This window comes from Salinispira sp. (assembly GCF_059431795.1).
The window spans coordinates 115,344-173,014 of the sequence record NZ_JBXWXS010000031.1; the positions used below are offsets into that span (position 1 = coordinate 115,344).

A 57,671-nucleotide genomic window follows, 5' to 3' on the forward strand; every position below is an offset into this window, starting at 1 on the left:
CCCCCGTGCAGCTGGGGAAGCTTCCGCCTTTCAATTCCGGGGAAAGGCGGCGGATTCAGGTACTATTCATCACATACATGGGGTAATACCCTTTTCCCGTTTGAAGGAAGCTGCACAAAAGCATTCCACCAGCATTACGGTATTCCTGACTGCAGTTTATATCAAAGTGCTCCAGGACATTCAGGAGCAGGGGAGGGCGCCAGCACGGAAATCTCCTATTAGATTATGTATTCCGGTAAACCTTCGTAACCATTTCCCTTCACAAACCCGGCGCAATTTTTCCCACTTTCTCACTCCCAGTATCAACCGTTGGCAAGAACAACGGTATGAATTTCCCGAACTTCTCCACAGCATCCACCACCAGCTGGTGTTGAATAACCGCCCAAGAATTCTCAAGCGTGAATTCAGCCCCAATGTGGCTGCAATGACAAATCCTGTTATACGAGCCATGCCGTTGTTTATTAAAAACTTGGTAATACGCCTCGTTTCCCACAGTGTGGGTGAACGAATGTTTTCTGGTATGCTGTCCAATTTGGGAAATATCGACCTCCCGCCTGAACTACAGTCACATGTGGAAAGGCTCGATTTTCAATTAGGACCAAACAGGAAGATTGGATCAAGCTTATCTATGCTTGGTTATAACGGAAATATCTATATAAACTTTGTGCGGAGTACTGAAGAGCCGGAAATCGAACGACGCTTTTTCCGGGAACTCATTCGGCAATCTGTACCTGTGAAAATACAGAGTAATTGGAGGTAAGGCATGCCTTATTGCGTGGAATGCGGAGTTGAGTTGGCGGCTTCCGAACCGGAATGCCCGCTGTGTCATACTCCGGTGATGAAAGAACATTACACCATCGACACCCAGGCGGATATGTATCCGGCAAGAAAACAAGCGCCTCAGCCGCCAAAACCTGCATCCAATATAATGGGATTATTTACCATTCTCTTTATTCTTGCCGGTATCATCAGTATTACCGTGGATATGGCAGGGGACAATGCTGCAGATTGGTCCGGGGTGGTGCTTCTCTCAATGGTATTTGCCTGGGTACTTCTGGCATTCCCTCTGTTGATTTTCAGAAAATCCATCGGCACTGCCTTGACCGCCGACATGTTATCCGTATCCGCATATCTGTTTTTTCTCGATCTGATTACCGGAAATGCCGGTTGGGGTATCCTGGCTTCCTCTTCGGTTCTTACGGTGACCGCTATATTAATCGTTCCCTACATCCTCAGGGGAGGAAAAGGACTATTTGCGGCTGTCCTGGACGGTCTCATTCTCGCATCGTTTCTTCTAATTATTCAGGAAGGATATTCAAGCAGCTCGTGGTTTGTGGAATTGGGTCTACCCATATCACTGCTTACAACCCTGTTCCTCGGGGCGGTGTTTTACACCGGTACCAGCATCCGCCAACGCAGATACCGCCTGATTTCCCTTATTCTAGTTTATATTGGATTATTCAATATGGGCATTGATATAATTGTCAGCCGCTTCCTGGATATCCAGCTTCACATCTCCCGTTGGTCGTCAATTGTACTGATCTCTTCACTCATCGGAGCGGTGATCATATTCACTATTTACCGAGTACCAAAGATCCGGCATGCGGTGAAGAAGCGTCTCCACCTTTAAAGCCCTCAAGAACGCTCCGTAAACGGCGGATCAGTGCATCCGGATACTGCTCTGTGAAAGTCCCTACACTGCCGGCATCCATTCTTCGTCTTAATTGGTGAACAATCCTATGCCAGCCCAGTAAAATGGCCGCGGAGAGAGAAATTCGTAGAGAGTACCTGCTCACAATCCGCCCATAGCCGTCCCTTGCGGCGTTAATTTCATCCTGCAGGGGCAGCTCGAGCAGCATCAATTGCTGATACACGGCCTGCTGCAGTAGTTGGTTACTTTCCTGATCTTCCAAACTTCCGCCGGATATAAACAGCTGAAGATGCTCTCGACGAATATCCGCATCAACGAAAGATTCGGACCGTCTGTGGAAAAGAATATTCACTCTGTCTGTGATCATATTGCACTCACCGTTGAACTCTTCAATAACAAGCCTTCTGTACTGGCCGAAGAGGGCGGTTCCCAGGGAAACAAGAAAAAACAGAATGATGAATACAGCTATCATACGCACTCCTGTTTATGAGTATCGGAATTATAGAGTCGTTTTAAACGTTTTTTCACTGCCGGAGCCTTGAAAATGGTTGTTAAAAAAAGGGTTGATAAAAATTAGAGGAAGATGCATGCCAGTCATCGCCGTCCTCCCTTATCCCTCCAGGCCGCCTCGCCGGTAATATCCGTTTCCTGCGGATATGGCTTTCTGTTCGGTCGCGCAGCCGGTGAGTTTTAACTCCCGGGTATATAAAAAAAGAGTTTCCGACCGGAGGTCGAAAACTCTTTTAATGGAGGTGGCGGGAGTTGAACCCGCGTCCTGAAGGGTAAGAAATACGCGTCTACAGGTTTAGTCAACGCATTTAATTTTTAAGATGCTTCAGGCCGGTCGACAGGCCTTTCCACATCCGGTCTTTGAAAAAGTCCCTCCTGCCGTCAAAGCCCGACAGAAAGCAAGTCCTGGTTTCTAACAGACAGTTCAGGATTCAGGACTGCACCCTGAGTGTCCGTGACAGCACTATTTAGGCTGCCATTGCATAATCTGCATCGTTAGCAGTTATAAAGGTTGCCAATCAGGAGATGGCGCTCCACCTGCAACGTATCCCTGGATCCTCTCCAGTCGAATCCGGGACACCCCCAAATTCAGTTGTAACGTGTAATATACACTTCCCCCCTGCTTTTTTCAAGTGTCCGCCCCGGGCTTGTGGGGGAGACAAAGTATCGGCTGGGTGCATATCGGCTGGTATTTGTGTCCACCCCGAACTTGTGGGGAGACAATAATTCGGAAGGCGGCTCCGGCGGCCACATATCAGCTATATTCCCGGAACGTACAATTCTTGTATTATTTAATGCTGATGATACCCTTTATTACCCAACACAGTCATGATTTCCTGATGCAGTAGGCCATTGCTTGCCACCGCGCTGTCTGAAATACCGTGTTTCCCCCCCATATCTGTAATTTCCCCGCCGGCTTCCCGGATAATCGGGTAGAGACAGGCAATATCCCATAGTGACATGATGGGATCCAGCATCACATCGGCCCGTCCCGTTGCAACCATGAGATAGCCGTAGGCATCGGCCCAGGTTCTGCTGATTACGGTTGTTTTGAGCAGTTCGACAGCCTGAGTCCCGGTTCTTCGAATAAAGTCTCCGGGATCGGTGATCATGAGACGGGCTTTGGAAAGCTCTGAGGTTTCACTTACCCGGCAGGCTGAATCATTATACCAACAACCCATTCCCACTCCTGCGGCAAGCATTTCATCACTTTGGGGATTATAAATCACTCCGATCATGGGTTCATTATTGTAGGTGAGAGCGACCAGTACGGTATATAAAGGAATGCCGTGAATAAAACTTTTCGTTCCGTCAATTGGGTCTAACACCCATTGCCACGGCGAAGCGTCATTTCCGCTTACGCCGAATTCTTCCCCGAGGACCCGATGATCGGGAAACCGTTTGAGAATCGCAGCCCTCATCGCTTTTTCGCTTTCACGGTCCGCAATCGTAACCGGACTGTCATCTGCTTTGGTATGAACTTCCATATCTCTACCAAAGTAACTTGAGCTGATTTCGGCCCCAATTCGGGCAAATGATTTTGCGTCCTCCAGGAAAGATATAAGCTCACCCGGCTCTGGAAAGTTTTTCACAGTGTCTCCTACATCCGGCCCCGTATTTCCCGTTCCGACTGCCGTTTTAGATCTTTTTCTTTAATGCTTGCACGTTTATCGTGAAGTTTTTTCCCACGGCAGACTCCCAATTCCATCTTCACCAGGCCACCTTTAAGATAGAAGCTCAATGGAACCAGTGTTAACCCCTTTTCGTCGGTTTTGCGTACCAGTTTATTTAACTCATCTCTGTTAACCAGCAGCTTTCTGTCCCGAACGGGTTCGTGGTTGTGAATGTTACCGTGATCATAGGGGGTTATATGTAAGCCTACGAGCCAAAGTTCTCCGTATTTTATCCGTGCATAGCTGTCAACAAAGCTGTACTTACCGGACTTCATACTTTTCACTTCTGTTCCGGCTAACATGATCCCGCATTCATAGCGCTCCAATACATGGTACTCATGAAATGCACGTCGGTTTTTGCTGAGAAGTTTCGTTCCTTCTGCCATTTGATAATTCCTATTGCTGCCGTGCAGCGATTGCTCGGAAAGGGTCTGTTACACGTTTTCTTTCTGTCTGAAGGCGCATTGTAAGCAGGGGTATTTTCCTTGTCAATTCTTTGACGATTGTGTAGTGTTTCATCCTATGCGCACGAAGAAGATTTCCGGCTATCGGCACAGGTCCTTACTTGCAAAAATTCTGTTTTCCTTACTGAGCATCCTGTTTTTGATGTTTATCCTTTACGAGGTGTTCACCAGTTTTTTTTTGGATACCGCTGCAGCCGCAAGCAGAAGTATGCTGCCGGGGATACAGCCCGGGAACAGTATTGTTATTTCAAAACTCCCCTATGGTTTGACTCTTCCGTTCTCACGTATGCGCGTACCAGATTTTGATTTGCCCAGTCGGGGAGATGTTGTGGTTCTTGAATCACCATACACAACAGAATATCATATTCCGTTTGTATTTGATCTGATGGATTTTCTTCAATTTCAAAGACTACACGTTGATTTCCCATTCCAATATGGACGGTCATGGATCATTCGCCGGGTTATCGCAGTTCCCGGGGACAGAGTATACGTCAATGGCGGACAAGCATACGTTCAAATTGAGGGTGAAGGGGATTTTCTTAACGAGAGTCTTTTGCAAAGCGGTGAATACGCTCAGATCCTGCCGGAAGATGCGTTTAATCACCCGGACAGTTTGAACAACTACTTCACCAACAGCCTTTCTGTACCCGATAATCATGTGTACCTTCTACCGGATAACCGTAAACTGGCATTCGGCTCCCCATCATGGGGTCCTTTACATATTTCAGCAATCAGGGGAAAGGTCATTCACACATACGGAAGTAATTCTTCCGCCGATTGAGATTCTTGACAGATACATTGGCCCCTGATAACTTTCGTATGCTTTAAATTTATGGTAAATTATTGCGAATAATACCCACCGATGGGTCTGTGTGTTTCAGTTTTTGCCGGCGTCAAACGATCCCTGTATACATCAGTATTGAGCGCCTGCAATTAATGTGCACAGGAGAGCGTCGTTCAAAATTCAATCTTGAAAGATGCTGGATATCGGGTCGAAAGCATAAACCTTGAAAAATACAAAATTATGCTTTCTAAAGGTCTTGGCAATTTCAAAAATCGCTGATTTTTGAAATTGCCTCAGGAGATAATTGGATGTCAGGTCATAGTAAATGGTCCACAATTAAGCACAAAAAAGGTGCTGCGGATGCAAAGCGAGGAAAGCTTTTCACCAAACTGATTAAGGAAATATCTGTTGCCGCCAAAATGGGTGGCGGCGATATAGATACCAACCCCAGGCTTCGAACTGCCGTTTTGAAAGCCCGAAGTGCCAATATGCCCAAAGATAATATAGAACGGGCCATTAAAAAGGGATTGGGTGAACTGGGCGCCACGGAGTATTTTGAAAACGTCTATGAAGGATACGGACCCGGCGGAGTAGCAGTAATGGTGGAAACCCTGACCGATAATAAAAACCGCACTGCAGCGGATGTCCGATCAATCTTCAGCAAGGCGGGGGGGAATCTGGGGGAAAACGGATGCGTATCCTACATGTTTAACCGAAAAGGTGTAATTGCCTTCTCTCCGGAAAACCATGATGAGGAAACCATACTGGAGAAGGCGCTGGAGCTTGGGGCGGAAGATGTATCCTCAGATTCGGAAAGTATCGAAATTATCACCGCCCCTGAAGACTATGAAACCATTTTGGACAGTCTGAAGAATGAAGGTTTTACACCCGCTTCCTCGGAACTCACCATGATTGCCGATGCCAGTATTAGCCTGGATGAAGACGGAACCAGGAAGGTGCTCAAACTTTTAGATACTTTGGATGATAATGATGATGTCCAAAATGTGAGTTCAAACCTGGAAATCCCCGAAGGGTTTGACCCGGATGCCTGAAACCATTCTGGCAGGCTTTGATCCCGGTCTCGCATCCTGCGGATACGGAATTATTTCCGTACAGGGGTCACGGGTGAGGCAGCTGGATCATGGAGAAATACGCACAGATTCTGCATTACCGGAGCAACACCGGCTTAAACAGATTTATGATACATGCATGGAAGTGTTTGCACGTTACAGTCCATCAGGGGCAGGAATTGAAAGCATTTTTTTTGCCAAAAATGTCGGTTCGGCAATTCCGGTGGCACAGGCCAGAGGGGTTATTCTTCTTGCCTGTGAGATCTCGGGCATACCCGCAATTTCTTTATCTCCGCCTCAAATTAAGCAGCGTATCAGCGGTGTGGGCAGGGCGGAAAAATCCCAGGTTCAGCACATGGTAAAGCTACTTCTGGGAATGAAGGAGGCTCCTTCCAGCGATCATGCGGCAGACGCCCTAGCGGCCGCCTATGCACTCTGGCAGGAACAGGGTTTTTCTGGAATAATACAGTCATGATCTATGCTATCAGAGGAAGGCTTGGCCCTATCCAGGATAATACCCTTGTAATTGAAGATCGAAACGGTATTTCCTGGGAGATGGAAGTCAGTCTTCGTACCCGGAATGACATCCACTCCCGTACCAACGGTATGGATAATGGCAGCGAGGATGTGCAGGTATATACACATCTTCACCACCGAGAAGATCAGATGACACTCTTCGGTTTCTCCAGATTAGAGGAGAAGCAGCTCTTTCTGCTTCTCAATAAGGTGAACGGCGTTGGCCCCCGTCAAAGTATGAAAATTCTATCTGCCGTGTCTCCAGCCGAGGTTTCCCGTGCCATTGCCGGAGAAGATGAGGGGTTTCTCACATCCCTGCCGGGGATCGGATTGAAGGGTGCAAAAAAGATTATTCTTACCCTGAAGGATCTTATCACTGAATTTGATGCAGGCACATTCGTAGAAGCCGAAGAATCCTCTTCCGGAGGGGACGGAGCGGAGAATGGAGCTGAAGAGCAGCTCAGTCACGCCCTTGTAGAAATGGGATTCGATAAAAAAGCCGCCCGGGGAACTGTACAGAAGATCCTGAAGAAGAATCCGGAAATGGATCAGGGTGAGGCTCTTCGGCAGGCCATAATAGAGCTTAGTTAGGCTGGAACATGGAGTCAGATATGGATTTTTCCCTGGATGCAGCACAATCTTCAGATGACCATACAATAGAACATCATCTCCGCCCTCAGCTCCTGTCCGAATTTCAGGGACAGGAAGGAATTAAAGATAATCTTTCTATCTTTATCCAGGCTGCCCGGAAACGGGGAGAAGCACTGGACCACCTTTTTCTTTCGGGGCCCCCTGGGCTGGGTAAAACAACACTTGCAGGAATAGTGGCTCAGGAGCTGGGGGTTGAATTCAGGGTTACATCGGCTCCGGTTCTGGATAAACCCAAAGATCTGGCGGGAATGCTAACCACACTGGAAGATGGTGCAGTGTTTTTTATCGACGAGATTCATCGTTTGAAGCCGGTGATTGAAGAAATGCTGTATATTGCAATGGAAGACGGTGAACTGGATTGGGTAATCGGACAGGGCCCCGCTGCACGGAATGTGAGAATTCCCCTGCCGGCCTTTACTCTGGTGGGAGCTACTACCAAGGCAGGTAAAGTCGCCAGTCCCCTGTACAGCCGTTTCGGAATCGATATCCGAATTGAGCTGTATTCCCCCATCGAGCTCAGTTCCGTTCTCTCAAGATCCGCAGGAATTCTCAAAGTTGATATTCAACAGGATGCGGTGAATTTTATTGCCCGCTGCAGCCGGGGGACACCGAGAATAGCGAACCGCATTCTCCGAAGAATGAGGGATTTTGCGGATGTACTGGGATCCGGGGTAATAACCCGGGATGTGGTGGAACAGGGTCTGAAGCGATTGAAAATCGACAGTCTGGGGCTTGAGCATCAGGACAGAGAGATTTTGCGAAGCATTATACATCACTACAGGGGCGGTCCTGTAGGTGCGGAAACTCTTGCCATCTCCATTGGCGAATCGGTAGATACCCTGGAGGATTTTCATGAACCATACCTTATTCAACAGGGGTTCCTCATGCGAACCCCCCGGGGAAGGACCGTGACACATAGGGCCTACAGCCATTTGGGACTTCAAATCCCCCAGACCGCCCATTCTCCAGACGGAAAAGCTCACAATGCAGCCGGAGTTCAAAGCGACGAGGACGAAAAAAAACATGAAGACCAAAGATTTTTATTTTAATCTACCCGATGAATTGATTGCGCAGCATCCGTCAAATACCCGGGGCGGTTCCCGGCTTCTGATTTACGATAGAAAAAATATCTACCGCGGACAACGCCCCCCGATAGAGCATGAGGATCTGGTTACTCATGATATGGTATCCAGCCTTGCAGACCATATTCCACCGGGAACATTAATGGTATTCAACAACACCCGTGTGCGAAAAGCCCGGGTGTATGCGACCAGCGACACTGGAAGCAGGGTTGAGTTTTTGTTCTTAGCGCCAATGGCTCCCGCAGGTGAAAATCGAAGCATTGCGACTCCGCAGAGCCAAAACGGTTTCATCCCGCTGCAGCAGGATCGAGCCAGTAACATCTGGCAGGTAATGGTTAGCAAGACGAAGCGTCAGAAACCCGGGCGCAGCTATGAATTTCCCGGTGAACTCAAGGGCGAAATTATTGCCGTTGACCAAAGTCTCCGTATCATCCGTCTGGATCGGGAAATCGGTGAAAGTTACTTCAGCCGCCAGGGACATGTTCCGCTACCACCCTATATTGAGCGAGAAGATGACAGCAGCGATGACCGGCGATACCAGACCGTGTACGCATCCAGGGAAGGATCCGTCGCCGCTCCCACAGCCGGTCTGCACATTACCCAGTCCATTTTGGATGAACTGGATGCCCGGGGAGTCCGCCGCTGTGAGATCACCCTCCATGTGGGGCTGGGAACCTTTCTCCCGGTGCGCAGCGAAAACATTCTCGACCATACCATGCATCGGGAAGAATATGAGATCTCACCTGAGAGCGCTGAATTGATTACCGCACAGAAACGTTCCGGTGCCCCGGTTCTTGCGGTTGGAACCACTTCGGTACGTACATTGGAATCCGCGTGGGATTCGGAAGGAAGGCTGCTCCCGGCGGGAAGGGACAGCACAGATATCTTTATATATCCCGGATACGATTTTCAGGTCGTGGATATGCTTATGACAAATTTTCATACCCCGGAATCCACCCTTCTCATGCTGGTCAGCGCATTTGCCGGAAAGGATGAAATACTCAGCGTGTACCGTGAGGCAGTTGAACAGAAATACCGTTTTTTCAGCTATGGTGATGCGATGCTCATTCGCTAGAAAATCCAGGCAGGCCGGGGTTGGGGGTTCAGTATGTTGATTCATCCATTGCCTGGAACTCGGCCCTGACTTCTCTCAGACGCTCCAGATGTTTATTAATAATTCTTCGATAATCCAGTTCACCCTGCTGAATTCTGTACAGCTCGTCTTCCCAGTACTGCACTTCTTCAAGGTAGAGCCATTGGAATTCATCCGCTTCACCGGCATACTTCTGTGCTTCATCCCAATAGACCAGGGCATAATTCAACAGTGTCTCGGATTTATCCAGACTATCCAGATTTTGCTCCCGCCATGGATAATTATAAAAGAAGGCGTCGAATTTATAATATCCTGTTGCCCACAGAAGGTAGAGTTCAGTCAGTTTGAGATTCAAGTGCATGGTGAACAACGGACGGTATTTATCCCACTCCCGTTCGCTTTCAATTCGGGCAAGAGCGTTCAGGGGGTTCGCAAAATCAGCCCGCAGAGCTGTTTCCAGCCAATGAATATTCTCAGCGATATCCAACGGATAATTATATAATTGACGGTGATGAAGTTCATACAGCTGCTCACGGTAGATGAGACGGTATGCATGAATACGCGGCCCGCCACTGGAAAAAAGGATGAGAATTGCAATGAACAATAGAGCGCTTTGTCGGACTTTCACACTTTTACTATCGGATGCCCGGAGACAATACTCCATACCTGATCTGAAATTTTATCTATACTCTTTGTGGAGTCAATGGTGACAACCTGACATGCTGTTGACCCCAGCTGGGAAAGAATTTCCAAATAGTTTACACGCACTTTCTGCTGGGTACTCAAGGTCTCATATATTTCCAGATGCTTTCTCTGTGAGTATCTGCGCTCTCCATCCTCCGGGGGAATATCAAAGAAAAACACGATTTCCGGCAGCGGAAAGTCTCTGTTGAACTCCCATACTCTTTCCATACCCAAATCCAATCCCTGGTATGCAAGTGATGAGAACAGATAACGGTCGGTGATTACAAGATTGCCCTGTTCTACTTGTTCAATCATTCCCTTGCTTCCCTGCAGATGTTCACAACGATCTGCGGCGAATAGCCGGGCAAGCGTTTCCCGCTGTAAATTCTCTTTTCCTCCCAGAGCCCTTCGGATTACCTGTCCGATGCTTCCATCTGTGGGTTCGAATGTGGTGAAAAAGGGACTCCCGTTATCCGAAAGCCTCGCTGTGAGCCTGCGCAGCTGTGTAGTGGTGCCGGCCCCGTCAAGGCCTTCAAATACTATCAGGCCTTTCAACAGACCGCTGTTACCAAACACTATTTCCCGCCTTTTTCTTTATGATTAGACTGTGATACAGTTATAGTTAAAAAGCGCCAGCTCTTCAATAATGAGGTAGATGTGAAAGCCGAATACCGCTTCATTGCGGTTCTCCAGATAACAGTTGTATTCCTCCTCATTCTCCTCACACTCCTGGTATTCTATCCCGTGCAGCAGCAGCTCAGTGAGCGGGTGGGCGTATTGAAGAACGAGATTCTTTTATTCATCGAGGAGAGTCTGGGAAACAATATTGAATTCTCTTCCATTCACCCTTCCATTTTCAGCTATATCGAAATCCGGAATCTCAGGGTTTATGATGATAATAATGTGACCCTTCTCACCATAGACCGTTTGATTTTCCGCTACGATATTCGGGAAGTGCTCCGGGGTAATGCTTTGGCAGCTCCCCAGACGGTTGAGATCCGCGGCGGGGATATGTATCTTCACCGGCTTTTCTCCCCGGAAACCAAACCCCTTGCCGATTCTTCCAGTTCTTCCGAATCGGACACAGAGAATGGAGCCCTGATTTCATCCTCATTTTTAGACGGTTTGGATATTCCCATCAGCGGGGTATCCGGTTTTCTTTCGCGGATATCCCGTGAACTGACCCTCACCGTACGGAATTTGGCGGTGGAATACCGACAGGAGAGCCCTTCGGGTCAGGACCGGAGGGGGGTTCTCTCGAGAAACCGGATTTCTTCAGGATTCATCCGACTCGATGGCCGGGAGATCAGTGTTGAAGTTATCACAGTCAGTGAACTGGATCTGGAAGCTCCGGAAGATACGTTTCGTTTAAATGGCGTGAGTGAAATCCGGGGAACGGCGATCGTTCCTCCCGACCTTCGGACCCAGAGAATTTCGCCGGTTTCGGATGTGGGAACGGAGACCCTGGAAGAGATCCTCATGGAAACACAGCTGCAAGTATTCATCAGCACACGGGATGTTCAGTCGGAGCTGTTCCGTCTCCAGCCTCTTGAATTTTATTTGGGGCTTGAACAGGGGGAAGCAGTCTTTCGCAGTCTTGAAGGTCGGCAACCATTCGGGCTTGAATTCAGGCATCGTATCTCATCGGAAATTATCGATATTACTTTCAATGCGGCAGAGTGGACCCCTGCAAATGTACTCAGTCTCAATGCGGGAGATCCGGTTTACAATACGCTTTTGGGTTCTGTTCTCTCGGCGGGTGTCAGTTTCCGGGTGGGGAGCAGCATTGCCGAATCTTCCGGGGAAGGATGGATAGATCTTACAGGCTATACACCGTTTCTTGATGAAGTGGGGAATCTCAGCACCGATTTAACATTTGAGAATCGAAGGCTTCTTGTGAATAATCTGGAATATCAATCGGACAGCGGAAATTATCTTGCCGTTGAAGGATTTGTTCAGGATCAGCCGTTGATGTTTCGGGCAGCGGGCAGGGTGGAAGCTGGGGATCTTATGAATGCCCCTGTGTTCAACACCGATTTCCAGATGGATTTCCAAAATTCCCAGTTGAACGGCGAATTGAGCAGATCGGTTATCGAGAATCTGAAAATCGGAAACACACAGTTCTCCGCCCGTTTAGAGGATCAACAGGTGCTGACAGATATCCGCAGCAGTCTCAGTTCAGGCAGGGGAAGTATAGAGTTTTCCGGGAATTCGAAATTGTCAGATAACAAGATTCAGCTGGATCAGAGCAGTTTTACCTTGAGATTCAATGATATTTCTCTTCAAGAGAGCATAGACGCAGCATTGACCCTTTCCCGGGAAAGCAGAGCCTCCCTCCAGCTGCCTGAGCCCCTCAAAGCAGCCTCTATCCAAGGGGCCATCCAGGGAAATAGTTCCATCAGCGGGAAGGACCAGAACGTAATAATACAAACCCGGAATTTCCGCATTGCTGAATCTGGCAACGAAGAATTGCAGATAGCGGGGCAGGACTTTCTTGATCTCACTGCAGTATTTAAGAACGGGGAGCTCAGAATTCCAAGCATTCGGTTGAACTATGAGTCCGCCTCCGTGAAACTATCGGGAACCGGGGATTTCAGGTCTCCAGCGGCGTATTTCCTGGATATGGACAGCAGCTTGAACGGCTTTCCCTACAGTTTCTCCGTTAACTATCAACCGGATAGCGGAAATGCGGAGCTAAAAGGCAGCTATGACAGTTCGCTCCAGTATTTGGCAGGGCAGGATTTATCCAAATTATTGCTTAGAGTGGGAAATATCCCTCTGGAAACATTAGGTGACCAAGCCGGCGCCTATGTTGAAGCTGATGTTGAACTGGATATGAATAGTCCGGCCACTTCACGAATTGATATTCCACGATTGGGTATTTCCGGAATGAAGATTCTGCCAATCCCTGGAGATGAAGGTTCGAATCTGGAATTATCCGCACAAGGAAGCATAGCTCGGGGACTTGAAATTTCGGAAATCAGGTATCGGGACATGATATCCACTCTCTCAGGGGGGGGCAGTGTAAATGTTGACATTGGGCAGGCAATGGTATCTGCCGATCTTGTGCTGGAAAACCAACTGGAGGAATACCGCTTTTCCGGGAGTTTGAGTTCGGGAGAGCTTAGCGGGACCGCAGAGCTGATTAATTTCCCCACCAGGCGACTGGGGCTTGTTGATATTTCCGGTCTTATCGCAGTGGAAGCCTCAGTCAGCGGCAGTCTTGAAGCTCCTGTGCTCAATTTTCAGACCCGATCACTCACAACCCGGCTGAATAATGACAGTCTGGGGTTCCTGATACAGGGAGAGCTGAACCCGGAAGCTATTCTGCTTAGCAACAGCAGTATGGAGGTGACCAGCCTGGGGCTGGGAAATCTTGAGGCCCGGTACGGGTTTGACGACACCACCTTACGTGTTACCGCCGATCTGCTGCTGAACGATTCATCTGGAAATAAGGAGCTGTTCCAAAACCTTCAAAGCAGCATACGCCTGCCGAAGGCGGTGGATGTAATCCGGGAACAATCAGGAAATGAAATTCAGCTGTCAGACCTTTGGGGAAATGCAGAAGGGGAACTCCAACTGTTCGCTCCTTCGGACGTCTCCGCCGTTACCCAGGCATCCGGCGGGCTTGAGACAGAAACATGGAGTTTTACTATAGGGGAAGCAAGCGGCAATCTTGAGGTCAGCGGCGGTCCCAGAGATGCGGCTAATGCGGTTTCCGGGCGTATCAACAGCGACGGAAGCTTTTCAATAGATTTCTCAGATCCCTTGCCGGTACAATTTCAGGCAGAGGGGTTTTTTACAAACAGCAATATCGATATGAATCTGAACAACATGCAGCTTTCTCTCCGGGACCTCCTGGTGAACGATCCGGAAAGTTTTATCGCTCTGAACCGTGCCAGCGCTCAGGGAGCCGTAAGGGTAACCGGCAGTATTGTTGATCCGGACTTTTATGGAACGGTTATCGCAAAGGATGTTGAAGCCGAGCTGGATATCATCCCCGGTGCAGTTACAGCGGAATCCATTTTTGTTATCCTTGAGGGAAAATCCCTGTATTTTCCGGAAATTCCGGTTCAGGCAGGGGATGGTACGGCAGATTTAAGCGGAAGTCTGAGCATGGATCGTTGGGTGCCCGATGAACTACTGCTGGATGTGACCACTTCTCCCGAAGGCATTCCCATTTCCTATGATTTTTCATCGGTGGTTGTGGATGGCTGGGGTACAGGTGATGTCCAAATCGGGCTAAACCTTGGAACCGGCGGACTTTCCATCAAAGGGGATGTGGAAGCAAATGCCACAGGAATTACCTTGAGCAGTGGTTCCGGAGACGGGCAGCAGGAGCAGGAGAACCAGAATCCTTTGGACATAGATCTGAAAATCAGCGCCGGCAGGGGAGTGGAATTTTTCTGGCCCAGCAGGAACTTTCCTATTTTGCGAAGTACTGCACTCAGTGGCGAAGGGATCCGGTTGCAGCTTGCATCGCCCCCCTATGAAATGAGCCTTGTGGGGGATGTTCCTCTGCGGGGAGGGGAAATTTTCTATTTTGAACAGAACTTTTATGTTCGTCAGGGAAGAATCAGATTCAATGAAAACGAGGAACAGTTTGATCCTCTTCTCAGTCTGAATGCCGAAGTGAGGGGCACAGATGAAAATGGTCCGGTGAGGATTTATCTGGAAATTGTGGAAGATACCCTTTCTGAGCTGCAGCCCCGATTCACCTCGGATCCGGGAAAAAGTGAACCGGAAATCATCGCCCTTTTGGGTGGAAGAGTTGCGGGAAATAACCCGGATAACGAAATTCTCATCAGCGATGCCGTATTATCCGGAAGTGAAATCCTCGGCCAGGTGGGTGTTTTCCGGGAAATTGAAGATGAAATACGAAGCAGATTCAATTTGGATCTCTTTTCCCTTCGAACCGGCCTCTTCCAGAACCTGTTGGAAGATGTTATTGTAACCCCCGGCTCTGAATATCCTTTAAATAATAGTCCGGTATCCTTGGGAAAATATCTTCAGAATACAACATTACTTGTTGGAAAATATATTGGAGATGAGGTATTCCTTGAGGCGATGGCACAGCTCCAGGAACAGAGCCCTCTGGAGAGACCGGTGAACGACCTTGTCGGCCTTGAAGTTGATTTGGAAGTAAGCCTTGAATGGATAACGCCGTTTTTTAATCTGACCTGGTCTTTTGCACCGGAAAACCCGGAAACGCTCTGGGTAACAGATCACACGCTGACCTTCACCCGGGATTTCAGTCCCGGCTCAGGTCAATGATATTTTTACTAGGAGTTTTGAGCATGGGGCATAGATTTGTATTAAGCCTGCTGATCCTGATGACAGCCCTGGGAGCGGTATACGCCCAGACTGACGGCCAGAATAACGAAGAGTGGTATCTCAATAAACCGATTGTGGACATAGAGTTCCAGGGATTGAATAATGTTTCTGAAAACGATCTCCAGGGGGTTGTGGAACCCTTTTTGGGGAATGTATTCACCGAGGATGTCCTGCTGGATCTGCAGCGGCGTCTTTACAACCTTGAGTATTTCGATCTGATTATTCCCGAAGCCGTACCAGGAAACGACGAGCGCAGCGAACTGATTCTTCGCTTCACAGTGGAGGAACGGCCCGTTATTTCCCAGATCCGTCTACAGGGAAACCAGAAACTTCGCCGGGAAACGATTCTCAGCGAAATTATTCTCATTCAAGGTGACCTTGTTTCCCGCTCCCAGGCCAGGATGGACACCGACGCCATTATCAGTTTGTACAATGACCGGGGTTTCGCCGATGTAAACGTAGAATTCAATTACAGTGAAGATCCCGATCCGGAACGGAACGCCCGGATTCTCAATTTCATTATAGATGAGGGTTTTCAAACCAATATCCGGAATATTTCATTCAGCGGAATTAACTTTGCAACGGAAAACAAGCTTCGCTCAGTAATTGAAAGCAAGGAGCAGGGACTGTTCAATCCCGGAACTTTTAAAGCCAGCAATCTGGAATTGGATACCCAGAAAATCCTTGAGTACTACGGACAAAACGGGTACGTGGATGCTGAGGTTCTTGATATTGAACAGGAAATCGTTCTGGATGAAGAAAAAAACCGCCAATTTCTTGATCTCACATATTACATCGATGAAGGAATCGCCTGGTTCTTCGGCGGTATAGATTTCAACGGAAATACCATATTCAGCGATGAGGAACTGCGGTCCCAGATATCCCTGGATGAAGGGGATGTTCTGGATATCCAAACCTTCCAGCAGGGTGTTCAGGCAGTGAACGATCTGTACTACAAGGGCGGATATATTTTTAATCAGATTAATTTCTCCGAAAGCCGGGATGAGGCTCTACAGCAGATCTCGTATTCTGTGGATATTGTTGAGCAGGGCAGGGCATATATTGAAAATATCATTGTGAGAGGAAATACCAAAACCCTCGATGAGGTGATTTACCGGGAATTGCCGTTCGACGAAGGAGATGTATTTTCAGCTTCCAAGATCCGGGAGGGCATCGGTAACCTCTACAATACCCAGTATTTTGCCAACGTTCCCGCAGTGGAAACCCCCCAGGGAAGCGTACCCGGCCTCATGGATCTGATTATCAATCTGGAAGAAGGGCAAACCACCGATATCCGCCTGGGCTTCTCGGTAGGTGGCGGCGGCGATTTCCCCCTCTCGGGACTGGTGAAGTGGTCGGATAACAACTTCCTCGGTAGGGGACAAACCATCGGAGCGGACCTGAATATAAGCCCCAATCAGCAAAGTCTTGCTCTGAATTTCCAGGACGGCTGGCTTTTCGGTGAACGCTGGTCCGGTGGTGCGAGTCTTCAGGTGGACCGGCAGGTTAGAAAAGACGAATTGCAGGATGTTTTGTATCCTTTATTCGACGAACAGGATGAAAGGAATGGGGACAGCGTTCCGGATCCGTTCACCGGTGTCTATGTCTTCAATAATGATGAGACGGAATATCCCGTAGATAGCGGAATTGAATACGATGCCGGAGAGCCTTTCCCCGGGGTCCCCACTCCAACTGAAATAGATGAATACAACCTGGTAACCGATTTCGAATTTGCCGGAGGAAATTCCGCCGCAGTACCCGATGAGTACAAGATGGAGTATGTTGAATGGTCTGTGGGGGGCAGCCTTTCCACGGGCATCCGGCGAAGAACACAGCTTGGCTGGATTAACCTTAACGGGGCCATTTCTTCGAGTCTAAATCATGTAAGTTATGATGACAGTTTATACCGCCCTTACAGCTATGAAACCCGGGGAAATCTGGGGGTGTTCCAGTTCGAAAACCGTTTTTCCATGAGTATCGGGCTGGACAACCGGGATATCTATTTCAACCCTCAAAACGGGTATCTTATAGAACAACGTTTCAACTACACAGGAGGAGTGCTGGGTGGATCCAAGAACTATATCCGGACTGACAGCACCCTTCAGGCCTACAAAACCCTCTTTGATCTGGAAGTGAGCGATACCTGGAGCTGGAAAATGGTGCTTGCGGCAAACAGCAGCCTCTCGCTTATGCTGAATCAGTTCTGGACTTATCCGGGAGCGGGAAGTTTCGAGGCAGAGGGCAGACTCCTTGCCACCAACAGTATGACCATAGGCCGCGGTTGGCCCGCCAGAGGTGACGGTCAAGCACTGTTGAACAACTGGCTGGAACTTCGAATGCCCATATCAGAAGATATTCTCTGGTTCGATATGTTTGGCGAAGCGGTGCGCCTTACCCAGGAACGGGGAGATATTTTCAGCAAGGGAGAAGAGGACTGGCTCTTCGGCTTTGGAGCCGGTCTGCGCTTCAGCATCCCCCAGTTCCCCTTCCGGATATATCTGGGTAAGCTTTTCAATATTGAAAACGGCGCCGTTAATTGGCAGGATGGAAACCTCTTCAACAACCCTGAAAAAGAAGGAAGCGGCCTCAGCCTGATTTTCTCAATCAGTCTGTAAAATCATACGACACCGCACAGGGAGCGGATTCGCTCCCGGCGGTGTAAACCAAACGTGTAACTCCGGAGGGAGACAGAAAGAATGCAGAGCAGCAGAAGATATTTGATCATTGCAGCAGTCCTGATAATTTTTTCCGCAACAGGTGCTGCGGCTGAGCAGTTGACAACAGTGGGAGTTGTGGATATTACCAGGGTGTACAATTCGTTTTTTGCGGATTCCACAGCTGTACGGGAATTGGAAAACCTGAAAGAAGAAATCCAGCAGGAACTGGACGGTCATGTGGCCATTCTCCGAAGACTTCAGGAGCAGAAGCTGGATGCTGAATCCGAAGGTGAACAAGATGAGGCGTTGCGCCTGGATGAAGAAATATACGAAAAGCAGCAGTATATCCAGGATTTTCAGCGGATCAAGCAGCGTCAGCTTTATGATCGTCAGCAGCGGCTTCTGAACTCGGAAACCTTCCTCAGCGAGCTGCAGAGTGCAATCAGCTTCGTTGCCGAGGCTAACGGATTTACCGTGGTGGTATCTTCAAATGATGATAAACTCTTGTGGTGGAGTCAGGAAGTGGATATTACCAATTTAGTGCTTGAAAGGCTCAGATCCACAGCCCGTTAACCTGTTATCAGAGAGATTAGAGCCGGATACGGATTCGCCGCCGTTCCGGCTATTTTTATATCCTTATGAGGCAATTTCAAAAATCAGTGATTTTGCAAGGTGCTCCCGAGACATTTCTCACCGTATATATCCTTTCGGATGTTTCTGTTGTATAGGAAACGTGCCGGGGGGGGGAATAGGACGGGTTCCACAGACCCTGCAGCTTACTGTTCAGCGGTGATTTTTACTGCTTCCGCTGTGTTGAACTTGGCGTTCAAGAACACTAGCCAAAAGGGCGAATTTTTGGGCGTTCGTCTGTGATAATTCCATAAGATTTTTATGAGCATGTAGAATTGATTCTGCGTCTTTGGTAGGGATATTGGGGCAACTGCCCATATCATGGGGAAAATCTGTCATCTCCATCTGAATGGTGATGATTTTGTCCATCCCCATACTTTGTAGATGCTGGGTGGCTTCATGTGAGGGTTTGACAATACAAAAATCGCCGTGCCCCCTCATTTTTTTATAGATTCCCACCAAGACACCCAGAAATGTGGAATCCATATAATCGCATTGGGAAAGGTCAAAAAGTACTTTCCGCAATGCCTGTGTATTCAGGAAATTGAAAACCGTTTTTTTAAATTCCTCACTGTTCTGCGATGTAAGCCTGCCGCTTCCCCGCAGATAGAGGGTTTCCGATTCCTGTTTGAAGCAGAAGTGTTCCATAAGGACTAACCCTCAATATGTATTGTCATGCTACATATCATATTTTGCTCAACAAGTTCTCTCTGATATTTATTTCTTTTCTTTTCCTTTTATAATATACTCCCTAAACTATGTCAGATTCAACCCCTATGATGCAGCAGTACGAACGGATCAAATCACGACACAGAGACAAGATACTTTTCTTTCGTCTGGGTGATTTCTACGAAATGTTTAAAACAGATGCCAAGGAAGCCAGCAGGGTTCTGGGTCTTACGCTGACTGCCCGGAACTCAATTCCCATGTGCGGCATTCCCTTTCATGCCGCCGGTTCGTACATTCCCAAGCTTCTCGAAGCTGGAAAAAAAGTCGCCATTTGCGAACAGACCAAAATGCCCGATGGGGGAAAAGGCATAGCCGAACGTCAGGTGGTTGAAATTCTCACACCCGGTACAGTGTTTGAGGAAGAATTTCTGAAAACCGGGGATCATAACTTTATTGCCAGTTTTTCCGCCTCCGAATCTGCACCTAATCTCTTAAGCCTTTCATTCATTGATGTCTCAACCGGAAATCTGATACTCAACACGTTCGAATCAGCACAAATGAAAAACAGTTTGCTTCGGGAATTGTCCAGTTACAATCCCCGGGAAATCCTTATCCAGGAAACTCTTTTCCAATCCTATCCATGGTTGAACGCCGAATTGGCCAGGAGTAATTTAATAATCAATCGCTTCCCCGATTGGCATTACAGCGGTTCCAACGGCTACACTCTTCTCTGTGATATTCTGTCAGTCCAAAATTTGAAATCCTATGGTCTTGAACCATCCAGTCCCGAGCTTGACTCGGTAAAACCGCTTCTTCAGTACGTGGAAGAAAATGCAGGTAGGCGGATTCGACACATTAACTCACTTAAGGTTGTGCATGATGACGATCATATGCTTATCGACAATAATTCCCAAAAGAATCTGGAACTGGTCAGGAACACCGGCGACGGAAGCGAAAACCAGAGCCTCTTTGCTATTATCAATCAGACCCGTACATCCATGGGACGGCGACTGCTGAAACAATGGATTCTTGAGCCTCTTGTGGATATATCTAACATCCGGAGAAGACAGGAGCATGTAGAACTTCTGTACCATGACCAGTTGCTTCTGAACCGTTGCCGGGACATTCTCGGTAAGGCCCTGGATCTTCCCAGACTCTGCGCCCGGGTGGCCATGGAGAAGGCTCATCCTAAGGATCTGGTTGCCATTCGGAACTCAATCCATAGTCAACTGAGTTTGTATGAGCTTCTTCATCACAGCCGACTGTCTGATCTATTCAATCCAGATTCAATTCCCCTGTTGAAGCGGGCTGCGGACATGATTGAAGATGCGGTTCTCGATGATCCTCCTACCCAGATTCACGATGGCGGCATTATCCGTTCAGGATATGATGGAACGGTGGATGAACTGGTTAACACAGAATCCAACGCCGAGCAATTACTGGATGAATATTTAACCAGGGAAAAAGAGCTCAGCGGAATAGGTAATCTGAAGATCAAATTTAACAAGGTTGTTGGATATTTCCTGGAAGTAAGCAAAGCGCAGGGCAAAAATATTCCCGAACACTTCCAGCCCAGGCAGAATCTGGTGAACGCCGACAGATATACGACGGCTGAACTCCAGGATCTTGCACAGCGTATCAGTACATCAAGGGATCAGCGGATGGAGCGTGAACAACAGTTGTTTCTTCAGCTCCGAAGCAAGCTTGCCGGGCAACTTTCCATTCTCCAGGAGGCGGGAGAAATATTGGCCAAACTGGATTGTATCCAAAGTTTCGCGTATCAGGCCACCCTCAGAGGGTATACCCGCCCGGAAATGACTGAGCAACAGTTAATGGAAATTGATGGCGGCCGCCATCCTGTGGTGGAAGCCTTTCTGGAAAATTCATCGTTTGTACCCAACGAAACCCGAATCAGCGGAAACGGCAGCGATTATTTTCATCTTATTACCGGTCCAAATATGGCGGGGAAGAGCACATTTCTGCGGCAGAATGCGCTGATCCTTTTACTGGGGCAAATCGGCAGCTTCGTGCCTGCAGAGTCTGCAAAACTTGGTATTGCAGACCGGATATTCTGTCGGGTTGGTGCGTCAGATAATCTTGCACGGGGGGAATCCACGTTTCTTGTTGAAATGAATGAAACTGCTCATATTCTTCGCCAGGCCAGCATGCAAAGTTTGGTGATAATGGATGAAGTGGGTCGGGGGACCAGTACCCAGGACGGATTATCCATTGCCTGGGCGGTAAGCGATTACATTCTTGACCACCTTCAGTGCAGAACATTTTTTGCCACCCACTTTCATGAATTATCCGACATGAAACATAAGGGAATGGTGAACTTATCCCTTCAGGTCAGCGAAGAGGACGGCGAAATTCTCTTCCTGAACAAGGTGAAGCAGGGTCCCTCGAATAATTCCTACGGAATACATGTAGCCAGGATTGCAGGTATACCCGATGAAGTGATTTTCAGAGCCAGTGAGATTCTTGATGAAATTCAGCAGAGCAGCTCAGGACTGAATATCTCATCCAAGGGCAGCACCCGGAAGGGAAGCCGGAAAATTGCATCCGGAGGGTTTCAGCGTGGATTATTCGGACAGGATGAAATGGTGCTCCAGGAGATTAAGCATTTGGACCTTAATAACTGTACGCCCATTGAAGCACTGAATCATCTCAATCGTATGCAGAAGCATCTGAAAGAGTAAATATTACCTGTTCCGCCATATGCAATCTCTTCATAACTCAGGCAGTAAGCATTTTTTTCCGGTAGTATACATATGAATACGCCTTCTTCACTCCCCGGTCAATGCTGTGCACTCTGTTCCGGCGATCTCGGCATTGGACCTACACGCCCAGGCGGAATTCCCGGTCTCTGCCGAAGTTGCGTGAATCGTCTGGAGATGCTCACCCCGGGCTCGTCTAACTCTATTCGACCGGATTCAGGAATACTCCTGTGCGGAGTCTACAGCGGGACACTGGCAGAAATTATCATTAGGTATAAAAAAGGATACGATAGAAGGCTTTCAAAAACGATTGCCGGACTGTTCATTACCCATCTTAGTTATCTTATGGAAAACCTTTTTATAGAAAACCGGATAGCGATAGAACCACAGGGAACAGAACAAGGAAGTCAGAAGCTTTCCGTTCTTCTAACCCACCCTCCGGGGTCACGAAAAAGCCGTTTGTATCGGGGCTATGATCATATGCAGCGGATCTGCAATCATCTGTTAAAATGGCTGGATTCACCTTTCGTGTATTCGATGAAATACCGGCAGCTGCTTACCCGCACATGTTCAACTGCACAGAAATCATTGAGCCGGGAAGAAAGGTTGGTAAACGTGAACATCTCTTTTCAGCTCAACACGAAGAGGATCAGCCGTGAAATGGGTAAAATCGGATGTGGAACTACTCATGTAGTACTGCTGGACGACGTAGTCACCACGGGGGCCACCCTGATCCGAAGCAGACAACTTCTCTATGAAGCAGGTTTTCAGCATATCACGGCCTTGGCCCTTGCAAGCGATTAAACCGGACGTTGGGAATTGTATTGCAGGTGAATTGACAGCAAAATTCCAATGTGGTATATTTATTTCACACATTCGAGTTTCACCAGCTTGAAAGAGTCGGCCTTCCGGCTCTTTTTTTATTGTGCTGATGTCCGCCCCCTGGCAGGGCAGACCTAATGAACTATCAAGTAAATGTTAAACCGAAGATTAACCGCCGATTATTATCAGGAGATCGTACGTAATGCAGGAAAAACCCGGAGCACTCTATGACCAACTCGAGCCGGTAATTCGCGGCCTAGGATACACACTCATCGAGGCCAACAGTGCCAATATACAAGGGCGGGTCCATGTGAATATTATTGCATTTTCGGAGAACGGCATTGGAACCCGTGAATGCGAAGAAATCAGCAGAACCATTCTTCCCCGACTGGAAATCCTTTTGGATAACCGGGATATCGCACTGGAAGTCAGCTCCCCGGGTCTTGAGCGGAAGTTTTCAAGTCTTCTCGAGTTTGAGCTTTTTGCCGGAAAAGCGGTAAAGGTTCTGGTGGGAGATCAGTGGTTTCGGGGAGTTATTTCCCGGACGGCTGAAGGGGAAGTGATGCTGACCCCCGAGGGGAAAGCCGGCAGCCAAAACAAAAGCAGAAAAACATCTTCCGGTAAATCGGAATCAATCAAAGAAACAAAAAAAATTAATACCAACGAAATTGTGAAAGCACAATTAGTTTTTCAGGAGGTCAAATAAGATGGCTTCAGGTCTTGCAGATGCAATACGGGCATTGGTAAGTGAAAAGGGGATCTCAGAAGATCTTGTTGTACGAACCATTGAGGAATTTCTCCTCGCCGCCTATAAGAAAACCTACGGAACCACCGAAAACGCGGTGGTTAAATTTGATGAAGAAAACGGCGAAGTAGCCATCTATGCCCAGAAAGAAATTGTGGAAGATGTCTATAATCCGGTGAACGAAATTGAACTTGATGAAGCAAAAAAGCTCAATACCGAAGCCGAGGTGGGCGATGAACTTCTCATAGAAATCGACCCTAAAGAGTTTGACAGGGTGGCGGTACAGAGCGCTAAACAGAAAGCACGTCAGACTCTCAGAGAAATCCAGAAAGACACCCTCTATTCCGAATTTAAAGGAAAAGAAGGGGAAATGATTATCGGATATTATCAGAGGGAACGTAACGGTACCATCTTCGTTGATCTGGGAAAAACCGAAGGTCTGCTGCCCCGACGGTATCAAAGCCCCCGGGAAGCGTACCGGCCCAATGACCGTATTAAAGCCATGATCTACGAGGTGAATAAAACAGCCTCCGGTCTGCAGATCATTCTTACCCGGACACATTCGGAATTCGTTCGGAAAATTTTTGAACTTGAAGTTCCTGAGATTTACGATAAAACAGTCGAGATTTTTAAGATTGTTCGGGAGCCCGGTTACCGAACCAAAATTGCCGTGTATTCAAACCGTCAGGACGTGGATCCTGTGGGTGCCTGTGTGGGGCTCAAAGGAGTGCGGATTCAGGCAGTTGTCCGTGAGCTTGAAGGTGAGAAAATCGATATTCTAAAATTCGAAACCGATCCCCGGGATCTCATCAAAAATGCCCTCAGCCCGGCGAATGTGAAACAGGTGCTGATACTGGATGAGGCTAAGAAACACGCCCTTGCCATTGTGGATGAAGATCAGTTGAGTCTTGCAATAGGTAAGCAGGGGCTGAACGTCCGCCTGGCAAACCGTCTGGTAGACTGGAATATCGACGTAAAAACCGAGGCCCAGTTCGAAGAGATGGACATTACCATTGCAAGTAAACAGGCAATCAACGATCTGTTCAGCGACGATGTGGAGATTACCCGGATTGCAGAATTGCCCGATATCAGCGACCGCCTGGTAGCAATTTTGAACCGGGATAATATTGAGTACATCGAAGACCTGGTAAATCTTGAAGCCGACGAAATGACTCAGCTCGATGGCCTTACTGAAGATGATGTTGAGCTTCTTCAGCAGATCATCCGCGAGAATCTTGAAATCATCGAGGAAGAATCAGACGAGGACGGGCAGGATGAGTCTGAACCCCTTGATGAGGAATCAAAAGAACAATACTATGAGGCTGATGATAAAGAGGAAGAACAAAACGATGATGAAGATGATTATGAAGAAGAGGAGATCAACCTGATCTCAGAGCTGCCGGGTATACCGGGGCATATAGTGGAGACATTGAAAGCCAAGGGTATTGTGGAAATTGTGGATTTGCTGAATATGGAAGACGACGAAATAGCAGAAATACCCGGGCTGAATGAAGACGATGTTCTCACAATTCAGAATATAATCATGGACACCGTTGAGATCATCGAAGAAGAAGATGAGTAGAACGAGGGGCAGAAAGGATAGATATGGCTCAGGACCAAGAACAAGAACAAAAACCAAAAGCAGAACTCATAAAACACCGAAAGGAAACTTCTGCGCAAAAATCCGCTGAAAAATCGGCTTCGGAGAATAAGAAGCCGAAAAGGAAAGTGGTTGTAAAGCGTAAATCCAGTAAGACTGAGTCCTCCGGCGCCAAGGAAGGCAAAGAGAACGGGGAAGAAAAACGCAGCAAAGTCCAGAAAGAAAGCGCAGAGCCTTCCGCGGAAAAAGAAAGTGCTAAAAAAACGGCCGGCGAAGGCAAAAGACCTGATGCTCCAAAATCTGCCGGGGATAAAAGCCCAGGGAAAAAACCCGACTCAAAGACGCCCCGGTCTGCAGGTACCGTATCTAAAAAACCGAAGGCGGCAGATGCCGACGACTCCAAGAATACCGCGACCAAGCAGGGAATTGTTGGTGGTAAGTACGTAGGCCCGAGAGACAAGAACCGCGGAAAGGGAGATAAACCTCACCGTTCCTTCCGGAGTAATAAAAGCAGCAGCACACCTGGTGCAACCGGCGGACCTGGAAGACCACAGAACCGGGACGGGGGTAGAGGTCCCAATAGAGGCGGTGCACCGCCCAGAGGCGACAACCGGGGCGGTCCAGGCAGGTTCAATAAGAAACCAGGAGGCACAGGCGGGGGTTTTCGAGGCCCTGGTGCACCTCCTGCACCCATGCCTCCCAACGGAGAGCAAAAGCAGAGCAGCAAAAAGTTCTTTAAATCCAAAAAAAACGATAATTATAAGCGGAAAGAGAAGCACAAAGAAAAAGAAATTCATTTCAACCGGAAGAAACCGGTGCAGAAAACCAATCCGGTACCCAAGTCCATAGATATTATGGAAGTTATTACCGTGAGTGAACTGGCTAGAAAAATGAATCTGAAAGCCAGCGATCTTATCGGTAAGCTGATGGGTATGGGCATGATGGTAACCATCAACCAGCAGATAGATGCGGAAACGGCCACCATTCTGGCTGCGGAATACAGTTGTGAAGTCAATATTGTGTCTCTGTACGATGAAACAATTATCGAAACAGAGGACGATAAAGACGCTGAACTGCGGGACAGACCTCCCATCGTCACCGTTATGGGTCATGTAGACCATGGTAAAACGAAACTTCTGGATGCCATTCGCTTTACAGATGTGGTTGCCGATGAATCAGGGGGGATAACCCAGCACATAGGTGCATATCAGGTGGAAACCAAGGGCGGTAAGATCACCTTCCTGGACACTCCCGGACATGAAGCCTTTACGCTCATGCGTGCCCGGGGAGCACAGGTAACCGATATCGTTATTCTTGTGGTTGCTGCAAATGACGGCGTCATGCCTCAGACCGTTGAAGCTATTCGGCATGCCCAGGATGCAAAAGTTCCCATTGTGGTTGCCGTTAACAAGGTTGATCTTCCGGAAGCCAATATAGATCGTGTGAAGCAACAGCTTGCCGACTACAAGCTTTTAGCTGAAGACTGGGGCGGCGATACCATGTTTCATGAAATCTCCGCTCTGAAGCGGGAAGGGATCAATGAACTTCTTGAAGGTGTACTTCTGCAATCAGAGGTGCTGGAGCTGAAGTCCAACCACAGCACCCGTGCGGAAGGTAAGATTATTGAATCCAAAATTGACCAGGGGCGGGGAACTGTCGCCACCGTTCTAATCGAACGGGGAAGCATGAAGGTTGGCGATAACTTCGTTGCCGGTGTGTATCCCGGACGTATCAGGGCCATGTTCAATGACCGCGGGCAGCAGGTGGAGGAAGCAGGACCATCTATGCCGGTAGAGATCATCGGTCTTTCCGGTATTCCCGACGCCGGGGATCCGTTCCAGATGACAGCTACAGAGCGTCAGGCCCGTCAGGTTGGTGATAAACGGCAGGAACTCAAGAAAATGGAAGCTGCCAAAAACGTGAAAAAGATCACCCTGGATAACCTGTACGACAGCATTCAGCAGGGTTCCATTCAGGATCTCAAGATCATTATCAAAGGTGATGTACAGGGGTCCGTTGAAGCAATACAGGGAGCTCTTGAGAAGCTCTCAACTCCTGAAATACGGCTTTCAGTAATTCATGCCGGAGCAGGCGCCATAAACGATAGCGATATTAACCTTGCGGCTGCATCAAATGCCATCATTGTAGGTTTCCATGTGCGCCCCACATCAAGAGCTCAGATTCTGGCTGATCAGGAAAAGGTAGAGATCCGTAAATACAGCATCATTTATGATGTGGTTGAAGATATTCGCTCTGCAATGGAAGGAATGCTCCAACCAGAACTGAAAGAAGAGCATATCGGTACCATTGAAGTTCGGGATACCTTCAAGGTCCCCAAGGTGGGTGTCATTGCAGGTTCATACGTTACAAATGGTCTGGTGCGCAGAAACAGCATTGCACGTCTGTATCGTGAAGGCGTTGAAATCTTCAGCGGGAAGCTCAGTTCACTCAAGCGCTTTAAGGACGATGCAAAAGAAGTCGCCCAGGGTTATGAATGTGGTGTAGGTCTCGAAAATCATAACGATGTTAAAGTGGGAGATATTATTGAAGTCTTCCAGGTTAAAGAGATCGCTCGAAAATTGGGCAAAACCCTTGTAGAACTGGAAAAAGAACAGGCCAAGGAAAAAAAGGCATCCTCTGAAAACGGGGATAAGGAATAAACCGAAATATATGGGCAATTTTCGCTTGCAAAAGGTAGAGCATCAGGTCACACAAATTGTCAGTGAACTGATTATGAAAGGGGACGTAAAGGATCACCGGGTGAATACCATGCTCAGCATCAGCGCTGTGGAGGTATCCCGGGATCTTGCCTATGCCCGAATTCATATCAGTGCCTATCTGAACGACCGGGATATCAATGAGGCTGTGGAGGGTTTGAACTCTGCAGCCGGCTTTATTCAACGACACTTGGGCAAGCGGATGCACACCCGAAACACACCGAAGCTCACATTTGTCCGAGATGACGGTATATCCAAAGGTTTTGAAGTTACCCAGAAATTAAAGGAACTGAATGTCCAGCAGGAAGAACCCGGAGAGAAAGATTCCCCCGGGACTGATTCTGATCAATAAACCGCCGGGAATTACCAGTTTTCAACTACTTTCACCTCTAAAAAAAGCATTGGGCATTAAAAAGGTGGGTCATGCGGGCACCTTGGATAAATTTGCCACCGGGTTAATGCTGGTATTCGCCGGACAGGGAACCCGCTTTGTGCAATATTTGAGCAACATGGATAAACACTACCATGCCAGACTGGAGTTTGGAAAGGAAACATCCACTCTGGACCCGGAGGGAGAGGTCACGGCCAACGCCCCCCTTCCTGACGGATCCCGCCTGGATGATATTCTCCAACGCTTTCGGGGAGATATTCAGCAGGTTCCGCCCAAGTATTCCGCGGTGCATGTTGACGGTCAGCGTGCGTATAAACGGAGTCTCAAGGGCGATGATTTTGAGATTCCATCCCGAAACGTCCGGATACATTCACTCACCTGCACAACATGGGATCCTCCTTATGGAGAATTTGATATCCACTGTTCAAAAGGCACCTATATCCGGAGTTTTGCCCGGGATATTGGTCTGGCCCTTGAAAGCAGGGCATATGTGACCCGGCTTCTGCGAAGCAGGGTAGGTTCATTCAAGCTGGAAGATGCTTTGAGTCTGGATGAGATTCGTGAAAAAGATCCGGACTGGATTATCGGCCATATGATTTGCGGGAGCGCCCTCATCCGCCGAATCCCCGGATTTCAGCTTTTTTCTGTGGACACAGAGCTTGCTCAACGAATGCGGCAGGGGAAAGATGTGTTCTATCAGGATCTTGGAAAACCCATGATTCAGAAAATCGGTAATTCACTTCCCGACCAGATATATGCGGCGGTTGATGAACAAGATGAGCTTGCTGCGCTGTTTCAAGCCCCGGAATTAATTCAGCCGGAAAACCGGCTTAGGTATCGAGGAGTGTTTCACAAGATCTCATAACCCGGGGCTCATGCTAAACGGGTGACCCTTGACATGAGTCCCGTTCATCAAGATAATAATGTGCTGTCATTCTTCGTGATTTAGTCTTCATGACTGGGACATACTGTCTTTCGCCACCATCATGAGGATGATATACAATCAAGTACGAGTAAGATTATCAAGGAGTATCATTTAATGTCTCTTACAAAAGAACAGATACAGACAGTTGTGGACAAGTTCGGCGGTAGCGAAACGAATACCGGAAAAACCGAAGTGCAGATTGCCCTTCTCACCGAGAGAATCACTGAGCTAACCGAGCATCTGAAGAACCATAAGAAGGATCATTCCTCGAGACGGGGTCTTCTTAAGTTGGTCGGCCAGCGTCGTCGCCTGCTGAGATACTTAAAAGGCAAGGATCTCGAAGGTTACCGAACGCTTCTCAGCGAACTGAATCTGCGTAAATAGCTGATTCGCCCTGACAAAACCGGGAAGTTCGTCCCCTTCCGGGGCGCAGTTTCCCGGTTTTGTGCTATAATGGTAGGCGATTAGGAGAAATAATGCATCGTGTAACACTAAAAATTGGCGCAGAGGAACTTGTCCTCGAAACCGGCCGCATGGCCAAACAGGCAAACGGCGCCATATTTGCAACCTTCGGCGGTTCTGCCGTCCTTGCCACAGTTTGTTGCGGTTCCAAACCCGTAGAGGATCTAGACTACGTTCCCCTGAGTGTGGATTACAACGAAAAGTATTACGCAGCGGGAAAAATTCCCGGCGGTTTTCTAAAACGGGAAGGACGCCCGAAAGATAAGGAAATCCTTGTTTCCCGACTCATAGACCGGCCCATGCGTCCCCTCTTCAGCAAATCCTTCAAGCGGGAAATTCAGTTGGTACCCACAACAATTTCAACCGATATGGTAAATCCCCCCGACGTGATCGGAATGGTGGCAGCTTCTGCAGCGGTAATGGTTTCCGATATTCCCTTTGACGGACCTGTTGGTGCTGTCAGAGTAAGCTATGTCGATGATGAATATGTGGTAAACCCCAGCTTTGAGCAGGTTGAGCGCAGCCTGTTGGATATCATTGTTGCCGGAACCCTTGAAGGCATTACGATGGTTGAAGGCGGTGCCAAGGAAGTAAGCGAAGAACAGATGATCGAAGCCATCGAAAAGGCCCGTCCTGTGATCACCGATCTTTGTAATGCTCAGCTTGAGCTGCGAAAGCTTGCTGGAAAAGAAAAACTCCCTCTGGTGGAAGTTGATGACAGCTTTCCTTTTAAGGATGAAATCCACAAAAAAGCATATCCTCTTCTTGAAAAAGCCTGCTTCGTGAAAGGTAAGTTCGAGCGCTACGCGGCTATCCGCCAGGTGGTTGAACAGTTTAAGGAAGAATACGCAGACCAAATTGCCGATGAAGATCAGAAAAAATTCAAGGCGGTATTTGAAGATATCGAGCAGGAAATTCTCCGCAAGTCCATTATAGAAAACAAACTCAGGGTTGACGGTCGTTCACCCACAGATATCCGTCCCATCACCGTGGAAAAAGATGTTCTTCCCAGGGTGCATGGTTCAGCCCTCTTTACCCGTGGAGAAACCCAGGCCCTTGCCATTACCACCCTCGGAACAGCCAGGGATGAACAAATCATGGATGATATCGACGGAGATAAAAGGCAAGCATTTATGCTTCACTACAATTTCCCTCCATACAGCGTGGGCGAGACCGGCCGTCTGGGAACAGGGCGCCGGGAAATCGGACACGGACACCTGGCGCACAGAGCTCTTGCATCTGTCTTACCGACCAAGGGTGATTTCCCCTATACCATCCGTGTGGTTTCCGAGGTCCTTGAATCCAACGGCTCATCATCCATGGCGACGGTGTGCGGTGGAAGTCTTTCACTTCTGAATGCCGGTGTTCCGGTATCCAAACCTGTTGCGGGTATCGCAATGGGCATGGTTCAGGAAGGCAACGATTCTGTGATTCTCAGCGATATTTTGGGCGAAGAAGATCATTTGGGTGACATGGATTTCAAGGTTGCGGGTACGGAAAACGGTATTACTGCTTTCCAGATGGATATAAAAGTATCCAATGTGAGCCCGGACATCATGAAGACCGCTCTGTCGCAGGCAAAAGAAGGAAGAATGCATATTCTGGGCATCATGAACTCTCTGATTGCCGAGCCGGAAAGCGAGCTCAGCGAATATGCACCCAGAATTATCAGCTTCACCGTAGATCCCGAAAGCATCGGTACTCTCATTGGTCCCGGTGGAAAAGTGATCAAAGGGGTGAACGAGAAATTCAGCGTTGAAACTAATATAGAAAACGACGGTTCGGTAACCATCTATTCCCGGGACGCCAAGAATGCACGGGATGCCAAAGACAGCTTTCTTTCACTTCTGGAAGAACCTGAGGTTGGCAAAGTGTACCCCGGAGTTGTTCGCAGAATCGTGGACTTCGGTGCATTCATCGAATTCCTGCCCGGAAAAGAAGGACTTTGCCATATTTCCAAAATGTCCAAAGAGCGGATCAATTCTGTTGAAGACGTTCTTGAATTGAACCAGGAAGTTCCTGTTAAGATCATCGAAATTGATAAAATGGGCCGGGTCAATCTGACAACTCTGGTTGATGAAGATATTCAGCCCAGAGGTGATCGAGGCGGCTCTCACGGTCGGCCCCCAAGAAGCGGAGACCGGGGAGGCGACAGAGGTCATAGTCGTGGCGGGGACCGCCGACGCCACTAAAACATTCCTTCTCTCCCTGTATATGGTCCTGTATAGGGCCCGGTATGAAGAGAGAAAGGCATTAAGCGGGCTCTCGGGCCCGTTTTTTTATGGGAATTTTGATTTCCGGGAGCCAGGAGAATATGGATTTAAATACAGATCACCCCCGCTTCAAGGTGCGAATCTACAGTGAATCGGGAATCATGCCCGCATATGCCAGCAGAGGGGCATCGGGCTGTGATTTATCGGCAAACATCAGTACCCATCTGTCTTTGCAGCCCCTGGAACGAGCACTTATACCTACGGGACTCCGTATTGAAATTCCTGAAGGTTTCGAGGCACAGATCCGGCCCCGTTCGGGCATGGCATACCGGAAAGGTTTGTCTCTGCCCAATACACCGGGAACTGTGGATGCTGACTACCGGGGTGAAATCAAGGTAATCTGTATTAATCTATCAGCGGAAGAAATTCGTATAAATCCCGGTGAGCGGATTGCCCAAATGGTGTTCGCTCCTGTGGTTCAGGCGGATTTTCTTTTGGTGGATCATGTACGGGACTTAAATTTGACGGAACGTCAGGAGGGCGGTTTCGGGAGTACCGGTGAATAATTGGTTCTTCCCCGGTGAAGAACGGCTTCGGCTGCCCGGGACTCTTCAGCGTTATGTAACCCGTGAATATCTTTTCTCATTTCTCGTTGCCTTCCTGTTTTTTCTGGCCATCTTTTTCGTAAACCAGATCCTTGTAATAGCCCGGGACCGGCTGGCCGAGCAGGTCTCGGTTATCGATACCCTTCGCTTGATCCTGTATGCAATGCCGGCGATTATCGCCCTTTCGGTACCCTACGCTTCTTTTATCGGAATTATCCTTGCAGTGGGTAAGTTGAGTGAAGGAAGAGAGATCCAGGCCGCCCGTGCAAGCGGAATCAGTTTTACCAACCTGTTATATCCCATTCTCCTCTCCGCACTGTTGCTCAGCGGACTTTCTTTTATTACCAATGACTATTTCCTGCCTTTGGGAACGATGCGCTATAGCCAGTTGTATCAGGAATTGCTGTATTCAAACAGCAGACTGATAATCGAGCCTTATGCCATTAGAAATTACGAGAATGCAACAATTGTTACCGGAGATGTAATTGATGATGTAATCCAGGGAATCATTATTATAGACCGTGCGGAAGACGGTTCGGAGCGGACCATCAGTGCATCGAGAGCCTCCCTCATTCAAAACGATACCGGTCGGGGTATCATCACTCTGAATCTTCGTGATGTGGAGATAATATCCAGTTCGGAACGCCGCATCCATGAAAGCAGGGCTGACAATATGGATTACAATATCTTACTGGAAAATATCGTATTCAATATTAATAATCCCAGCGTGAGAGAAATGAGTGCCCGGGATGTATATTCTCTGGTCCAGCAACGACAGGAGCAGTTTGAACTGAGGAAACAGGATGAGCGATTGGAATATCATGAACGTTTCAGAAATTTCAGCGCCACCGCTTTTTCAATTGCAGAAACCAGAGATCCTCAACTGAAGATCAAGTTTCAGAGGGCTTATGACCGTCTGAGCAATGATCCTGATACGCACATGTTTGACCGAACCCTGAGACTTTACCGAATAGAATTCTGGAAGAAATTTTCCATTCCCCTTGCAAGTCTTACGTTCATCTTTATTGGGTTTCCCCTGGGTCTCATGTCTCTTAAGCATGGGCGAACGCTGGGTATAATTCTTGGTCTCATCCTGGCATCGGCATATTGGGGAATGCTCGTGGCCATAGAAGCCCTTGGGCTCAGATTAACATCAATTCCCCCCGGACTGATTACATTCAGTCCAAATATTCTCATGCTGGCGGCGGGCTCGGCTTTCCTGTATGGATACTTAAGGAGATAGTTTTGAAAGTACTTACACGCCTGCTCCTGCGAAATTTTATTCCTGTTTTTCTTGGAGCTCTGGCCTTTTTCACCATACTGATAAACGCCTCCGATCTTTTTGTGAATATTGTCAGATATATTGAGCGTGAAGTTCCGTTCTTCCAGATTCTTCTGGTTCAATGGTATTACCTGCCCACATGCATTGTGTTTTCCACACCCATAGCACTTTTGTTCTCTGTCTCCTATTCCATGGGAACGCTCTATGCCAACAACGAGCTAATTGCGGTGTTCGCCAGCGGAATTAGTCTGAAGCGGTTTATTATTCCATTGATATGTATTTCTGCAATAATCAGTGTCGGGCTTTTTGCTTTCCAGGATCGCTTCGCCATACCCATGCTCCGGGAAAAAGAGGAACTTAGTACACGTTTGCTGCGAAACCGTCCTCAGAATTTGAATCAGGCAAACATCACCATACAGACCCGGGGCGGGGATGTTATCTATCGGGCAGGATTTTATGATCACGAAAAACGGCGTCTTGATAATGTAACCGTTGTCCGCAGAAACCAGGATATGCTGATCGATATGCAAATCCGTGCAGAATGGGCGCTGTGGCAGGAAGATCAATGGATGTTTCACAGGGCTACTATTCTTCGCAGAAAAGAAGAGGATCAAGGCTTTGAAATACTTGAGCAACTGCGGTTTTCGAATCCGGATCTGGATCTTGAACCGGATAATTTTACTAATCAGTTCGGGGATATAGATGCCATGCGCCTGTCGGAGGCGAGAGACTACATTACATATCTCAAAGAAAGCGGGTTTCCCTACCGTAAGGATCTTACTCGGTATCATGAACGATTTTCCTTTGCGTTCACCCCGCTGATAGTTACCCTTTTATCCGCAGCAATCGGTGGCAGCTATAAAAAGAATATCCTGGCTATGAGCCTCCTTGTTTCCCTGGGCTTATCTATTGTATATTACTCCATCCAAATGCTTTCGGGGCTTTTTGCCAGTATCGGTCTGATCGGCAGTGTCTCCGGCGCATGGGCTGGTACTCTCATCACCGGATTGGCTGCTGTGTATATTCTCAGCAGGGCAAAAACCTGATTATATCTAACAAGAGGTTGCACAGTTGATATACCGGAAATTACATAAGGACCAACACTGCGAAGCAAGGACCGGAGAGATCCACTTACCCCACGGAAACGTGGATACTCCGGTATTCATGCCCGTGGGTACCAACGCCAGTGTGAAAGCCGTGCGCCTTGAAGATCTCCAAACCATGGGAGTTCAGCTGATACTGGGAAATACGTATCATTTGTACCTGCGGCCGGGAATGGATGTGATCAAACAGTTCGGCGGACTTCACAGATTTAACAACTGGCAGGGCAATATTCTCACCGACAGCGGTGGTTACCAGGTGTTCTCCCTTGCACCATTCAGAAAAGTCACGCCTGAAGGTGTCCATTTCCGATCCCATATTGACGGTTCAAAGCATTTTCTTACCCCGGAGAAGGTTGTAGGAATCCAGGAAATACTGAACTCTGATATTCAGATGGTTCTGGATGTCTGTACCGAACCGGGGATTTCCCATAAATCCGCCCGGGAAGCCCTGGAGATTACCACCAGCTGGGCTCTTCGGGCAAAAAACAGCTGGGAAACCACTGGCGAAAGCTACCAGGGTAAGCTCTTCGGTATCGTGCAGGGAAATTTCTACGAAGACCTGCGTGCACGCAGTGCAGAGGAATTGGCCGCCCTGGATCTTCCCGGCTATGCCATTGGCGGTTTATCGGTTGGCGAGCCCTTTGATCAGTTCCAGCACTATCTGGCATATACTGCACCGCTGCTTCCGGGAAGCAAACCTAAATACCTCATGGGCGTAGGTACGCCGGAGTATATTCTCGAGGCAATAGAACAGGGCATCGATATGTTCGATTGTGTATTTCCCACCAGAGTTGCCCGAAACGGCACACTATTTACCGACCACGGAAGACTGGTTTTAAAGAACCAGCGTTATGAATACGATACTCGACCGGTAAGCGAACATAGCCCAACCGCTAAATACAGCAGAAGTTACCTCCGCCACTTGTTCAAGGCAGGAGAAATGCTGGGCCCCATGCTTGCATCGCTCCATAATTTGTGGTTTTTAAAAAAGCTGGTGGAAGATTCCAGACAGGCGATCCGGGAGAACCGCTTTCTGGAATTTAAACGGAGCTTCCTGGATCTTTACTCCATGGGGATACCGGATTGAACTCCCCGGTGAAAAGTCTCAAATCCTCCGCCCGTTCAACGGGAATCGTAATGGTCTCCACCCTGGCATCCCGCCTTCTGGGATTCGTCCGCATAGGAATTATTTCCGCCCTTTTCGGGGCCAGCGGGCAGGCGGATATCCTTAACCTGGTTTTTAATATTCCCAATAATCTTAGAAAACTTTTGGCGGAGGGAGCACTTTCGACGGCATTTATCCCGGTACTCAGTCGAAATCTGGTGGAAGATCCCAGCAAGAAACAGTCCCGAACCATTGTGAAAAACCTGCTTGCTTTCCAGCTGCTGGTTCTCCTGCCGTTTCTGGTTCTGGCAGCCATTTTTCCTTCATTTTTTGTATCCATTCTGTTGAACTTTTCCGATCCTGAGAAGCATCGCCTGGCGGCAGAACTGTTCCGATACGTTATTCACTATATTCTTTTTATCAGCTTTTCCGCAGTTATTATGGGAACACTGAACTCAAACGAGCGCTTCGTGATTCCCGCATTGACGCCGCTATTGTTCAGCATAGCCGTAATAAGCAGCTTACTGCTGTTTCATAGAAGCCTGGGAATTTTTGCAATGGCGGTGGGGGTTATTGCCGGTGGTATTGCCCAGGTACTTGTGCAGCTGCCTGAATTTTTTCATCAGGGATACAGCTTCGGGTTTAATTTTTCCTTTAACAATCCACAATTCCGGCAGATACTGAAAAACTGGGGGCCGGTACTCGCCACCAGCGGGGTATTCGCCATCAACCAGCAAATCGCCGCACGCTTTGCCAGTGAAATGGAAACCGGCAGCGGATCGGCAATGTCCTATGCCATAGTTTTTTGGCAGCTGCCCTTCGGGATATTTTCAGCATCCATCATCACGGTCTTATTTCCCAGACTGAGCAAACAGATCGCCGCGGGTGATCGTATCGAAACCTCCCGGACAGTGGAATTTGGAATTGCAGGTCTCATGACATTTTTAATCCCCAGTTCGCTGGGACTGATGATGTTAGGCAATGAATTAATCTCCGCGGCTCTGCAACGGGGAGCGTTTACCGTGGAAAACACCAGACTGGCGGCCCAGGTCCTGTTCTGGTATTCCCCAGGTTTGCTTTTTGTGGGGTTGAATACTTTCCTCCAGCGATTATGTTACTCGGATGGGGATATCAGGGTACCGGTATACAATGCATTAATCATCACCGTTTTAGATATTCTCCTCTCCCTCTGGCTGAAGGAAACCTTCCTGCGGGTCCGGGGGCTGGCCTTGGCGAACAGTATCAGCTATATCATTGCTTCAAGCTGGTTGTTAATGAAAAGCCGGCATAGATTCCCGGACATTTCGTTCAAGCCCATTATCCGTGACCTGGCAAAAATCCTCATCTCCCTCATACCCGCCGTTTTAATTATTGCGGGAGGAAAATATCTTGCCGGAGATTACTGGATAAGCGGTTCAAACTTCGTGAATCTGGGAATATTCCTTCTCATCAGTCTACCCGCGATCCTCTCGATTTTCGGGATGTTTGTACTTCTGCATCTCGATGCGGTATATTTAGTAATTAAGAGGAAAGCGGGTTGATACCGACCATAAAATTATGAATATACAAAACCCAAACCAATTCATCATACCCCAAAACCATTTCACATCCCTGTCCATTGGCATTGTGCTGCTTATTTCCTTCTGGCTGATGAGTGGATTGTCAGCAATGGCCCAGGATTCATCCGGAGAAACAGAAGGCGAAAACGGGGAAGAGGTTCAGCAAAGCCTCTATGAAAAATGGGAAGAGACCATTCTCTATGGAATTGACAGCTCCGTAGTATCCACCATTGAAGAGATGATTGAGTTGGAGGATGCACGTCTGGCAGACGCTGTGCTTACACTGGTATCCAGTTCCCGACAGTCTCTGAGAGTGAAGGCCCTGGATTATTTCGAAGCCCTTGAACGGGACGATGCCGTATCTGCAGTTCTGGATGAACTGATGTTTTATCAGGATATTCCCAGGGATTTTACTATCCGGCTTTTTAATCATTTAAAAGCTCGGGAACATCCTATGGATAAAGATTTGTGGGAACTCACATCAGAAATCATCATGGAAGAAGGATATGAAATTCAGCTTGCTGCTATTCAGTATACGGCGGAGACAGAATATCAAAAAGCGGCGGACTTTCTTGCGGAATACTACGGGGATCCGGATCTTGAAATACCGGTCCGGGAGGCAATACTCCGGGCCCTGGGAAGAATTCAGCATCCTGGAAGCCGTGACCTTATTTTCGACCTGGCTGCAGATGAGAGTATTGAAAAAACGTTGAGAATTGCAGCTATCAATGCCGCCGGGCAATATGCCGACTCCCGGGCCTTGAATGTAATTAGCAATGCATTTTCCTCTTCAGATACCCTTATACGTACAGCCGCAGTTTCTGCCCTGGCCTCCTTCGATCCGAAAGATGTAGAAGGACTCTATCTGGAAGCTTTGCGGGATTCATTTTGGCGGATACGAATGGCTGCATTGCGGGGTATTGAAGAGAACCCGTTTAATGAAGCCTTTGCACCTCTTCGCTATATGACACAGAATGACCCGGAAACAAATATTAAGCACCAGGCGTTTCGTAGCCTCTCCTCAATTGAAAGCCGGAAATCTCGCCAGTATCTCAGAGAAGCTTTGGAGGATGAGGAATTGGGTGATCAATTCAGACAGAGTGCGGCCGTACTGCTAATCCGAAATGACTTCCCCGGGAGCAAGGAGAGTATTGAACGGGTGATGGCCGAAACCTGGGAAGATGAAAACAACCGGCTGTTAGATACAATCTGCAAAGAGCTGAGTCTTCACAAGCTGGATGCCGCAACATCCCTCTATGAAAGAATGATCGGTCATGAGAATTATATTATCCAAATCTACGGAATCCGGGGTATCGGACGCAATCAAATCGCCTCACAGAAATCGTATCTTGAACAGCTCTCCCGGGACGAAGAGGCACACCCTGCGCTCAGGGCGAATGCAAGGAACGCCCTTGAGCGATTATAAACAGAACAAGTGGTAGTAAAGCAACAGAAAACTACGCGGCAGAAAACACTGCAATCGAAAGCGAATCTGCAATGACTGAAATCACATAAGCGGCCTGAGCCCACATCGGGCTTTTAGCACGCTGGAGAAACGATAAAAACGACTCAAAGGAAGTTTTCAGAATGACAAATAATAAAATACGTAACGTGGCAATTATTGCCCACGTTGATCATGGCAAGACAACTCTCGTGGACGCATTATTTCAGACCGCAGGGCTTTTCCGGGAAAATCAGCATACGGAAGAGCGTATCATGGACAGCATGGATCTCGAGCGGGAGCGAGGGATTACCATCTCCGCCAAAAACTGCTCGATTGCCTGGAAAGATGTAAAAATCAACATCCTGGATACCCCTGGCCACGCCGATTTCGGCGGGGAAGTGGAGCGTGCATTGAGCATGGTCAACGGCGCCATTCTTTTGGTTGATGCATCCGAGGGTCCGCTCCCCCAGACAAGATTCGTGCTGAAAAAGGCTCTGGATCAGGGACTGCCACTTATCGCGGTGATAAATAAAATAGACCGCCAGGATGCCAGACCCCTGGAAGTGCTGGATGAAATCTACAGTCTCCTAATTGACCTGGATGCCCATGAAGACCAGCTCGATTTTCCGGTCTTTTTCGCAGTCGGAAGGGACGGTATCGCGAAAACCTCCATTGATGCGCAGGACAAGGGTCTGGAGATTGTACTCGATTCACTGGTGAAGACCTTTCCCGGACATGAATACCAAGAAGATGCACCTCTACAGATGCTGGTGAGCGATCTTTCCTACAATGAGTATCTTGGACGCTTGTGTGTGGGAAAGATTCACAATGGTGTTCTCCACTCCGGCGACAACCTCGTTTGCCTGGATATCGACGGGAAAGCAAATCCTCTGAAGGTGAGTAAACTACAGGTATATCAGGGAATCGGGTTGGGCGACCTGAACACCGCTGAACCCGGAGAAATTGTGGTGCTTTCCGGGATCGAAGATGTTCGCATCGGAGACACCGTCTGCACCAAGGATCATCCCATTGCATTGCCGCGGATTAAAGTTGACGAGCCTACTGTGTCCATGCGCTTTATGAAGAACACCGGACCGTATGCGGGACAGGACGGAAAACATGTTCAGCCCACCAAACTCTGGGCACGTCTGGAACGGGAAGCACTGAAAAATGTATCCCTTGAAGTGGAAAGGATTCCCGATAAAGACGGGTTCAATGTGAAGGGCAGGGGAGAGTTTCAGCTTGCCATTCTGATCGAAACTATGCGGAGAGAAGGCTACGAATTTTGTGTGGGACGTCCTGAGGTAATATACAAAACGAGTGAGCATGGAAAAAAGCTTGAACCGGTTGAGCATCTATTTATAGATTGCCAGGAAGAGTTCATGGGTATCGTCACCGAAAAACTTTCCAGCAGGAAATGCAGAATGATCACCATGTCCAACCACGGCAGCGGGAGAGTCCGCCTGGAATTTTCCGCTCCCAGCCGGGCATTAATCGGGTATCGGGATGAATTTCTCACCGATACCAAAGGCACGGGAATTCTCAACTCCAGTTTTATGGGATACGAGGAGTATCGGGGTGATATCCGCTCCGGAAAGTCCGGCAGTCTGGTATCGGACCGGCAGGGTGAATCGGTTCCCTATGCTCTGTTCAATCTGGAACCCAGGGGCAGACTTTTTATCGTGCCGAAAACCAAGGTGTACGAAGGAATGATTATCGGTGAGCATAACCGTGAAGGGGATTTGGACGTTAACCCGGTGAAGGAAAAAAAACTTACCAATGTGCGGGCATCCGGGCGGGATGATAATGTAATTCTTACTCCGGTGGTACCCCTTACTCTGGAGCAATGTCTCAACTATCTGGGCAATGATGAACTGCTGGAGGTTACTCCCAATGCTCTCCGCCTGAGGAAAGAAGACCTCTCAGCCCAAATGCGGAAAGTCAATGCCAAACGGAATAAATTCACCTGATCCCGAAAGTCTGTAATGAAAGCCCTGTGGAGGGATTGCATGGAACTGAAACATATTCGGGTTGCGGATTGGCCCGTTTTCATGTAACACCCGCTTTAAATGTAAAAGGGGCTGTCTGAAATATGAATTTCAGACAGCCCCTTGTTTGTAGCTGAAATGATGACAACTGTTTTCGGGTCAAACCTTCATAGGAATAATATTCATTTTTGCAAAATCGACCTTTTCAATGCTTTTTACCTGGAATTTATAGTCCCGTTGATTGATGGTGAACTCAATTTCATCCCCAACCTTCCTGTTCACAAGGTGACTTGCAAAGGGGGAGAGATGACTGAGTACAGATTTCTCGGGGTTGGACTCCCAGGGACCCATAATGGTGTAGCGTTCTTCCTCACCGCTATTCAGGTTATTTAGTACAGCCGTGGTACCGAAGGAGATTCGGTCATCTTTTACATCTTCAGGCTTGATAACCTGCGCGGCCTGCAATTCCTCCTCCCATTTTCGGGCTGTGGTATTCAGGTAATCCTGCCGCTCTTTTGCAGCCTTATACTCTGCATTTTCTTTCAGGTCGCCGTATTCACGGGCTGCAGCAATTTCCTTGGAGTTTTTGGGTACTTCCACCTCATGTAGCTGCTTGAGGGCTTTCTGGCGTTCCTCAAAGCTTCGCATCATTGCATAGAATCCGCTCCGTGAAACTGTTTCAACCACCGTTGCTGTTTCACCGAAAAATTCGAAGCTGGGGAAGCGGGCTGCTATGGTTTTCCGAATATTCGACATCACCGCAGGATCAAGATCCTTCACATCTTCCAGAAGGGAATAAATTCTGCCGATACCTTCTTCGTCACTCTGATTTATATACTCAATAATTTGCTCATCTTTAATAAGGAAGTTCTGAATCTGCTTGTTAAGCTTCCTGTTCAGGCTTACATCCCGCTTGTTATCAATATCTCTCGCAGTGAGGTCGAGAAGATGAATCATGGCAATGAGATATTTCTCTGTGCTTATGCCGGTTTCCTGAAACCATTCATCTTCCCAGCAGTTACGGACAAACCAAATAAAAGATTCCCGCTGATCCCTGTATGCGTTATAAACTTCGCTGAACTTCTCAATTACCAGATCCTTGTGACCCGCATTGATGAGATCTCGAATAACATCCTTTTGAAGATGGTGGGGCAGAATATTGATATAGATTTCATGCCAGTTTTTAATCTGCTTTCGTACTGCGCTGAGAAACGCCTTCCGAACTTCGTTATTTTCAATATTTTTGAATGTCTCTTCATACGATTCCAAATGATTGAAGAAATCTCTGAAACCAAGGTTTACCCCGGGATTGAGGAAAGAGAAACGCTCTATAACCTGTCGAACAATGAGCAGGGCTGAGATGGTTTGCTCATTGTATGTTCCAGGATTCCGGACGTATCCTACGAAGTAGTCAAACATATCCTTGAAAAAATCACTTTCTATTGAGCTGGTGTCGTCTTCCTCATTCACATAATCAAGGAATTCTTGAATGGTCTTCACTCGATCGAAAAAGCTTTTTTCCGCTTTGAAGCGGTTATAGGTTTTTTCTTCAAGACTAATGGGCTGTTCTCTGACAACATAGGTATCCGGTTTATCCGGAAGGTTCCCAAAGGATTCATCAGTTTTCAACAGGTCCCTGGCTTTTGAACTCCAACTGGTCCACTCACTTGCGCTGAGAATACCGGGAACAAGTTCAGCCTTAATTTTTTTCATATCAGCTGCATTGTCAAAACTTTTGATAATTACTTTCAGAGCCCACAGGGGATCTTTTTTTACCTTCTTATTGAGGGCTTCCTTCTTTTTTGTGATGCGGTAGACCCAGATGTGATCCTTGCCCAGAATTTTCAGACTGCTTACGGCCATTTTCAGGGACATTACGTGGTTTTGTTTCTTCATGAAATTAATGACAATATCATCGCCCTTGATTTTTTTAATACGTCCCACACCCCATGAACGGTGATAGACAAAGTTACCAGCATCGAAAGCAATATGTTTTTCAAAATCGGAGATGGCATCGTGAACGTTTCGCCAGTTCTGGCTCAGGTTTGAAAGCCTAATATATTCTTCCAGCTGACTGTGTCCCGCATGCTTGGCCCGGAAACAATCGGTAATTTCCTTCCTTGCCCAGGGATTTTTATTGTCATAGCTGAGAATTCGCCTGAGTATTTCTATTGCAGTGTTCCACTTCTCATTCTCATTGAAATGGGGGTACAGTTCCTCAAGGAGCTGGATGGCACGGTCTTCGTTCAGAAGTTTTGCTACCCTGCCTTCCGCATGATAAAAGAACTCCGTCTCACCGGGTACAAGCTCAAGCAGCTTCTGCCAGAGCTCATGGACCTGGGTAAACATCTTTTTATTGATATAGCGGTAAATGGCTTTCTTGTAATGGGCGACGGCAGTATCAAGATTGCCCTCTTCCTCTTCATGCTCCGCAAGCTTTTTGACGATATCCGCTTCTTCATAATCAACACGGATAAGACGCTCCCAAACTTCATACAGGGAGGCCACATCACCCTCATTGTTATAGCATTCAGCCAGGGTGCGCAGTGCATGACGGTTTTCTCCGAAATCGAGAATGCGGTTACTTAGATGCTTGACGATATTCCAGCGGTGATTTTCTGTAAAAATGTTGATAAGAAGAAGCAGGTTAGAATCATCGATGGACTGTCGGTTGAGACTGATAATACCCGAAAGGTAGAGAGCGATGATGCTGTTTTTAGAGTGGGTAAGATGCTCTTCGCACAACTCCATCACTTCATCTTCAAGGTCGGCGTCAAAAACCTGGTCCAATAATTCATCCAGTTCCACATAGTGGTTTACCGTATAATTGGACAAAGTCGCACGGGTCCACTTTTCTTCATTGAGTTGCTCAGTAATTGTGTTGAGAATCTTTTCCGACATTGTTCAAGTGCTCCTGAATTGAATCAGCTATGAATAGCTAGACATAACAAATATAAAGATGTACAAAATATGGCACGAAGCGTGTTTTCGTGAAGTTATTAACATTTATTATATCGAACACTTATTACTTTGTATACAGCTTGTAAACATCTGTTGAAATGCTGCGGATTTTCAGAAGGATTTCATCGATTTTCTGCTGATGCTCCCTGTTCATAACCAGGTGATCGATAAGCCAGAAATAGTGGTTAAGGAGTCTCGGGATCACAATTTCGCTGCGTCGGCTGTCCCGGAGTTCCTGTTCCATTGCAAATATCTTTTGTCGCAACTTTCCATATTCCAGGGCTCTGAGTTCACGCTTGATATTAAGAATTCCCCAAAGACTTCCGTAGACCGGAATCCACTCCGTCAATTCCGGACCGCTGAACCCCAGGTCCCCAACTTTTCTGCAGAGGCGGATAAAAAGTTCGGACTCAAACCCCTCCACATCAATATCCTGAGGGTCGGTGAAGAACGCTTCTCTGAACATCACTCTGGACTTCTGATCTTCTCCGACCAGAGCATAAATATCGGCAAGTTCGCTCAACAATCTCGCCCGGGGAGCGGAGGTTTGAAGCGCGGCGGTAAAATGCTCCAGTGAATCATCGTAATTGCCCATGCCCTTACAGGCGATTCCCCGCCACATGAGAATGTCTGCATCCTTGTCACCCTCGGGAATGCCCGAAAACAGTTCCAGTACCCGGGAAAATACAAATCGCCGGAAGCTCTGAATAAGCCGCTCATCCCCCTGGAATCCCCGTATAAACCGGGAAAAATCCTTCCAGTAATGGAGCAGGGTCTCAGCCTGATCAATATGCTCTGACCTTCGAATCGCAGCATTAATTCTGCTTTGCCAGAAGTTGATATATTTCAGACCCGCGAGTACGCCCGGATGATCAAAATCAAGACTCAAGGCCCTGTCTAAAGATTCATATGCATCTTTTAATCTCCCGGCGGCTATGTATTCCGCACATTCATCAATGAGTTGTTCAATTTTACTGTGAAATTCCCTACGCTTTTTTAACATGCCCTTGGTATTACTATGCAGTAATTAGGTTTTTTGGTAAATATATAATATGATATATCCAACCCCATTAATAGCGCCGTCCATATTATCAGCCGATTTCAGCAATTTAAAACAGGCTCTTAACGATATTCATAGTTCCTCAGCAGACTGGGTGCACCTGGATGTAATGGATGGACATTTTGTACCCAACCTTACATTCGGACCGAAAATGATCCATGATCTCAGATCTCACAGCCGGAAAACCTTCGACGTACACCTTATGGTGGACAATCCGGCTGAACTTGTGGACGAATACATCAATGCAGGCGCCGATTATCTTGTGTTCCACAGCGAAGCGGAAATACACAGTCACAGACTACTCCAGTATATTCATTCCCGGAAAATTAAAGCGGGAATCTCCATCGTTCCCTCAACCCCAGTATCAGCAGTGCAGGAGTTGCTTCCCTTCATAGATCAGATCCTGGTGATGAGCGTGAACCCCGGCTTTGGCGGCCAGTCTCTCATACCCCAGACTCTGGATAAAATCCGTCAGCTTGTTGAGCTGAGAAAGCGCGGGGGATATGATTATCTGGTAAGCATCGACGGAGGCATAAATTCCCGTACCGCAGCCGATGCCGTTTCTGCCGGTGCCGATGTGCTGGTGAGTGGAAGTGCGTTTTTTAAGGCTGAAGATAAGGCAGGATTCGTTTCCGCACTCCGGGGGGAGAAAAGAGTATAAATGTTGACGATTCTACCGATGATTGAAGAAAGAGGGGTGTTTTTGTGAAAAACCAGCGTTCTGCGGCAATTCTAACCATCATTGTTCTGCTCATTATTCCACTTTCCCAGGTAAGCGCTCAAAGCGGTGAAGATCTCTTCAATTCCGCCATTGGAAATTTCCAGGAAAACAGGTACTCCCAGTCTCTTGCCGAATTCAGACAGCTTCTTTTGGATCCCCAATACTCCTCACTACGGGGCGATGCATACTTTTGGATAGCCAAGGTGCTCATTGCCCAGGAACGTATTCAGGACGCGGAACGAAACCTGAACTTCTTTCTGAATAATTTTCAGGAAAATAAAAACTATCCCGAAGGCTTGTATCAGCGGGGCCGAATTCTGTATCTGAAGGCGGAATACGAATCTGCGGTGTTGGCGTTCTCCGACTTCATCAATTCAAATCCATCCAGTCCCTTCGTAGCCAATGCATACTACTGGACAGGAGAGGCACTGTTTCATCTTGGACAGCTGGACGAATCGGAAAAAATGTTTTCCGCAGTTCTTGAGGAATTTCCAACCAGTTTTCGGGTAGAAGCTGCACGCTACAGACTGGCGGTTATCACCATGAGCCGACGGGAGCAGGAATTGCTTAAACTCCTGCAGTGGACACAGGAAGAATCGATACGGACAATCGAAGAATTCCGGAAAAGCGAACAGGAGTATGAAGAAACCATCGAGACATATCGGCGTAGAATGGCCAGAAATGCCGATGAAGTATATGCCGAAGAGATCCGGGAGCTCATTGATGAAGTGTCCATTCTGGAAAATGAACAGACCAGTCTGCAGCAAACCATCGATTCACAGCAAAATGAAATCCGCCGCCTGGAGAATCAAGTGCGAAGTCTTGAGCAATCCCTGGATGCAGGCCTGGAGGAAAATGCCCTGGAAGAACGGGTGGTTTTCAGTGCCGATGATCCCGATATACAGGCAACCCTTGATCTTATTCGGCTGAAAGAGAATGCGCTGGTTCTTAAAGAAGAGCTTATTCAAGGTCTTGAAGCACAAATTCGTCAAATGCAGGAGAATCAATGATTCGGATTTCCAGAATTGCAGCCTTTATTTTCTGCCTTGCATGGATATCCCCTTTTCTGTACTCCCTGGAGGTGGAGGCCGGCGCGTACAGTCTGAGATTGTATGAGGAAACCGGACGCTTTGCTCTCTCATACGGAAATACCGATCTGTTGTTCAACGACAATCCCAGAAGCTCCCATACCCGCATCCGAATCGGTGATAGTGTAAGCATTCTTGGTGAAGATAAATCCCACAGCATTTCCATCGGAGAATTTCGGGATGGAGTGGCACTTCAGTACCTTTGGGACGATCTCCAGTTTAATCAGCATTTTTCCTTTCTTCAGGCACCGCAGAACGAAGGGCCACGGAAGGGAAATGAGCAGAATGCCAGCGATCAATCCATAATCGGTGTGAAAATACGCTATCAGATTATCAACACGGGGACTGAAGATGTACGCGCCGAACTTACCGCATTGTTTGACACGGTACTCGGGGAACTGGGCGCATCCCATTTTGCAACTCCCTCCAAATCCGGAATTATCGGGGAGTATGAATTCAGCCCCGGACAGCGGGAGCCCTATATTCGCAGCGGGAACAGTCTCGGATCAGCTCTGTTTTTGCTTTCAGGTGAAGGCATCCGGGGGCCCCGGCGGACCGCTGCGGCAAACTGGAAACGCCTGAATGAGAGCTCTGGGGATTTCCGTGTTTCACCGGATAGGAACTTCAATCTGTTGCCGTTTTCCATAAATGACAGTGCACTGAACCTCAGTTTCGGTCCTGAGCGGATTCCGGGGCAAAGCCGGGTGGAGTATTCGCTGGTTATCACCTACATACCCCGGAACGAGAATGACAGTGATGGGGAATTCCTGAGCCGAATTTCCAAGCGTATTGAGATGCTGGAAAAATCCTCGGTCCTGGAATATAATCCGGCATTGCATGGCATGACCGAGTCGGCATCCGACTCCTCTGAGAATATCAGCGAACGGGTGGAGGAAGTGAACCGGAGCAGCGGCATCGATTCATTCCGTCGCTCTGACTTGCGACAAATCGCCCCTCTGGTTCAAAGCATTGAGACAATAGACCTGCTTTTGGAACAAATTGACCGGCTATTAACTTCACCGGCACGTCTGGATGCAAGTCAGATCCGTGCTCTAGAAGAGATCCTGGAAACCATCCGCCAGAGCAGTCAGGATACCGGAGCTGCATCCGAATCGAAAATGACGGAATCGGATGAGTAGCGTATTCAAACGCTCCCTCCAATCGCTAAATAGTTCAAGGAAGTATACACAGCAATGAAGCAAAAAAAACGCAGCGATCTCGCACAGGCACGGCTTCTCTTCGCGAAAAAAAAGTACGGACGGGTTATTTCACTGCTCAGCCCTCAGATTTTTTTGTACCGCAAGGATGCATCATACCACGAGTTGCTGGGATATGCCTGCCTTTACACAGGGGATTTCGGCGGAGCGTATAGCTATTTTCAACGAGTACGGGATCTGGAGCCGCAGCGTATAGATTCCCTTTTGGGTCTTGCGGTGGTCATGCTCCGGAGACGGAAAATTACTGAGGCCCTGCGTATATGGCTTGAAATTCTGGATATAGATCCTGCCAACAAAAAAGCGCTGCGTGCTTTGGAGATGGCAAAAAAATCTGAAGAAGAGGACTGGCTGGAGTTTATTGAAAACAGGAAGTACGGAATCATCCTCGCCCGCCACCCGAGAATTCTTTGGCCTTCTCTATTCAAGATTATTCTGGCCGGGCTAATCATTCTATTGATTCCTCTTGGTGTCGTTCTGATAACCAGAACCGTCCAAAAGCCCTTGCCGTTCCGGGAGGGACAGGCTTTGCTGGACATTCAGATTGAAGAATACGGCAGCGGAGATTACTCCAGAGCGGCGGATATAATTTTCACCAATGAACAGTTGGAAAACGAGCTTGAAAAGATTCGCCGGAATTTCCATGAATTTCGAGACAATCTGGTCAGGTATCACGGAAACAGAATTCTCTATTCCAACGCCCCCATAGAAATAAAAGACAGAATTTCTCTTCTGATTTCAGAGCTGAGAGAACCGGACTTCACGAATTTTCAGGATCCTTTCAGCTACGAAGAAGTAGCGGCGAGCCCCAAACTTCATCATGGTGTATATGTTCGGTGGAAGGGTAGGACTGCGAATGTCCGCCTGAGTGATGAGGAAATTCTTTTTGATTTTCTCGTCGGCTTCCACAGTGGAAAGGTAGTTGAAGGAACTGTTCCGGTTTTTCTGGATTTTGCCGTTGAACTCCAGGGCGGCGAGCCGGTGGAAATAATTGCACAGGTTGACGGAAACAACGGTGAATTGCAGCTGCGGGGCAGTTCCCTGCGCAGGATGGCCGAAAAATGAAACCCGATTGCCCCCGAAGAGGAACAACTCGAAGAGGAACAACTCGAAACAGATTCTATAGAGTGCCCGGCACGATAGAAATAGAGGATTATATCGTATGCGGGGGGTAATTCAGCGGGTGTCGGAGGCTAGTGTCCATGTTGAAGAAAGGAACGTTGCATCCATCGGTACAGGGCTTCTGGTATTTATCGGTATAGAAAGTGATGACCGCGACCATGATCTCAAGTACATTGTGGATAAGACTTTGAATCTTCGCATATTCCATGATAGGGCGGATCAAATGAATTTGAGCCTCATGGACCTGCGGTTTGAGCTTTTGGTGATCAGCCAGTTCACATTGTATGGTGATACCCGCAAAGGCAGGCGTCCCAGTTACAACAGGGCTGCCGCCGTGGATCATGCCCGTGAAATATTCTCTGAACTTGAAGAGATGTTCCGCAGGGAGTATGGCCGCTGTTTCTTCGGGGAGTTTCAGGAACACATGAATGTACGTCTTGTTAATGACGGCCCCGTCACGCTGCTCGTAGATTCCAAAAAAGAATTCTGAACTAATTTCAGTTCACTCCATGTTCAGGAATTCCTGAACCGCCCATTATTCCCCTGAATATAATCGCCTTGCTTTTAAAACCTGTTGCATTGCAATTTTACTCCAGCGGCGGGTTTCTGAAGTACTGCTGTACCGAAAAGTCATCAAAAAATGGGGAAAGGGACAGGTTGTCATGAATTCCCATAATGATTTCCGCAGTCTGCTTGGATGAGCTGACAACCTGGAGGAAGGGCAGTGCATCCAATACCTCCTGGGTGAGATTTACCGTATCCAGGATCAGCAGCTCATGGAGCATTCCTGATTCATGGAGCTCCTTCAGCCTCTCCACTGCCGGACCTGATAAAACCGGGTGAATAGCGGCAATATTTACCGAGGCCACATCCCGTCTGTTCAACTCGGTAATCAGGGCTACAATAGAACCCCCGGTATCTATCATATCATCCACGATCCAGATATCTCTGCCGGTAATATCCGTATCTGAAAGAATGTTGATCTGTTTAATGGTATTGGTGTGAGCGTAATCCCGCTGTTTATGGGCAATAATAAGGGGTACCTGAAATGCCTGTGCGTAGCTTCTTGCCATTCCTTCTCCCCCGGCATCCACTGAACAAAACACCCAATTGTGCTGATTTTTATGCCACTCTTCCTCTGTTTTAATAATCTCTCTGGTAATGTACTCCATCATCATGGGAACCGCAGGGATATCCTCCATATGGCATATTGTAGGATCGATTGCCGTCTTGGATTTATCCGAATGAAGCTGGTAGGTCAGAATCGTATCGGCACCCAGGTTGGAAAGTATTTTGGTATGCACCCAGAACCCAACGGAGTTCCGTCGGGTGGTTCTATCGGATCTGGAGGGGGAAAAATACGGTTCGATAACCGTAATCCTTCTGGGAGTACCCCGTTTAATACAGTCGATGGCATGATACAATTCTATCTTGCACTCATTCTGACTGATTCCAGCCTGATTCCTGCTGGATCCGGCTATAAGGAACACATCCTTGTCCCTCACGGTAAAAGGTGCTTCAACCTCAAGTTCACCGTCGGCGAAGGTCACAATTCTGAGATTCTGACTCATTATCTCAACATCCCGATTATTACTGCCGTTATGGTCATAAAAATCGGGAAATGTTCTCAGATGATATGCAACCCGCTCCCGGTATTCTTCCATTGAGCGGGTTGATACAAGTAAAATATCGTTGTCCAGGCCCATGCCCATATATTAAACCACTTTTTCACCTTTGACATGAAAAATGCTTGCTTGACCAGTGCAGTGGCAAGAATTTATACTCAACAGACGCTCATTCACGATTACACATTTTTGAAAACGCCTCACCAGGTTAAATCAAAAACGCAATTCTGCCGGTATCATATTCGGAGGAACTATGGCAAAACGCAACACAACCAGCAAGGAAACAGCCACACCTGAATCCCAGGAAGAAAAGGCTAAAGCGCTTGAGGCCGCACGGCTACAGATAGAACAGCAGTACGGCAAAGGTTCTCTCATGAAACTTGGTACGGGCCTGAAAAACCTGGATATTGAGTGCATTCCCAGCGGCTCAATACTCCTGGATGAAGCTCTGGGTCTCGGCGGGTATCCGAAAGGGAGAATCATCGAGATATACGGCCCCGAGTCCTCCGGTAAAACCACCCTCGCACTCCATGCCATAGCAGAGGCTCAACGAAGGGGCGGGATCGCCGCATTTATCGATGCAGAGCATGCCTTGGACCCGGTATACGCCCGGAACCTTGGGGTGAACATCGATGAGCTGTGGGTCAGCCAGCCTGATAACGGTGAACAGGCTCTGGAAATTGCCGAGACCCTGGTTCGGTCCGGAAGCATGGATATTATCGTAGTCGATTCCGTGGCGGCCCTTACTCCCCAGGCGGAAATAAACGGAGATATGGGAGACAGTCATGTGGGGCTGCAGGCCCGCCTGATGAGTCAGGCGCTGCGGAAGCTCACCGGTACAATATCAAAATCCGGAGCCTGTCTGTTTTTTATCAATCAGATCCGTATGAAAATCGGAGTGATGTTCGGCAATCCCGAGACAACCACCGGAGGGAATGCACTGAAATTTTATTCCTCCGTGCGGCTGGAAGTTCGCAAGGTTGAAACCATCTCCAAGGGAACCGATAACGCAATAGGGAACACAGTCCGGGTAAAAGTGGTGAAAAATAAAGTTGCACCGCCGTTCAAACGAATTGAAATGGATATTATGTTCGGCAAAGGTGTATCTGCCACCGGAAGCCTTGTGGATGCGTCGGTGAAATACGGCTACATTAATAAGAGCGGCAGCTGGTACAGCTATGGAGAGGAACGGATCGGTCAGGGAAAGGATAACGCCAAAACCTACCTGGAAGAAAATCCCGAATTGTACCGCGAAATAATGAGCAAACTCCGACAACAGCTCTTCCCAAACGAGCGGGTTATCGGCGAAGGAAAAAAAGACGACGGAAAAAAAGGGGAGGGGAAGAATACTGATCAGAAAAATGGCAGCAATAAGGCTGATGCCTCAGAAAAAAACACGAAACCCCCGAAAAGCGCAGCCTCTCCAGCAAAAAGCTCCAATGGAGAGGACTTGTTCTAATCCACGCAGCTACGCTCCATACGGTCTAATCTGAACCCGAAGCCTATCCAGAGGTGAAATGATATATCTGAGTCTGGGAAGTAACAGCGGAGATTCATCAAAGCAGCTTGTTTCAGCCCTGGAACAGTTAAAGATCCTGAGTCAATCGGGTTTTCGCATCAGTTCCCTGTATGCCAGTACCCCCCAGGGGCTAAGAGATCAACCAGATTTCCTCAACTGCGCCTGCTGTATGAATCTTCCGCAGTATATGTCGCCTGGGGATCTGTTAAAAGAGATTCACCGAATTGAGACGTCACATGGACGGAACAGAAACGATGAGGTTCGGTGGGGCCCTCGGAATCTGGACATTGACATTATCTTGTGGAATGATCTGGTAACCGATGTTTCGGAATCCGGAACAGAGGATTCCAGGGAGGGACTGATTATTCCCCATCCCCGATACCCCCAGCGCCGTTTTGTTCTTGTGCCTCTGCTGGAACTGAATCCAGGACTAATCGATCCCCGCAGCGGGGAATCTCTTGAAAATCTGGAACGGGAGCTTCAAAATGATCCCTCTCAGGGTATTTACCTCAGCTCAAGCCCTCTTTATAATGGGCTCACTTCTCAGCTGAGGAATAATAATTGACAGGTGAAGAATCAAAAGCCCATTTTCGATTGAAGGATTTCGAAGGTCCTCTGGATCTTCTGCTCTTCCTGATAAAGAAAAATGAAGTAAATATTTATGATATCCCTATTTCCCACATAACCGCGCAGTATCTTGAATTTATGCGGGCGGGGGAGATGGCTGATCTGGAACGGGCGTCGGAATTTTATGTAATGGCATCCACACTGCTGTATATCAAAAGCCGCATGCTCCTTCCGGTGGATATCAATCTGGAAGATGAACTTGAAGACCCACGGCAAGAGCTGGTGGATAGACTGATTGAGTATCAAAAATATAAAAAACTCAGCGAACTCATGATGGAGAAGGAAAACCAGAACGAATGGATCATTGAGCGGGAAAAGGCTCAGAGAAACCTTCCCTTCGATAATGCCGAACCCATGTGGCAGGAGATGGAGGTGTGGGATCTTCTCACAACCTTTTCCAGCCTCATGAAGGGACTTACACCCGACCGGATTATTGATCTGTATGAAGAAGTGAGCGTAAATGAGAAGCTCACTCTTATCAGGGAGCTTCTCGAACGCCAGAAGGAATTCCGGTTCACTGATATTATCATCAGGCCAGATTCCATTATGGATGTAATCTGCGCATTTCTCGCCATTCTTGAATCGGTAAAATTCAAGGTGATTCGGATTTTTCAGAATACGCTTTTCGGAGACATACGAATTCGCCGTCATGAAAAAGGAGAAGGGGAGGATGAAGTTGAAAACTGAGACAGCACTGCTTGAGGCAATTCTGTTTCTCGAACCCGACCCGGTACATATAACAAGCCTTGCGAAAATTTCTGGACTTTCCAAAGATGCAGTGGAAGCTGTCCTTAAGCAGCTTGAAGAATTGTACACCCAGGAAGAGCGGGGAATCGAATTAATGCGTCTGGGAGATTCCTACCAATTGACACCTAAACAGAGTCTTTGGAATAACCTGAAAGAACGCTACGGCAAGCAAAATACCCAACGCCTGTCCAAGGCCGCAATGGAAACCCTCAGTATCATTGCCTATAGTCAACCAATAACCCGAGGGGAAATCGAAAGCATCCGGGGCGTATCCTCAGATTCAATGATCAAACTCCTGCAAACCCGAGAGCTGATTCAGGAAGTGGGAAAAAAAGACGCACCTGGCCGGCCGACCCAGTTCGGTACCACCCGAACTTTTTTGAAAGTTTTTCGCCTCTCCAGCATTGCTGATCTCCCCAAACTAGATGAAGTGGAGCAGGCACGGTTCGAACTGCATAAGGATGAATTATAATGGAACATCAGGAAGAACCCAGACTGCAGGTTTTCCTCAGTCGCAGCGGCATAGCCAGTAGGCGCAAAAGCGCAGAGTTAATCGAGGAAGGCAGGGTAACCGTTAACGGAAAAGTGATCAGTGAGCCGGGTTACCGGGTGAAGCATGGTGATAAAGTGCGCTTCGACGGCACCAGCGTCAGCCCTGAGGAGGAGCATCTGTATCTTATGCTCCATAAGCCCGCAAGGTTCATTTCATCAGCACATGACCCGGAAGGCAGACCCACGGTCATGGACCTGGTGCAGGATTCGTTTCCTCAGCGCCTGTTCACCATTGGCCGCCTGGATTTTATGAGCACCGGTCTCCTTTTACTCACCAACGACGGGGAGTTCGCCCATAGCGCATCACATCCCCGCTCAGGTCTCATAAAACAGTATATGGTGGAAACCAAAGAACCGATCCCCCGTGAACTTCTCCAGGAATGGTTGGATGGCATTCGGGTCAAAGGGGTGCTGTATCGCCTGGAAAAATTCCAGTTCGTGAATCCTAAACAGGTAATACTCCATTTGGCGGAGGGGAAAAATCGGGAAATCAGAAATGTTTTCTCCCACGGCAAACTGAAAATAACCCGCCTTCATCGTACGGAATTCGGACCCCTGAAACTTGGGATCCTCAAAGAAGGAAAATTCCGGCAGCTTTCCAAGGCAGAGGTGGAAACCCTTCACAGGGAAGCAAAAAAAAATGTCCGGCCGGGGACATCCCGGCCAGGTCGTAAATCCCGTCCCGGAGGGCGCAAATCAGGCGGGGCCGGCAGATCGGGCGGCAAGGATGATAAAGGCAGTAAAAAATGACAGTCACCATTGACGGTCCCGCGGGCAGCGGAAAATCCACCGTTGCGAAAATGGTGGGTGCCAGGAGCAGCCTGGTCTATCTAAACTCGGGTAATATTTACCGGGCAATCACCAGCGGGCTTTTAAAAAGGCTTGGAAACGCTGAGATGCGCAGGAGTATTTCAGATAAGCCCCATACGCTTGTAAAAACCGCGTCCCGGTTCCACATTGTGGTAAGCAGCGGCAATGATGATGCAGTGCCGGCTCAACAGGGTGATATTCTCTTCAACGGAACGCTTCTGGGCGATGAAGTTCTTCGCTCTGACCTGGTCGACTCTCTGGTTGCCCAGGTATCCAGTATTCCCGAAATCAGAGAACTGGTGAATACTATTCTGCGGAAGGAAGCCCTGGACAAGGATGTGGTGGTAGAAGGCAGGGATATGAGCACAATAGTATTTCCCCATGCAGAACTTCAGTTTTACCTGGATGCAAGCATACAGGCCAGAGCAAAGAGAAGGCTTGATCAAGGTATCAGCTCCTTATCATATGAGGAGTTAGTGGAAAGCATTGCAAATCGTGACCATATCGATAAAGAGAAAGATGTGGGGGCTTTGAAACTTTCCCCACAGGCCAGGTATTTAGACACATCCGACTTGACGATTGAACAAGTTTGTGAGATTGTATTGGAATCTATTCGAGAACACAAATAATCTATCAGGAGTATACAAGTAACTATGGCAGAAAATGAACAGCAGGGCTCAAAAACGGGAAACTTCCTCCAGGAGGAGCTGCAGGAGGAATACCTCAAATCCCTTGATGAGCTGGAGGTCGGTCAGCTCGTCGAAGGTACGGTTGTCGCGGTCACCAGCGAACAGGTTTTTATTGACGTTGGGTATAAGTCGGAAGGTAAGATCAACCTCAACGAGTTTGAAGATGATGTTCCATCCGAAGGTGTTACCGTACAGGTTGTCTTAATTAATAAAGAAGGCCGCAACGGCGAGGTAGTGGTTTCCAAGCGGAAGGCAGACGAGAAAGTTGTCTGGAAAGAACTGAAAGAGGCTTTTCAGGAAGAGCGTCCGATAGAAGGTAAGGTTTCACGGGTTGTGAAGGGTGGTTTTGAAATTTCCCTTGGCGGTGGAAACCGGGGGTTCAACCCCATTTCCAAAATGGACCTGTTCCGCGTAGAAGATCCGGACAAGTATGTGGGGCTGAAATCCCATTTTTACATCGAACGTCTTTATAGCGATAACCGGGTGAATATCATTCTTTCCCGCCGGCGCTGGCTTGAAGAAGAAGTTGACAAAAAGCGGAACGAGTTTTTTGCTAATACCAAAGAAGGGGATGTGGTTGAAGGAACAGTTAAGTCTTTCACCTCATTCGGATCTTTTGTTGACCTCGGCGGTTTCGACGGACTGCTCCATATAAACGATATGAGCTGGGGACATGTTGCCCGTCCCAAGGATCATGTGAAAAAGGGCGAAGTACTTCAGCTGAAAGTTACCCGCCTGGATGAAGAAAATAAGAAAATTAACCTTAGTCTCAAGGATATGACCGAAAACCCCTGGGAAACATTTACCGACAGATTCCAGTTGCATGATGTGATCAAGGGAAAAGTGACAAAGCTTACCGATTTCGGCGCATTCATTGAGCTTGAAAACGGTATTGAAGGTCTTGCTCACATTTCCGAACTTTCCTGGACAAAACGTATCAAGCATCCTAAAGAAATTCTGAGCATCGGTGAAGATGTGGAAGCGAAAATTCTCGGGTTCGACCTGGACGCGCGGAAGGTCAGTCTGGGTATCAAGCAGGTTCTTCCTAACCCCTGGGATGAAATCGAAAGCACATATCCTGTGGGAACCAAGCTCAAACGTGTTGTAAAAAAGATCACCGCCACCGGCGCTTTTGTTGAACTTGAAGAAGGCATAGACGGTTTTCTCCATGTGGATGATCTTTCCTGGACCAAGAAGTATAAGAATCCCGGTGCAGTGTTGAAAGAAGGCGAAGAAGTGGATGTTATGGTTATTGAAAGCAGTGCAGAAAATCATAACATTCGACTGGGAATCAAACAGCTCGAAGATGATCCTTGGACCGATCTGAAGGGTACGTACTCTGAAGGTTCAATTATCGAGGGTGAGGTTACCAATGTAACCGACTTCGGAGTTTTTGTTCGGGTGAGCGGCGGAATTGAAGGTCTTATTCCTAAAGTGCATCTGGGTAATCCCCGGGAAATTAATCTTGATGAAGAAATCACCAAGTATAAGGCCGGCCAGCAGCTTCAGGCGGCAATTATTGAACTGAATCCCGGACGCCAGAAACTGTCTCTCTCTATCCGCGAGATGACACGGGCACAGGAGCGTCAGGAAATTGAAAAGTATATTTCCGACAACGGAAGCGATGAAGAGTCCGCCACTCTTGCTGATTTTTTGAAGCAGGATGACGAATAGGCGACTCCCGGAGAGTAGTTGATGCTCGAAAACTCAGATACTTCTCGAAAAATCCAGAAGCTGATCGAGATCAATTCGAACATCAACGGTGACTATTCTGACCCCAAAGAGCAATT

At 47.9% G+C, this 57,671-nt stretch carries 49 protein-coding genes and 1 other RNA gene (2 of these 50 cut by a window edge); 40 read left to right on the forward strand and 10 right to left on the reverse strand.

What is annotated here, in order from left to right:
• Together AC52PS_RS10385 and AC52PS_RS10390 are read left to right on the forward strand one after the other, a co-directional pair.
• Positions 1 to 760: the 3' portion of a hypothetical protein gene (locus tag AC52PS_RS10385; RefSeq protein WP_495562998.1), read on the forward strand. The gene continues 524 nt to the left of window position 1, outside the view; 760 of the gene's 1,284 nt are visible here — the last part of the coding sequence; its start codon lies off the left edge, out of view; the stop codon is at positions 758 to 760.
• A 78-nt stretch (positions 761 to 838) separates the two neighbouring features.
• The gene (locus AC52PS_RS10390) at positions 839 to 1,630 is read left to right on the forward strand and encodes a DUF6320 domain-containing protein (RefSeq protein WP_495562999.1); all 792 of its coding nucleotides are present in this window, start codon (positions 839 to 841) and stop codon (positions 1,628 to 1,630) included.
• Here the strand turns inward: AC52PS_RS10390 and AC52PS_RS10395 are convergent.
• The 4 genes from AC52PS_RS10395 to smpB form a co-directional block, all read right to left on the reverse strand.
• Positions 1,575 to 2,123 (reverse strand): hypothetical protein, encoded by a 549-nt coding sequence (locus tag AC52PS_RS10395; RefSeq protein ID WP_495563000.1) that lies wholly within the window; start codon positions 2,121 to 2,123, stop codon positions 1,575 to 1,577. The two genes, AC52PS_RS10390 and AC52PS_RS10395, sit on opposite strands and share 56 nt — an antisense overlap.
• A gap of 272 nt (positions 2,124 to 2,395) precedes the next feature.
• Positions 2,396 to 2,745, reverse strand: a transfer-messenger RNA (tmRNA) gene (ssrA, locus tag AC52PS_RS10400).
• Between the two features lie 207 nt (positions 2,746 to 2,952).
• A complete protein-coding gene (locus AC52PS_RS10405) occupies positions 2,953 to 3,753 on the reverse strand; it encodes an inositol monophosphatase family protein (RefSeq protein ID WP_495563001.1) in 801 nt (266 codons plus the stop codon).
• 8 nt (positions 3,754 to 3,761) lie between these two features.
• Complete coding sequence (smpB, locus tag AC52PS_RS10410; RefSeq protein WP_495563002.1) at positions 3,762 to 4,220, reverse strand: SsrA-binding protein SmpB; 459 nt, start codon at positions 4,218 to 4,220, stop codon at positions 3,762 to 3,764.
• A 136-nt stretch (positions 4,221 to 4,356) separates the two neighbouring features.
• On the opposite strand from smpB, the gene lepB reads away from it, so the two are divergent.
• The 6 genes from lepB (at position 4,357) to queA (ending at position 9,476) form a co-directional block, all read left to right on the forward strand.
• The gene (gene lepB / locus AC52PS_RS10415) at positions 4,357 to 5,079 is read left to right on the forward strand and encodes a signal peptidase I (protein WP_495563003.1); all 723 of its coding nucleotides are present in this window, start codon (positions 4,357 to 4,359) and stop codon (positions 5,077 to 5,079) included.
• A gap of 311 nt (positions 5,080 to 5,390) precedes the next feature.
• Entirely contained in the window at positions 5,391 to 6,134 is a 744-nt protein-coding gene (locus tag AC52PS_RS10420) for a YebC/PmpR family DNA-binding transcriptional regulator (protein ID WP_495563004.1), read from the forward strand.
• The gene (gene ruvC, locus AC52PS_RS10425; RefSeq protein WP_495563005.1) at positions 6,127 to 6,627 is read left to right on the forward strand and encodes a crossover junction endodeoxyribonuclease RuvC; all 501 of its coding nucleotides are present in this window, start codon (positions 6,127 to 6,129) and stop codon (positions 6,625 to 6,627) included. The genes AC52PS_RS10420 and ruvC overlap by 8 nt, the downstream gene beginning before the upstream one ends.
• Complete coding sequence (gene ruvA / locus AC52PS_RS10430; protein WP_495563006.1) at positions 6,624 to 7,259, forward strand: Holliday junction branch migration protein RuvA; 636 nt, start codon at positions 6,624 to 6,626, stop codon at positions 7,257 to 7,259. The genes ruvC and ruvA overlap by 4 nt, the downstream gene beginning before the upstream one ends.
• Positions 7,260 to 7,267: 8 nt before the next feature.
• Entirely contained in the window at positions 7,268 to 8,368 is a 1,101-nt protein-coding gene (gene ruvB / locus AC52PS_RS10435; RefSeq protein ID WP_495563007.1) for a Holliday junction branch migration DNA helicase RuvB, read from the forward strand.
• Positions 8,343 to 9,476: a tRNA preQ1(34) S-adenosylmethionine ribosyltransferase-isomerase QueA gene (gene queA, locus AC52PS_RS10440; RefSeq protein ID WP_495563008.1), complete on the forward strand. Its 1,134-nt coding sequence runs from the start codon at positions 8,343 to 8,345 to the stop codon at positions 9,474 to 9,476. The genes ruvB and queA overlap by 26 nt, the downstream gene beginning before the upstream one ends.
• 28 nt (positions 9,477 to 9,504) lie before the next feature.
• Here the strand turns inward: queA and AC52PS_RS10445 are convergent, their stop codons facing one another.
• On the reverse strand, positions 9,505 to 10,122 hold the full coding sequence (locus tag AC52PS_RS10445) for a DUF8513 domain-containing protein (protein WP_495563009.1): 618 nt from the start codon (positions 10,120 to 10,122) through the stop codon (positions 9,505 to 9,507).
• Positions 10,119 to 10,754, reverse strand: a complete 636-nt coding sequence (gene tmk / locus AC52PS_RS10450) for a dTMP kinase (protein WP_495563010.1) — start codon at positions 10,752 to 10,754, stop codon at positions 10,119 to 10,121. Before tmk ends, AC52PS_RS10445 begins: the two co-directional genes overlap by 4 nt.
• A gap of 81 nt (positions 10,755 to 10,835) precedes the next feature.
• Between tmk and AC52PS_RS10455 the strand changes: the two genes are divergently transcribed.
• The 3 genes from AC52PS_RS10455 (at position 10,836) to AC52PS_RS10465 (ending at position 18,742) form a co-directional block, all read left to right on the forward strand.
• A complete protein-coding gene (locus tag AC52PS_RS10455; RefSeq protein WP_495563011.1) occupies positions 10,836 to 15,452 on the forward strand; it encodes a translocation/assembly module TamB domain-containing protein in 4,617 nt (1,538 codons plus the stop codon).
• Positions 15,453 to 15,475: 23 nt separating this feature from the next.
• A complete protein-coding gene (gene bamA / locus AC52PS_RS10460) occupies positions 15,476 to 18,127 on the forward strand; it encodes an outer membrane protein assembly factor BamA (protein ID WP_495563012.1) in 2,652 nt (883 codons plus the stop codon).
• Between the two features lie 81 nt (positions 18,128 to 18,208).
• A complete protein-coding gene (locus AC52PS_RS10465) occupies positions 18,209 to 18,742 on the forward strand; it encodes an OmpH/Skp family outer membrane protein (RefSeq protein ID WP_495563013.1) in 534 nt (177 codons plus the stop codon).
• A 210-nt stretch (positions 18,743 to 18,952) separates the two neighbouring features.
• On the opposite strand, the gene AC52PS_RS10470 is transcribed toward AC52PS_RS10465, so the two are convergent.
• Positions 18,953 to 19,447, reverse strand: a complete 495-nt coding sequence (locus tag AC52PS_RS10470) for an STAS domain-containing protein (protein WP_495563014.1) — start codon at positions 19,445 to 19,447, stop codon at positions 18,953 to 18,955.
• 110 nt (positions 19,448 to 19,557) lie between these two features.
• On the opposite strand from AC52PS_RS10470, the gene mutS reads away from it, so the two are divergent.
• From mutS to typA, 16 genes are all read left to right on the forward strand, one after another.
• Entirely contained in the window at positions 19,558 to 22,167 is a 2,610-nt protein-coding gene (mutS, locus tag AC52PS_RS10475; RefSeq protein WP_495563015.1) for a DNA mismatch repair protein MutS, read from the forward strand.
• A 180-nt stretch (positions 22,168 to 22,347) separates the two neighbouring features.
• Entirely contained in the window at positions 22,348 to 22,989 is a 642-nt protein-coding gene (locus AC52PS_RS10480) for a ComF family protein (RefSeq protein WP_495563016.1), read from the forward strand.
• Between the two features lie 220 nt (positions 22,990 to 23,209).
• Positions 23,210 to 23,713, forward strand: a complete 504-nt coding sequence (locus tag AC52PS_RS10485) for an LSm family protein (RefSeq protein ID WP_495563017.1) — start codon at positions 23,210 to 23,212, stop codon at positions 23,711 to 23,713.
• A gap of 1 nt (position 23,714) precedes the next feature.
• Positions 23,715 to 25,334: a transcription termination factor NusA gene (gene nusA / locus AC52PS_RS10490; RefSeq protein WP_495563018.1), complete on the forward strand. Its 1,620-nt coding sequence runs from the start codon at positions 23,715 to 23,717 to the stop codon at positions 25,332 to 25,334.
• 146 nt (positions 25,335 to 25,480) lie between these two features.
• Positions 25,481 to 28,012, forward strand: coding sequence for a translation initiation factor IF-2 (gene infB / locus AC52PS_RS10495; protein WP_495563019.1), 2,532 nt, complete (start codon positions 25,481 to 25,483; stop codon positions 28,010 to 28,012).
• Between the two features lie 10 nt (positions 28,013 to 28,022).
• Complete coding sequence (gene rbfA / locus AC52PS_RS10500; protein WP_495563020.1) at positions 28,023 to 28,421, forward strand: 30S ribosome-binding factor RbfA; 399 nt, start codon at positions 28,023 to 28,025, stop codon at positions 28,419 to 28,421.
• Positions 28,363 to 29,325: a tRNA pseudouridine(55) synthase TruB gene (gene truB, locus AC52PS_RS10505; RefSeq protein ID WP_495563021.1), complete on the forward strand. Its 963-nt coding sequence runs from the start codon at positions 28,363 to 28,365 to the stop codon at positions 29,323 to 29,325. Before rbfA ends, truB begins: the two co-directional genes overlap by 59 nt.
• 174 nt (positions 29,326 to 29,499) lie before the next feature.
• Positions 29,500 to 29,769: a 30S ribosomal protein S15 gene (rpsO, locus tag AC52PS_RS10510; protein ID WP_495563022.1), complete on the forward strand. Its 270-nt coding sequence runs from the start codon at positions 29,500 to 29,502 to the stop codon at positions 29,767 to 29,769.
• A 92-nt stretch (positions 29,770 to 29,861) separates the two neighbouring features.
• On the forward strand, positions 29,862 to 32,039 hold the full coding sequence (gene pnp, locus AC52PS_RS10515; protein ID WP_495563023.1) for a polyribonucleotide nucleotidyltransferase: 2,178 nt from the start codon (positions 29,862 to 29,864) through the stop codon (positions 32,037 to 32,039).
• Between the two features lie 122 nt (positions 32,040 to 32,161).
• Entirely contained in the window at positions 32,162 to 32,626 is a 465-nt protein-coding gene (gene dut / locus AC52PS_RS10520; RefSeq protein ID WP_495563024.1) for a dUTP diphosphatase, read from the forward strand.
• On the forward strand, positions 32,619 to 33,908 hold the full coding sequence (locus AC52PS_RS10525) for an LptF/LptG family permease (protein WP_495563025.1): 1,290 nt from the start codon (positions 32,619 to 32,621) through the stop codon (positions 33,906 to 33,908). Before dut ends, AC52PS_RS10525 begins: the two co-directional genes overlap by 8 nt.
• A 2-nt stretch (positions 33,909 to 33,910) precedes the next feature.
• The gene (locus tag AC52PS_RS10530; protein ID WP_495563026.1) at positions 33,911 to 34,993 is read left to right on the forward strand and encodes an LptF/LptG family permease; all 1,083 of its coding nucleotides are present in this window, start codon (positions 33,911 to 33,913) and stop codon (positions 34,991 to 34,993) included.
• A 28-nt stretch (positions 34,994 to 35,021) separates the two neighbouring features.
• Complete coding sequence (tgt, locus tag AC52PS_RS10535) at positions 35,022 to 36,137, forward strand: tRNA guanosine(34) transglycosylase Tgt (RefSeq protein ID WP_495563138.1); 1,116 nt, start codon at positions 35,022 to 35,024, stop codon at positions 36,135 to 36,137.
• A complete protein-coding gene (murJ, locus tag AC52PS_RS10540) occupies positions 36,134 to 37,696 on the forward strand; it encodes a murein biosynthesis integral membrane protein MurJ (RefSeq protein WP_495563027.1) in 1,563 nt (520 codons plus the stop codon). The genes tgt and murJ overlap by 4 nt, the downstream gene beginning before the upstream one ends.
• Before the next feature lie 16 nt (positions 37,697 to 37,712).
• Complete coding sequence (locus AC52PS_RS10545) at positions 37,713 to 39,140, forward strand: HEAT repeat domain-containing protein (RefSeq protein WP_495563028.1); 1,428 nt, start codon at positions 37,713 to 37,715, stop codon at positions 39,138 to 39,140.
• Between the two features lie 161 nt (positions 39,141 to 39,301).
• Complete coding sequence (gene typA, locus AC52PS_RS10550) at positions 39,302 to 41,128, forward strand: translational GTPase TypA (RefSeq protein ID WP_495563029.1); 1,827 nt, start codon at positions 39,302 to 39,304, stop codon at positions 41,126 to 41,128.
• Between the two features lie 177 nt (positions 41,129 to 41,305).
• Here typA and greA read toward each other — a convergent pair whose 3' ends face one another.
• On the reverse strand, positions 41,306 to 44,047 hold the full coding sequence (gene greA, locus AC52PS_RS10555) for a transcription elongation factor GreA (protein ID WP_495563030.1): 2,742 nt from the start codon (positions 44,045 to 44,047) through the stop codon (positions 41,306 to 41,308).
• A 124-nt stretch (positions 44,048 to 44,171) separates the two neighbouring features.
• A complete protein-coding gene (locus AC52PS_RS10560) occupies positions 44,172 to 45,110 on the reverse strand; it encodes a tetratricopeptide repeat protein (protein WP_495563031.1) in 939 nt (312 codons plus the stop codon).
• A 49-nt stretch (positions 45,111 to 45,159) separates the two neighbouring features.
• On the opposite strand from AC52PS_RS10560, the gene rpe reads away from it, so the two are divergent.
• The 5 genes from rpe to dtd all read left to right on the forward strand — a co-directional run bounded on the left by rpe (position 45,160) and on the right by dtd (position 49,802).
• Positions 45,160 to 45,828 (forward strand): ribulose-phosphate 3-epimerase, encoded by a 669-nt coding sequence (gene rpe, locus AC52PS_RS10565; protein ID WP_495563032.1) that lies wholly within the window; start codon positions 45,160 to 45,162, stop codon positions 45,826 to 45,828.
• Between the two features lie 44 nt (positions 45,829 to 45,872).
• Positions 45,873 to 46,898, forward strand: a complete 1,026-nt coding sequence (locus tag AC52PS_RS10570) for a tetratricopeptide repeat protein (protein WP_495563033.1) — start codon at positions 45,873 to 45,875, stop codon at positions 46,896 to 46,898.
• On the forward strand, positions 46,895 to 48,115 hold the full coding sequence (locus tag AC52PS_RS10575; RefSeq protein WP_495563034.1) for a hypothetical protein: 1,221 nt from the start codon (positions 46,895 to 46,897) through the stop codon (positions 48,113 to 48,115). Before AC52PS_RS10570 ends, AC52PS_RS10575 begins: the two co-directional genes overlap by 4 nt.
• 54 nt (positions 48,116 to 48,169) lie before the next feature.
• Positions 48,170 to 49,255, forward strand: a complete 1,086-nt coding sequence (locus AC52PS_RS10580) for a tetratricopeptide repeat protein (protein WP_495563035.1) — start codon at positions 48,170 to 48,172, stop codon at positions 49,253 to 49,255.
• Between the two features lie 97 nt (positions 49,256 to 49,352).
• Positions 49,353 to 49,802, forward strand: a complete 450-nt coding sequence (gene dtd / locus AC52PS_RS10585) for a D-aminoacyl-tRNA deacylase (protein ID WP_495563036.1) — start codon at positions 49,353 to 49,355, stop codon at positions 49,800 to 49,802.
• Between the two features lie 97 nt (positions 49,803 to 49,899).
• Here the strand turns inward: dtd and AC52PS_RS10590 are convergent, their stop codons facing one another.
• Positions 49,900 to 51,018, reverse strand: coding sequence for a ribose-phosphate diphosphokinase (locus tag AC52PS_RS10590; RefSeq protein ID WP_495563037.1), 1,119 nt, complete (start codon positions 51,016 to 51,018; stop codon positions 49,900 to 49,902).
• 172 nt (positions 51,019 to 51,190) lie between these two features.
• On the opposite strand from AC52PS_RS10590, the gene recA reads away from it, so the two are divergent.
• The 8 genes in view from recA to AC52PS_RS10630 are tightly spaced (at most 58 nt apart) and all read left to right on the forward strand, a layout consistent with a single transcriptional unit that may run on beyond the window.
• A complete protein-coding gene (recA, locus tag AC52PS_RS10595; RefSeq protein WP_495563038.1) occupies positions 51,191 to 52,396 on the forward strand; it encodes a recombinase RecA in 1,206 nt (401 codons plus the stop codon).
• Between the two features lie 58 nt (positions 52,397 to 52,454).
• Positions 52,455 to 53,021: a 2-amino-4-hydroxy-6-hydroxymethyldihydropteridine diphosphokinase gene (folK, locus tag AC52PS_RS10600; RefSeq protein ID WP_495563039.1), complete on the forward strand. Its 567-nt coding sequence runs from the start codon at positions 52,455 to 52,457 to the stop codon at positions 53,019 to 53,021.
• Positions 53,018 to 53,770, forward strand: coding sequence for a segregation and condensation protein A (locus AC52PS_RS10605; RefSeq protein ID WP_495563040.1), 753 nt, complete (start codon positions 53,018 to 53,020; stop codon positions 53,768 to 53,770). The genes folK and AC52PS_RS10605 overlap by 4 nt, the downstream gene beginning before the upstream one ends.
• Positions 53,754 to 54,302: an SMC-Scp complex subunit ScpB gene (gene scpB, locus AC52PS_RS10610; protein WP_495563041.1), complete on the forward strand. Its 549-nt coding sequence runs from the start codon at positions 53,754 to 53,756 to the stop codon at positions 54,300 to 54,302. The genes AC52PS_RS10605 and scpB overlap by 17 nt, the downstream gene beginning before the upstream one ends.
• Positions 54,302 to 55,132, forward strand: coding sequence for a pseudouridine synthase (locus AC52PS_RS10615; protein WP_495563042.1), 831 nt, complete (start codon positions 54,302 to 54,304; stop codon positions 55,130 to 55,132). The genes scpB and AC52PS_RS10615 overlap by 1 nt, the downstream gene beginning before the upstream one ends.
• Positions 55,129 to 55,821 (forward strand): (d)CMP kinase, encoded by a 693-nt coding sequence (gene cmk, locus AC52PS_RS10620; RefSeq protein WP_495563043.1) that lies wholly within the window; start codon positions 55,129 to 55,131, stop codon positions 55,819 to 55,821. Before AC52PS_RS10615 ends, cmk begins: the two co-directional genes overlap by 4 nt.
• 24 nt (positions 55,822 to 55,845) lie before the next feature.
• Positions 55,846 to 57,555, forward strand: a complete 1,710-nt coding sequence (locus AC52PS_RS10625) for a 30S ribosomal protein S1 (protein ID WP_495563044.1) — start codon at positions 55,846 to 55,848, stop codon at positions 57,553 to 57,555.
• A gap of 21 nt (positions 57,556 to 57,576) precedes the next feature.
• A protein-coding gene (locus tag AC52PS_RS10630; protein ID WP_495563045.1) for a sigma-54-dependent Fis family transcriptional regulator crosses the window boundary here: on the forward strand, positions 57,577 to 57,671 show its 5' end (the start). Its footprint extends 1,417 nt past the window's final position; the window shows 95 of its 1,512 coding nt (coding positions 1–95); the start codon lies at positions 57,577 to 57,579; the stop codon falls past the right edge of the window.

What these genes read in the sequence shown, in the direction of transcription:
- AC52PS_RS10390 (WP_495562999.1), top strand. Translation starts at nt 839, where the DNA reads ATGAAAGAACATTACACCATCGACACCCAGGCGGATATGTATCCGGCA.
- AC52PS_RS10395 (WP_495563000.1), bottom strand. Translation starts at nt 2,123, where the DNA reads ATGATAGCTGTATTCATCATTCTGTTTTTTCTTGTTTCCCTGGGAACC.
- smpB (WP_495563002.1), bottom strand. Translation starts at nt 4,220, where the DNA reads ATGGCAGAAGGAACGAAACTTCTCAGCAAAAACCGACGTGCATTTCAT.
- lepB (WP_495563003.1), top strand. Translation starts at nt 4,357, where the DNA reads ATGCGCACGAAGAAGATTTCCGGCTATCGGCACAGGTCCTTACTTGCA.
- AC52PS_RS10420 (WP_495563004.1), top strand. Translation starts at nt 5,391, where the DNA reads ATGTCAGGTCATAGTAAATGGTCCACAATTAAGCACAAAAAAGGTGCT.
- ruvC (WP_495563005.1), top strand. Translation starts at nt 6,127, where the DNA reads ATGCCTGAAACCATTCTGGCAGGCTTTGATCCCGGTCTCGCATCCTGC.
- ruvA (WP_495563006.1), top strand. Translation starts at nt 6,624, where the DNA reads ATGATCTATGCTATCAGAGGAAGGCTTGGCCCTATCCAGGATAATACC.
- ruvB (WP_495563007.1), top strand. Translation starts at nt 7,268, where the DNA reads ATGGAGTCAGATATGGATTTTTCCCTGGATGCAGCACAATCTTCAGAT.
- queA (WP_495563008.1), top strand. Translation starts at nt 8,343, where the DNA reads ATGAAGACCAAAGATTTTTATTTTAATCTACCCGATGAATTGATTGCG.
- bamA (WP_495563012.1), top strand. Translation starts at nt 15,476, where the DNA reads ATGGGGCATAGATTTGTATTAAGCCTGCTGATCCTGATGACAGCCCTG.
- AC52PS_RS10465 (WP_495563013.1), top strand. Translation starts at nt 18,209, where the DNA reads ATGCAGAGCAGCAGAAGATATTTGATCATTGCAGCAGTCCTGATAATT.
- AC52PS_RS10470 (WP_495563014.1), bottom strand. Translation starts at nt 19,447, where the DNA reads ATGGAACACTTCTGCTTCAAACAGGAATCGGAAACCCTCTATCTGCGG.
- mutS (WP_495563015.1), top strand. Translation starts at nt 19,558, where the DNA reads ATGTCAGATTCAACCCCTATGATGCAGCAGTACGAACGGATCAAATCA.
- AC52PS_RS10485 (WP_495563017.1), top strand. Translation starts at nt 23,210, where the DNA reads ATGCAGGAAAAACCCGGAGCACTCTATGACCAACTCGAGCCGGTAATT.
- nusA (WP_495563018.1), top strand. Translation starts at nt 23,715, where the DNA reads ATGGCTTCAGGTCTTGCAGATGCAATACGGGCATTGGTAAGTGAAAAG.
- rbfA (WP_495563020.1), top strand. Translation starts at nt 28,023, where the DNA reads ATGGGCAATTTTCGCTTGCAAAAGGTAGAGCATCAGGTCACACAAATT.
- truB (WP_495563021.1), top strand. Translation starts at nt 28,363, where the DNA reads ATGTCCAGCAGGAAGAACCCGGAGAGAAAGATTCCCCCGGGACTGATT.
- rpsO (WP_495563022.1), top strand. Translation starts at nt 29,500, where the DNA reads ATGTCTCTTACAAAAGAACAGATACAGACAGTTGTGGACAAGTTCGGC.
- pnp (WP_495563023.1), top strand. Translation starts at nt 29,862, where the DNA reads ATGCATCGTGTAACACTAAAAATTGGCGCAGAGGAACTTGTCCTCGAA.
- dut (WP_495563024.1), top strand. Translation starts at nt 32,162, where the DNA reads ATGGATTTAAATACAGATCACCCCCGCTTCAAGGTGCGAATCTACAGT.
- AC52PS_RS10545 (WP_495563028.1), top strand. Translation starts at nt 37,713, where the DNA reads ATGAATATACAAAACCCAAACCAATTCATCATACCCCAAAACCATTTC.
- typA (WP_495563029.1), top strand. Translation starts at nt 39,302, where the DNA reads ATGACAAATAATAAAATACGTAACGTGGCAATTATTGCCCACGTTGAT.
- greA (WP_495563030.1), bottom strand. Translation starts at nt 44,047, where the DNA reads ATGTCGGAAAAGATTCTCAACACAATTACTGAGCAACTCAATGAAGAA.
- AC52PS_RS10560 (WP_495563031.1), bottom strand. Translation starts at nt 45,110, where the DNA reads ATGTTAAAAAAGCGTAGGGAATTTCACAGTAAAATTGAACAACTCATT.
- rpe (WP_495563032.1), top strand. Translation starts at nt 45,160, where the DNA reads ATGATATATCCAACCCCATTAATAGCGCCGTCCATATTATCAGCCGAT.
- AC52PS_RS10575 (WP_495563034.1), top strand. Translation starts at nt 46,895, where the DNA reads ATGATTCGGATTTCCAGAATTGCAGCCTTTATTTTCTGCCTTGCATGG.
- AC52PS_RS10580 (WP_495563035.1), top strand. Translation starts at nt 48,170, where the DNA reads ATGAAGCAAAAAAAACGCAGCGATCTCGCACAGGCACGGCTTCTCTTC.
- dtd (WP_495563036.1), top strand. Translation starts at nt 49,353, where the DNA reads ATGCGGGGGGTAATTCAGCGGGTGTCGGAGGCTAGTGTCCATGTTGAA.
- AC52PS_RS10590 (WP_495563037.1), bottom strand. Translation starts at nt 51,018, where the DNA reads ATGGGCCTGGACAACGATATTTTACTTGTATCAACCCGCTCAATGGAA.
- recA (WP_495563038.1), top strand. Translation starts at nt 51,191, where the DNA reads ATGGCAAAACGCAACACAACCAGCAAGGAAACAGCCACACCTGAATCC.
- folK (WP_495563039.1), top strand. Translation starts at nt 52,455, where the DNA reads ATGATATATCTGAGTCTGGGAAGTAACAGCGGAGATTCATCAAAGCAG.
- scpB (WP_495563041.1), top strand. Translation starts at nt 53,754, where the DNA reads ATGAAGTTGAAAACTGAGACAGCACTGCTTGAGGCAATTCTGTTTCTC.
- AC52PS_RS10615 (WP_495563042.1), top strand. Translation starts at nt 54,302, where the DNA reads ATGGAACATCAGGAAGAACCCAGACTGCAGGTTTTCCTCAGTCGCAGC.
- cmk (WP_495563043.1), top strand. Translation starts at nt 55,129, where the DNA reads ATGACAGTCACCATTGACGGTCCCGCGGGCAGCGGAAAATCCACCGTT.
- AC52PS_RS10625 (WP_495563044.1), top strand. Translation starts at nt 55,846, where the DNA reads ATGGCAGAAAATGAACAGCAGGGCTCAAAAACGGGAAACTTCCTCCAG.